General features: G+C 58.0%; 41 protein-coding genes and 6 pseudogenes. 19 read left to right on the top strand and 28 right to left on the bottom strand.

Going from position 1 to position 48415, the window contains the following annotated elements; translation table 11 throughout:
- The 3 genes and pseudogenes from GSQ93_RS37925 to GSQ93_RS02625 all read left to right on the top strand — a co-directional run.
- Positions 1–267 (top strand): annotated as a pseudogene (locus tag GSQ93_RS37925) (amino acid ABC transporter substrate-binding protein); the annotation flags it as partial.
- A gap of 210 nt (positions 268–477) precedes the next feature.
- Positions 478–1443, top strand: a complete 966-nt coding sequence (locus GSQ93_RS02630) for an alpha/beta hydrolase (RefSeq protein ID WP_158934112.1) — start codon at positions 478–480, stop codon at positions 1441–1443.
- Positions 1444–1531: 88 nt separating this feature from the next.
- Positions 1532–1801 (top strand): annotated as a pseudogene (locus GSQ93_RS02625) (DUF2837 family protein); the annotation flags it as partial.
- Positions 1802–1850: 49 nt separating this feature from the next.
- Here GSQ93_RS02625 and GSQ93_RS02620 read toward each other — a convergent pair.
- Positions 1851–2858 (bottom strand): serine hydrolase, encoded by a 1008-nt coding sequence (locus tag GSQ93_RS02620; RefSeq protein WP_158934111.1) that lies wholly within the window; start codon positions 2856–2858, stop codon positions 1851–1853.
- 327 nt (positions 2859–3185) lie between these two features.
- Here GSQ93_RS02620 and GSQ93_RS02615 point away from each other — a divergent pair.
- The 6 genes and pseudogenes from GSQ93_RS02615 (at position 3186) to GSQ93_RS38630 (ending at position 7748) form a co-directional block, all read left to right on the top strand.
- Positions 3186–3907, top strand: a pseudogene (locus GSQ93_RS02615) (carbon-nitrogen hydrolase family protein).
- A 132-nt stretch (positions 3908–4039) separates the two neighbouring features.
- The gene (locus GSQ93_RS02610) at positions 4040–4495 is read left to right on the top strand and encodes an NUDIX hydrolase (RefSeq protein WP_158934110.1); all 456 of its coding nucleotides are present in this window, start codon (positions 4040–4042) and stop codon (positions 4493–4495) included.
- 138 nt (positions 4496–4633) lie between these two features.
- Positions 4634–5062: a trans-aconitate 2-methyltransferase gene (locus GSQ93_RS02605; protein ID WP_254073721.1), complete on the top strand. Its 429-nt coding sequence runs from the start codon at positions 4634–4636 to the stop codon at positions 5060–5062.
- A 413-nt stretch (positions 5063–5475) separates the two neighbouring features.
- A complete protein-coding gene (locus tag GSQ93_RS02600) occupies positions 5476–6234 on the top strand; it encodes an arylamine N-acetyltransferase (RefSeq protein WP_158934109.1) in 759 nt (252 codons plus the stop codon).
- Positions 6235–6708: 474 nt separating this feature from the next.
- Positions 6709–7320 (top strand): ATP phosphoribosyltransferase regulatory subunit, encoded by a 612-nt coding sequence (locus GSQ93_RS02595; RefSeq protein WP_158934108.1) that lies wholly within the window; start codon positions 6709–6711, stop codon positions 7318–7320.
- A 62-nt stretch (positions 7321–7382) separates the two neighbouring features.
- Positions 7383–7748: a GNAT family N-acetyltransferase gene (locus GSQ93_RS38630; protein ID WP_367889730.1), complete on the top strand. Its 366-nt coding sequence runs from the start codon at positions 7383–7385 to the stop codon at positions 7746–7748.
- Between the two features lie 226 nt (positions 7749–7974).
- Here GSQ93_RS38630 and GSQ93_RS02585 read toward each other — a convergent pair whose 3' ends face one another.
- The 5 genes from GSQ93_RS02585 to GSQ93_RS02565 form a co-directional block, all read right to left on the bottom strand.
- A complete protein-coding gene (locus GSQ93_RS02585; RefSeq protein ID WP_158934106.1) occupies positions 7975–8748 on the bottom strand; it encodes a hypothetical protein in 774 nt (257 codons plus the stop codon).
- Between the two features lie 382 nt (positions 8749–9130).
- The gene (locus GSQ93_RS02580; protein WP_158934105.1) at positions 9131–9928 is read right to left on the bottom strand and encodes a BPSS1780 family membrane protein; all 798 of its coding nucleotides are present in this window, start codon (positions 9926–9928) and stop codon (positions 9131–9133) included.
- Positions 9929–10035: 107 nt separating this feature from the next.
- Positions 10036–11175 (bottom strand): DUF1700 domain-containing protein, encoded by a 1140-nt coding sequence (locus tag GSQ93_RS02575; RefSeq protein ID WP_158934104.1) that lies wholly within the window; start codon positions 11173–11175, stop codon positions 10036–10038.
- Positions 11172–11510, bottom strand: coding sequence for a PadR family transcriptional regulator (locus GSQ93_RS02570; RefSeq protein ID WP_158934103.1), 339 nt, complete (start codon positions 11508–11510; stop codon positions 11172–11174). The genes GSQ93_RS02575 and GSQ93_RS02570 overlap by 4 nt, the downstream gene beginning before the upstream one ends.
- A 347-nt stretch (positions 11511–11857) precedes the next feature.
- Positions 11858–12304 (bottom strand): GNAT family N-acetyltransferase, encoded by a 447-nt coding sequence (locus tag GSQ93_RS02565; RefSeq protein ID WP_158934102.1) that lies wholly within the window; start codon positions 12302–12304, stop codon positions 11858–11860.
- Positions 12305–12413: 109 nt separating this feature from the next.
- On the opposite strand from GSQ93_RS02565, the gene GSQ93_RS02560 reads away from it, so the two are divergent.
- The 6 genes from GSQ93_RS02560 to GSQ93_RS02535 all read left to right on the top strand — a co-directional run bounded on the left by GSQ93_RS02560 (position 12414) and on the right by GSQ93_RS02535 (position 18512).
- Positions 12414–12824: a DUF5990 family protein gene (locus GSQ93_RS02560; protein ID WP_158934101.1), complete on the top strand. Its 411-nt coding sequence runs from the start codon at positions 12414–12416 to the stop codon at positions 12822–12824.
- Positions 12825–13772: a GNAT family N-acetyltransferase gene (locus GSQ93_RS02555; RefSeq protein ID WP_089159647.1), complete on the top strand. Its 948-nt coding sequence runs from the start codon at positions 12825–12827 to the stop codon at positions 13770–13772.
- Between the two features lie 139 nt (positions 13773–13911).
- The gene (locus tag GSQ93_RS02550) at positions 13912–14634 is read left to right on the top strand and encodes a hypothetical protein (protein ID WP_254073720.1); all 723 of its coding nucleotides are present in this window, start codon (positions 13912–13914) and stop codon (positions 14632–14634) included.
- Positions 14635–14744: 110 nt separating this feature from the next.
- Entirely contained in the window at positions 14745–15194 is a 450-nt protein-coding gene (locus GSQ93_RS02545; RefSeq protein WP_158934100.1) for a GNAT family N-acetyltransferase, read from the top strand.
- A 360-nt stretch (positions 15195–15554) separates the two neighbouring features.
- Positions 15555–16496, top strand: coding sequence for a CPBP family intramembrane glutamic endopeptidase (locus GSQ93_RS02540; RefSeq protein WP_158934099.1), 942 nt, complete (start codon positions 15555–15557; stop codon positions 16494–16496).
- Between the two features lie 279 nt (positions 16497–16775).
- Positions 16776–18512 (top strand): serine hydrolase, encoded by a 1737-nt coding sequence (locus tag GSQ93_RS02535; RefSeq protein ID WP_158934098.1) that lies wholly within the window; start codon positions 16776–16778, stop codon positions 18510–18512.
- Positions 18513–18991: 479 nt separating this feature from the next.
- Here GSQ93_RS02535 and GSQ93_RS02530 read toward each other — a convergent pair whose 3' ends face one another.
- The gene (locus GSQ93_RS02530) at positions 18992–20005 is read right to left on the bottom strand and encodes a toxin-antitoxin system YwqK family antitoxin (protein ID WP_158934097.1); all 1014 of its coding nucleotides are present in this window, start codon (positions 20003–20005) and stop codon (positions 18992–18994) included.
- A 67-nt stretch (positions 20006–20072) separates the two neighbouring features.
- Positions 20073–20612, bottom strand: coding sequence for a DUF4339 domain-containing protein (locus GSQ93_RS02525; RefSeq protein WP_158934096.1), 540 nt, complete (start codon positions 20610–20612; stop codon positions 20073–20075).
- 187 nt (positions 20613–20799) lie between these two features.
- Here GSQ93_RS02525 and GSQ93_RS02520 point away from each other — a divergent pair, with 187 nt between their 5' ends.
- Entirely contained in the window at positions 20800–21147 is a 348-nt protein-coding gene (locus tag GSQ93_RS02520; RefSeq protein ID WP_158934095.1) for a helix-turn-helix domain-containing protein, read from the top strand.
- 11 nt (positions 21148–21158) lie between these two features.
- Here the strand turns inward: GSQ93_RS02520 and GSQ93_RS02515 are convergent, their stop codons facing one another.
- The 11 genes and pseudogenes from GSQ93_RS02515 to GSQ93_RS02465 form a co-directional block, all read right to left on the bottom strand.
- Entirely contained in the window at positions 21159–21452 is a 294-nt protein-coding gene (locus GSQ93_RS02515; RefSeq protein ID WP_158934094.1) for a hypothetical protein, read from the bottom strand.
- A complete protein-coding gene (locus GSQ93_RS02510) occupies positions 21449–21865 on the bottom strand; it encodes a hypothetical protein (protein ID WP_254073719.1) in 417 nt (138 codons plus the stop codon). The genes GSQ93_RS02515 and GSQ93_RS02510 overlap by 4 nt, the downstream gene beginning before the upstream one ends.
- A gap of 56 nt (positions 21866–21921) precedes the next feature.
- Positions 21922–22227, bottom strand: a complete 306-nt coding sequence (locus GSQ93_RS02505; protein ID WP_158934093.1) for a hypothetical protein — start codon at positions 22225–22227, stop codon at positions 21922–21924.
- A gap of 136 nt (positions 22228–22363) precedes the next feature.
- A pseudogene (locus GSQ93_RS02500) lies at positions 22364–23171 on the bottom strand (DUF4942 domain-containing protein).
- Between the two features lie 71 nt (positions 23172–23242).
- Positions 23243–24376: a hypothetical protein gene (locus GSQ93_RS02495; RefSeq protein WP_158934092.1), complete on the bottom strand. Its 1134-nt coding sequence runs from the start codon at positions 24374–24376 to the stop codon at positions 23243–23245.
- Positions 24367–24870, bottom strand: coding sequence for a hypothetical protein (locus tag GSQ93_RS02490; protein ID WP_216857570.1), 504 nt, complete (start codon positions 24868–24870; stop codon positions 24367–24369). Before GSQ93_RS02490 ends, GSQ93_RS02495 begins: the two co-directional genes overlap by 10 nt.
- Complete coding sequence (locus GSQ93_RS02485) at positions 24867–25874, bottom strand: phage capsid protein (RefSeq protein ID WP_158934091.1); 1008 nt, start codon at positions 25872–25874, stop codon at positions 24867–24869. Before GSQ93_RS02485 ends, GSQ93_RS02490 begins: the two co-directional genes overlap by 4 nt.
- The gene (locus GSQ93_RS02480) at positions 25871–26176 is read right to left on the bottom strand and encodes a hypothetical protein (protein ID WP_158934090.1); all 306 of its coding nucleotides are present in this window, start codon (positions 26174–26176) and stop codon (positions 25871–25873) included. The genes GSQ93_RS02485 and GSQ93_RS02480 overlap by 4 nt, the downstream gene beginning before the upstream one ends.
- Before the next feature lie 110 nt (positions 26177–26286).
- Positions 26287–27291, bottom strand: a complete 1005-nt coding sequence (locus GSQ93_RS02475) for a YqaJ viral recombinase family protein (RefSeq protein WP_158934089.1) — start codon at positions 27289–27291, stop codon at positions 26287–26289.
- Positions 27292–27366: 75 nt separating this feature from the next.
- Positions 27367–28326: a DUF932 domain-containing protein gene (locus GSQ93_RS02470; protein ID WP_158934088.1), complete on the bottom strand. Its 960-nt coding sequence runs from the start codon at positions 28324–28326 to the stop codon at positions 27367–27369.
- Positions 28327–28544: 218 nt separating this feature from the next.
- The gene (locus tag GSQ93_RS02465; RefSeq protein WP_254073718.1) at positions 28545–28763 is read right to left on the bottom strand and encodes a hypothetical protein; all 219 of its coding nucleotides are present in this window, start codon (positions 28761–28763) and stop codon (positions 28545–28547) included.
- Between the two features lie 999 nt (positions 28764–29762).
- Here GSQ93_RS02465 and GSQ93_RS37920 point away from each other — a divergent pair.
- A pseudogene (locus GSQ93_RS37920) lies at positions 29763–30091 on the top strand (IS630 family transposase); the annotation flags it as partial.
- 334 nt (positions 30092–30425) lie between these two features.
- Here GSQ93_RS37920 and GSQ93_RS02460 read toward each other — a convergent pair.
- From GSQ93_RS02460 to GSQ93_RS38495, 4 genes are all read right to left on the bottom strand, one after another.
- Positions 30426–32207: a dynamin family protein gene (locus tag GSQ93_RS02460; RefSeq protein WP_158934087.1), complete on the bottom strand. Its 1782-nt coding sequence runs from the start codon at positions 32205–32207 to the stop codon at positions 30426–30428.
- On the bottom strand, positions 32204–34450 hold the full coding sequence (locus GSQ93_RS02455) for a dynamin family protein (RefSeq protein ID WP_158934086.1): 2247 nt from the start codon (positions 34448–34450) through the stop codon (positions 32204–32206). Before GSQ93_RS02455 ends, GSQ93_RS02460 begins: the two co-directional genes overlap by 4 nt.
- Entirely contained in the window at positions 34447–36087 is a 1641-nt protein-coding gene (locus GSQ93_RS02450) for a dynamin family protein (protein WP_158934085.1), read from the bottom strand. Before GSQ93_RS02450 ends, GSQ93_RS02455 begins: the two co-directional genes overlap by 4 nt.
- 469 nt (positions 36088–36556) lie before the next feature.
- The gene (locus GSQ93_RS38495; RefSeq protein ID WP_301952042.1) at positions 36557–36691 is read right to left on the bottom strand and encodes a hypothetical protein; all 135 of its coding nucleotides are present in this window, start codon (positions 36689–36691) and stop codon (positions 36557–36559) included.
- Positions 36692–37165: 474 nt separating this feature from the next.
- On the opposite strand from GSQ93_RS38495, the gene GSQ93_RS02445 reads away from it, so the two are divergent.
- Complete coding sequence (locus GSQ93_RS02445) at positions 37166–37411, top strand: hypothetical protein (RefSeq protein ID WP_158934084.1); 246 nt, start codon at positions 37166–37168, stop codon at positions 37409–37411.
- A gap of 41 nt (positions 37412–37452) precedes the next feature.
- Here the strand turns inward: GSQ93_RS02445 and GSQ93_RS02440 are convergent.
- Positions 37453–38643 (bottom strand): annotated as a pseudogene (locus GSQ93_RS02440) (ATP-binding domain-containing protein).
- 36 nt (positions 38644–38679) lie between these two features.
- Positions 38680–39588: a YafY family protein gene (locus tag GSQ93_RS02435; RefSeq protein WP_254073717.1), complete on the bottom strand. Its 909-nt coding sequence runs from the start codon at positions 39586–39588 to the stop codon at positions 38680–38682.
- Positions 39589–40176: 588 nt separating this feature from the next.
- Here GSQ93_RS02435 and GSQ93_RS02430 point away from each other — a divergent pair.
- A complete protein-coding gene (locus tag GSQ93_RS02430) occupies positions 40177–40443 on the top strand; it encodes a hypothetical protein (RefSeq protein WP_158934082.1) in 267 nt (88 codons plus the stop codon).
- Between the two features lie 25 nt (positions 40444–40468).
- Here the strand turns inward: GSQ93_RS02430 and GSQ93_RS02425 are convergent, their stop codons facing one another.
- From GSQ93_RS02425 to GSQ93_RS02415, 3 genes are all read right to left on the bottom strand, one after another.
- Positions 40469–43870 (bottom strand): exodeoxyribonuclease V subunit beta, encoded by a 3402-nt coding sequence (locus tag GSQ93_RS02425; RefSeq protein WP_158934081.1) that lies wholly within the window; start codon positions 43868–43870, stop codon positions 40469–40471.
- Entirely contained in the window at positions 43870–46530 is a 2661-nt protein-coding gene (locus GSQ93_RS02420; RefSeq protein WP_158934080.1) for a PD-(D/E)XK nuclease family protein, read from the bottom strand. The genes GSQ93_RS02425 and GSQ93_RS02420 overlap by 1 nt, the downstream gene beginning before the upstream one ends.
- A 515-nt stretch (positions 46531–47045) precedes the next feature.
- Positions 47046–48104 carry a YafY family protein gene (locus tag GSQ93_RS02415; protein WP_158934079.1) on the bottom strand — a complete coding sequence of 353 codons (1059 nt, stop codon included), beginning with the start codon at positions 48102–48104 and terminating at the stop codon, positions 47046–47048.
- Between the last annotated feature and the right edge of the window lie 311 nt (positions 48105–48415).

The following is a 48415-nucleotide window of genomic DNA, read 5'->3' as shown; positions in this document are numbered from 1 at the left end:
GCGAGCACCGCTTTGGGAAATCGCATACTTGCGGATCGAATCGGCGGCTCAGTGCTCGAAGCCGTGGAGCACGAACCGATTAGGAACGGCAGACAGCAAGAGCTCCCGGTTGGAGCTTTCTCGTTTAACAGAAGTAACAGCGATCTATTAAATGCCGTGAACCGGCAACTTCGTGCATATCTGGGCTCACCAAATCATCGCGCTCGGATGGTGATATTCGGACTGACTAGCAATGAGATCGATCCCGCTCTTACCCATCACGCATGAGACGGTCATCGGCCAATTTCAGCCGGTCGACAACGTTCCGTAGATCGTCAATCGGCCCGTAAAAACGGGTAGCCTTGTACGTTTCTTCGAGGACCGCCACATGTAAGACAGCATGCAAGCCTTACTCAACTGAAAGCCTTCCCTCGGTCTTCCACATGCGACTAGGGTTTAGCGTAGCTGAGAATTGAACAGCTATCGGAGATAGGACGAATGGCGATTCTCACTGCTCTTGCCTTGGCGGCCGCGATTCAATCGGGCACCCAAACGCTGCCTGTGCAGACGGACATTGACGCGTCAGGTCCCACCGGCCCCCTGCGAGGAACACTGCTCGCACCAGCAACCAGCGGTGTCCCCGTGATCCTGATCATTCCCGGATCAGGACCGACCGACCGGAATGGCAACGGTCCCGGTATGAGAGCTTCCACGTACAGGTTACTGGCAGAGGGTCTGTCGACGCACGGTATCACCACAGTTCGCGTGGACAAGAGAGGCATGTACGGCAGCGCATCAGCGGTACCCGACGCCGACGAGGTCACGATCAACGACTACGCAAACGACGTGCATTCGTGGGTTGCGACGATTCGCAAACGGACTGGCGTTACCTGTGTGTGGGTGTTGGGGCATAGCGAGGGTGGCCTGGTCGCGTTGGTTGCCGGACAGAACACGAACGACATCTGCGGTCTAATCCTTGTAGCTACGCCAGGGCGTCCGCTAGGTGACGTGCTGCGCGAACAATTCCAATCGACCCCAGCATTCGCTCCATTCGTTGATCATGCGTTGTCGGTGCTCGACGTACTCGAAGCCGGACAACACGTGGACGCGGCCAGAATCGATCCCGCTCTGATGCCGTCGTTCAGGCCACAGATACAGGACTTCGTTATGAGCGAACTGTCGCTCGATCCAGCCAGACTGATCGCCAGCTATACAAAACCGGTGCTTATCGTGCAGGGCCAGCGAGATGTGCAGGTCAAACAGAGAGATGCGAAGCGACTCAAGCAGGCAGACCCAGAATCCGAACTCGTTCTTCTCGCTAACACCAACCACGTCCTCAAAGTCGTCACCACAACCGATAGGGCTGAGAACATTGCGACGTACTTGAACCCGAATCTTCCGTTGGCAAACAATGTGATAGATGTGATAGCCAACTTCGTGACAAGCTCGTTAATGAACCGTTGATGTAGATGACAAAACGGTGCTTGAATCTTGAACCCTATAAAGTTAAATGAGTGAAAAGCGATGGACATGGAGGAAAGTTCGGGACGAGAGTGAGTTCCAGCGACCGTAGCTCCGTACTTGCCGAATCGCGAGCGTATCCTCGGTGATCAATGGGTTCGCAACCATTGTCCTAACGGTCATCATTGACCCGCAGATATCGGTGATGACCGGCGACGTCATAGAAGGTCGTGTCATTGAAAGTCGATTCCACCGGGCGATTACAACGTTGATCGGCGCTCGTGTCGTCGGTACTATCGTCGCGCAGGCGATGCTGATTCCAGCGGCGCTGTTAATCGTACGTGTGGCAGAAGCCATCTAAGCGAGGTTGATCAGTCGGATACTGGCCGGTTGGCGGCCTATGCGGTGCGTTACAGACGACCAATGCGGAGCCATTGGATGGAGGGATGTTCGCCGGTAACAGCTTCCGGTATGACCGTGTGTATCAGACGCATACCGCGCGCCGAATTCGCGAACCATACAACCGCATCTTTCGTCGCGCGATTGGCGAGAACGAACGCCCGGAAGCCGGGATTATTTCCCCAATGGAAGAAACAATTCTCGGATGGTTCGAGACCCCAACCTAATCCCCATGCAACGTTGTGATCGGGCGGGTTCTCGCCGCACAGGTCTTCGGCGTTGTCGCCTTGCCGCGCGTCGACGCGCGGTAGGAACCACTGATCGTAGCTTGCGGTCGTCAGACCGCGGCCAGCCAGCACATGCTGAACGAATCCGATATAGTCGGATGCCGTTGTCAGGAGCGACCACGAGGCCTCCGCCGTTAGTACTCGACGCTTTGGCACCGGCTCTCCCTCCCACTCGTGACCCTGCGCATGGTTTTCGGAGAAGCGTTCCTGCCATTCCAGGCTCGAATGAAGCATTCCAAACGGCTCGAACACACGCTCGCGCGCCAGTGTTTCCAGTGAACGTCCACTTACGGTCTGCATCGCGCGCTGAAGCCATGCGAATGCGCTGCTACCGTAGCTAAATCTCTCGCCAGGGCTGAAGTACGTGCGAAGCGGTGCTTCGTCGCGGACGATATTAGGAAGGCCGCTTGCGTGAGTCAGAACATGAAAAGCCGTTATCTGGCGCGCCCTCAAGTCGCCCGGCACGTATTCCCCGCAGATGTCGAACAGAGGTTGTTGCATGTCCAGAAGCCCTTCTTCGGCCAGTTGAAGAGCAATGAAGGCGGCGACTGGTTTCGTGAGGGACGCTGCCTCGAAAACGGTATGTGCGTTGACAGGAGAGCGGTCATGCGCACCCCGGATGCCGAAGTAGTGTTCAGCGCCTTTCGCGCCCGCGCGAAGCGTGGCGAGCGACACGCCGGGAATTGGGCCGCTGGCAGTCGTTTCCGCGAGGAATTTATCCAGTTCCGTCATCTGCTCTTCACTCGGAGAATTCGGGGCGAAAGAATTGTACAGTCCGTGCGGGGAACATGCACTTCGACCCGGCGTCCGGTACCGTCTGAGCGCGCGGTGCCGCATATCGAGGTTCGCTTAGTGATCGGAAGCAGCCGAGCGTCGCGATTGCACTGACGCAGGGCGCCAGGTCCGTATGCGCCGGACGCGTCGGGTAATGCGCGCCGCCGAACTTCATTCAGGCAGCCATGCCATGCTAAATTGCTAGCAAATAAATTGTGGGCTCAAGCCTGTAACGCGGTGGGCTGGCAGATAGGGGAGCATTGAGCTTTGGGGCATACTGTAAGAGTGGCCGCCGCCCAGGCCCACGATTTTCGTGAAGAGGTCGACGCGGCGTTGCTCTGCCTAAGAGAATCCACAGCCAGCGCCGAGAACGACGGTGTATCGCTCCTATGCTTCCCGGAAGGTTTCCTCCAAGGCTATCTGACCGAGGAGACGGTCGCGCGCCGTAACGCGTTTGATCTCGCATCGTCGGCCTTTCAGGCCATTCTCGCCCAGTTTCCCAGAACGGGGCCAATGATCGTTTTGGGTTTGATCGAGAAGGATGGAGAACGGCTATTCAACACTGCCGTCGTGATAAAAGGCGGCGCCCTAGTGGGGCGCTATCGTAAGGCGCACCTGCTCAGAAGAGGAGAATTTTTAAAGCCGGACTCGATGCGGCCATCTTTGAGGCGGACGGTCTGCGTTTTGGCATCAACATTTGCTACGACACCAACTTTCCCGAAGCTGCACGGAAGGTTGCGAACCTCGGCGCATCCCTGATCGTGTGTGTTGCCAATAACATGCTCCCACGCCAAGCCGCGCAAGCTTGGAAGGACACGCATAATTCGGTGCGAGGTGAGCGATGCCGCGAAACCGGTCTATGGTTGATCTCAGCCGACGTAACCGGTGAGCGAGACGACTGCATTTCGTTTGGTCCCACTGCCATACTCGACCCGGCCGGAGAGGTCGTAGCTCAACTGCCGTTGAACAGCCCTGGATTGTTGGTGTTCGATCTCCCATGCCCTTGAGGAAACAGCCTCCGCCTAGAACTAAGGAGCAGTCGTCGCGGATGACTGGCTCGGGGACTCACGACTGCCTGCTCGGAGTCGCGTCGCGATGCATACTCTACTTCTATTAACATCTACCTTCGATTGCATCCCATGCGCGAACGCCCTTCGGCCAGGCTACTGATCACCACTCCAAAGCCGAGGGTGTTGCTGTTCCGATTCGTGCACAGGACTGGCGCGCTAGCGGGCAAGGAATACTGGGCAACGCCAGGCGGCGGTATGGAGCAGGGCGAGACGTTCGCGGACGCTGCGAAACGAGAGCTCCGTGAAGAAACAGGCATTCGCGAAGCGCGGGTATCGAAGCCGATAGGACGGCGCGAAGTGCCCTTGCAGTTACCAGATGGCGAGCGCGTGCTCGCGGTCGAACAGTATTTCGTCGTTCACACGGACCGAGAATCCATTTCACGTGACGGCTGGACTGCGCAAGAGATGGAAGTGATGGCGGATCACCAATGGTGGAGCCGGGAGGAACTGTCCGTCACCACCGAGACTATTTATCCGGAAGGGCTGATAGAGATGCTAGACGCGGCAGGGGTTTTCGACGCATGAGTGGCCGCTTTGGAGCGAACCGAGGGACGGACTATCTATAATGGGTCGACGGTCTGAGAAGGTCGGCATCGATCTCAGCGAGGCCCTTAAACAAGCAGCGGAAATGGTTTCAAAAGCAACCTTCAGGATATGTTCTCCATGTTCCCCGATCCTTGGCTAGACCGATGGATGACATTGATAAATGCGCGCGCCGGTAAACGGCCTGTACTTGAGATTGGCTACGGCGACGACACCGCAAGCTTGGTTAAAGCCGGTCTACGCGTGATCGGCTTTGACCTGTCACGCGCCGCGGTAGCGGCGACCAGGATCAGAGTACCCTCTGCGAGCATCGAGCGACGAGATGTTCGTGATCCGCTTCCCGAAGATGCCACGGACCTGGGCGTTGCATTGGCGAGTTTGTCGCTTCACTACTTCGCTTGGGAAGAAACGGTGTCGATCGTGGGTCGTGTGCGATTGGCGCTACGACTGGGTGGCGTACTGCTATGCCGTTTGAACTCAACCGAAGATAGAAATTTTGGTGCGTATGGATGCGAGGAAATCGAACCGAACTATTTTCTGGTGAACTGACAGCAGAAGCGATTCTTTGACGAAAGCGCAGTGCGTCGACTCTTTGCAGATGGCTGGAACACGATCGCGTTAGAGCATATTACGACCAACAAATATCAGCAACCCAAGGCCGCTTGGGAAGTCATTCTTGAGCGGGTGCGGTGATCCGTTGCCGAACGGGTCTTTAGCGTTCTGAATACGATTTATGTATCTCGGCGGAAATGATGGGTAAGGCTCTTACGTAACTGAATGGGCGAGCGTTCGCCACGGCTCTCGAATGACCGCTATCGATAAATGTATAGATTAGCTGAGGGTCGCGTGCCGCCGATCGCCGACAGGCAGGGGGCGGCCAGTTGCGGACCTTCGGCCCCAAGGCGAAGATCGTTAACAATCTGTGCCTCTACGGGTCATCTGGATAGAAGTGCGAATTCAACATGCAAATTGAAAAATACCTGGCTCGGCTTGATTTTCACGCAGCTCTTGGGCGCGACGTGGAAACGCTTAAGAATTTGCATCTTGCGCACATGCTGACGATCCCCTTCGAAAATCTGGACATCCATCTCGGTCGAAAAATCGTTCTTGAGGAAGATCTCCTGTTTAAGAAGATCGTGGAACGCCAACGCGGCGGAATCTGCTATGAACTGAACGGACTGTTCGCACGGTTGCTGGCTGATATCGGCTTCGAAGTGAGCATGGTTGCGGCGGAGGTGTTCAGGGAGGACGGTACAACGGGTCCGCTATTCGATCACATGGCTCTGCTGGTCCGTATTGGTGACGACCGGTACCTCGCCGATGTCGGATTTGGCGATTCGTTTAGCGTCCCGTTGCTGCTGTCCGATACTACCGATCAAACGCAGGGCTGTCGCATATATCGCCTCCAGAGAGATGCGAACGCGTACACGGTGATGGCCGGGAGTAGCGCCAGGACGGATTCGATCAAGCCATCATTCAAGTTCTCGACGAAGCCGCGCCACCTCTCAGATTTCAATGAAATGTGCACATATCACCAGACCTCGGATCAGTCTCATTTCACCAGGAAAGAAGTCTGCTCGCGCGCTACATCATCCGGGCGGATCACACTGAGCGGCACGCAGTTGATCGAGACCGACAATGAGTCGCGGGATGTTGTGGAACTTACGTCCAGCGAGGAGAGACAGCACGCACTGATCAAACATTTTGGGATCTTTCTGTGAAAGTAGCCGCGCTTGGTAGCAGTTTGCGGCCGAGACTGTGTCAAAACGCGTAGCACTACGACTTAGCTAGAAAGTTGGCTTGTCAGAACGCTCTATACGGGCTTCGTGACCCTTCCCGAGGGGTCAAGCGACCCCATAAAACCTGGTGTTTTTGAGTTTTGACACAGCCTCGGCCATGAACGGTCACTCCGTGCTGTCGCCAAAACGAACCAACCGAGACATATCAGCATGCACACGAAACTGAGTTTTCGTGTCAATATTGCCAGCATGGAACTCCGTAACTTCCCGAGCAAGTCTCACCATCATCACGGTCGCAGTCCAATGCGCCGTGGTTCGTTACGTCCATAGCAGGAAACCTGGGACTTCATATCTCCCTCTCCATGCACAAACGACCAAGGCGCCCCAGGCGCCTTTTTTTATTTTCTACATTGAAGAGGATTCACATGACCATGATTCGCGGAACCCGTTTCATCGTTGGCAAGGAAGCCGCACAAATACGCGCTCTGGAAAATCAGTTCCGGAGCTATCTTCATTGACGTTGGAGCCGAAGAGACTATCGTTCCGGCCTTATGGTCGCAGGATACGTTCATCCAAAAAGCCGGCGGCAGCGAGATCATCGGCCAAATGTGGGCCTTCCCGGATAAGAAGGGACGGCCTTGCTGCCTGATCCCGGAGGCGACGGCTCTATTCCAGGAGCGGTGTAGCGAATTGCTGGGTCGTCGACAGGAACGTATGTTGTTTTACATCGCACGATGCTATCGATATGAACGACCGCAGGCCGGCCGGTATCGAGAGTTCTCGCAGCTGGGATTCGAATACCTGTGCCCCGATCCCGAACTAGCCGTCAAGCGTAGTCAGGAGATAGTGATTGCCTTTTTCGATTCACTCGGACTTAGCTATGAGATCGACGGCGCAGCTCGGAGAGGCCTCAGCTACTATCTGAACGGTCAGGGTTTCGAGATACGCTGCACTGAGCTTGGGGCGCAACAGCAAGTCGTAGGCGGTGGGTCATATCGGGAAGGTGCCGGCTTCGGCATCGGCGCAGAACGGCTGTTATTAGCGATGACGGCTCAAGGACTCGTATAGCAACATGCAACGCGGAAGAAGGCTTGCTGGTTGCGAACAATCTCAACAACTCAAATCTAGCTATGAATCCATCGCTTCGGGTGCCAACAAATAGCGACTACGCTGCCATTGCATCTTGGATCCCGGATGCCGAGGCTGCCGTTCGTTGGGCTGGTCCGCATTTATCATTTCCATTTGGTGCTTCAGAGCTGCCAGCCCTGTTAGCCGTGCCTGGCGGCGGCGAGTCCAGCTACAGCTTGATAGAGGGCTCCGTCAATCTTTGCGGTTTCGGCCAACATTGGGTTCTGCAACCAGGTGCCGTTCATCTAGGTCGGATCATCGTTGCTCCAGACGCTCGTGGACGGGGCCTTGGTCGGGAGCTTTGCCAGCGGCTCATCTCCGCCGCACTCAAGTCGACTGCTGCTGAAGCCGTCACTTTGCGGGCGTAGAGGGATAACGTGGTCGCGTTAAACCTGTATAAGGACCTCGGCTTCGTTGAGATTGCCTCTGAATCCACTGAGGACATGCTCTTTATGAAAATGCCGGCTCAACCGGCCGATCTGGAGCAAATTGGGTGACAGCAACGGGTCGGGCAGCGCCTCTCGTGCGGGCACAAGCCGGCCCAGGAGGGGTCAGTCAGGGAACGTTCTGCTGCTTTGCATTGCCGCCAAACGGTTATTTTTTGGCTCGCGCCTTCGTAACTTGATCGATGGCTGCATCAAGACTGGCCAAGTAATCTTGTCGGTTCTTTTCGGCCAGAGCCGGCCATTGCTCTTTCGGCAAGGACAGCGGTTTGTCATCCGCTGCGGCGTCGCCCATTCCGCTTGATATCGCGTTCAAACCGCTGAGATTGATCCAGCGGTATTCGTAGTTATATGGCGTCGACCTATCCCATTCCACTACCTTATGGATGGTATCTTCCAGCTTCGTCAGATCGTTGAACTGTGCCCGTCTCAATTCGACGGGCATCGTACTCACCATCGCTGACACTGCCGACCGCGCGGTAGGATCGGCGCAACGTGCTGCGTCGAATTCGCCGCGTAGCCGACCAGCATTGAACCAAAACATAGCATTGTCTAAGTCCCCCTGCTTGAACAGAGTTCGGGAGAGTGCAAAGAACACCGGTGGTGCATAATTTCCCGGTGCGTCTTCGATCTCGACAATTAAAGCGTCGTTTTCATGCCCTACAGTTTTCTGCAACCGGATCATTACCGCAGCGATAGGCTTTGTATCGATCGACGCATACTCCCCATGCATAGCAACCTCTACATTCTGCTGGTGCGTAGTTGTCGGCATCGTGAATGCAGGTGATGCGAGCGCAACGGAGGAGGTCAGATTCAATACGCCGACAGCCACTGCACCGACACACAAAATCCGGCGCCACGAGACGGTATCTCCTTGCCCCATATTTTCGTTTAGCTTCTTCATGGCGTATTGGCCCAGTTCCATATGTTTGCCCAATACAGCTTTACGGCGCGAAAGCAAATCTCTTAAGGATTTTGTTGTTGACGTCTCTCAGAGCCGATGCATGAACCCGTGCTTTTGGCCGAGGTGACATTGATGAAGGCTCACTCCACACGAACCGCGACACCCTCGTCTATGAAACACCAGAACTTAGACGGCCGATCAAAAACCCTTCTGTTACGACCGCCGCGAATGACCGTTGTGTAGAAAGTTGGCTGACCGCTTCGGGTCGACTTCGGCCCGACGCGGATTGTTCGATGGTGGCCAACTCGGCCGGTTCAACGTCGGACCGGATGTGGTCAGTAAGTGAATCGTCCGCGCGAGTTGACCACGCAACCCCACCGCACACGTACTACATCGCGTTGCCCTACTTGCGAACAAAAACATCACGATACGCGCCGTAGATCGCCAGCAGCGGCAGTGCAGTCAACACAGGTGTCGTGACAAAAGCGCGCACTGCGAACGGCATCGTTGGCATGAACAGCACAGCAAGCGTCATCAGGAGGAAGCAGCACAGCGTCACCGGCCAGTTACGCAGTGCGCCGCTGAGACTGGCGATCATGGCGTCAAGCGGTGTCATGTCGTGCAGTATCACGAGTGCTGGAGCGAAGCATGCAGCAGCAACGGCGATGGCGTAGATCGACGCGCCACACATTGCTTCGAGTGTGCCGCGCAGGCCCGGGGCGCCGCCGTAGCTGATTGACAGGCTATGGACGCCGTTGGCCGTAACCGAGGCCATCAGCGAGACATTGAAAGTCGCCAGCAGGACAACGTAACCGATTGCGACGATCGCCACCGCATACAGTCCGATCACGCAAAGCGCGTTGCTACGGCGCACAATTACCGTGCACATGTCGCGAAACGACACCGGCTCGTTCTGGCTTGCGCCCTCTTGCACGAACATCAACGCGCCAACCACGAGGGGTGCCAGCAACACTGCCAGCGGCCGCAACAACGGCAAGAGGCCGAGCAGCGTTACGAAATCGGCGCAGAGAAGCGCGATGCTGAGCCACAACACCGGCTGCATGCTGGCCGCACGCCAGCCGGCTGCGAGCCACGCGAGAAAGCGCAGGGGATTGACTTCATGGCCAGCGGGGAAGCGCAATGCAGGGGCGCTATGAATGCGGGTTTCCCTTGAAACGGCGCTCGGGTAATCGATGTTCATGACGATTTCCTCTGATAAAGCGAAAGTGGGAGTGTTGCGACAGTGTCCGGTTATTCGATCATTCAATAATTCTGTGATTCAGTGATTTGCTTCTCGTCGCCTCGTGTTCAAGATGTCGGGTCGCGATCGAGACTTGCCGAGACCACGTCGATTTGCCGCTTTACATAGCGCGTCACGGCGCGCCAGCTCATTCGTGTCAGCCAGACCCAGAACAGCAGACCCAACACGCCTATCGGCAGCATCGCGACCAGATGGTTGTATTTACCGCCCGATGCGTGGACGAGAATTCGGTCATGACCATCGGCGATGTCGACGCTGCCGTCGCGGATCTGCACCGAGTCCGGACCGCTGTTCGCGCTCAGACTGCTGGTGTTGCCGTGCGCGTCTTCCTCGATCTGCACGTGGTCGCCATCGTCGCCGGACATCTTCCATACGTCCGACTTGCCGTCCGGACCGGCACTGGCAAACGACACGCGGTCATCATCGTCATTCCTCACGTCGAGCGTCAGCACCTCATCACGGCTTACACTCAAAGTACCGTCCTTCTCTTTGGTCAGAAGTTGCCGCGCGCCATCGCTCGGGGTCTCGATGTTGAGCTGGTCGTCTTCCTTGCGCATCTTGATCGGACCGGCACGCGTCACCATCGACACCCTGCTGCCGTCCTGTAGATCGAAGACAAACCGGTTGCCGACGATCTTCAAATCTTTCAGGTTACCCGGCGATTCCTCGCTGTCCTTGTCCTTGTCGTTGTCGGGGGTGGCGCTGGCGTTGAGGCTATTCGCGTCGGCAGACTTGTCGTGTTCGCGACTTCCGAAGTGGATGGACGGAATGCCGTGCGACGGCGTGCTAAACAGGTGGTGCCCGCTCAACGCGACCACACCTACGATCCCGGCAATGGTCAGCCCCGTGAAGGTTACGTAACCGATGGTCAACACCACTAGGTACAAGATGAAAGGCACCAGTAGCAGTAAATTCAGCAGCCCCAGCCCCGCGATCGACACTATCACGCGGAACAGATTACCGAGCGAACGGCGGCTTTGCCATTGCCGGTAGTTCGCCTGCGCCTTCAGTTCGCGAGCCAGCTTGACCGGATCTCCCAGCGCGGCGACCACGTCTTCCTCGCGGCGTCCGGCGGCGATCGCATCGCCGATGTACTCGCGGTAGTCCGCCACAATTTCGTCGACCGCTTGCTTGGGCAGACTGCTGAGTTCCCGACGCAGCGCTTCGATGAATTCGTCCTGCTTCATGGGTTTTCCCCTGTGTTCTGTTTGCCTTGTTGTCCTAGCACGCAGTTGACTTCACTCACAAAACTGCGCCACTCTTCTTCCATCTCTAGCAGACTGCGCCGCCCCGCGCTCGTCAGTGAGTAGTACTTACGGGATGGTCCCGAATTCGACTCGACGAGATAAGTCGACACCCACGCTTCTGCCTGCAAGCGACGCATCAGCGGGTATATCGTGCCTTCGCTGATTTCCATTGTTTCCGCCAGCGTCGACACAAGTTGATAGGCGTAGCTATCCCCGCGGGCCAGGACGGCCAACACGCACATATCGAGCGTTCCTTTCTTTAACTGCGTTTTCATTAACCGCCACGTTTGTAGTGTGCGTTGCACGGTACCGTGCAACGCACTGTTGCCGGGTACACTTACAGCCGCGGGAATCATGATTGCACTGTAGCAGGGGCTACTATTTTATGCAAGGTACTGTTCTATGCATGCTTCCTTGCGTCGGCGAACGCGGTTGGCGGGGCGCAAAATGGCTTCGCCGTAAGTATCCTGCGGGCATTGCTTAGTCAATGGTTGGGCATTCGACGGTCCGCTTCCGAGAATAGCGACGGGCTGCTCAGGGTCGTCATCCTTCTCTGGACTGCAAAAACCGGTCACTGACCTAGATCGCGAAAATTAATAACTGATCCGACTGCAAGTGAAAATCAGAGCCACATGTGAAGGACTGGCCGGGTCCAAGGGACCGAGACGGACGAAGGCTTGGTTCCTGCCACTTGAGCGCCCATACGTTGATAAAATCCGACTGATGGTGGGTGCGATACGATGACAATCTTCGTTGCGCCGATCACCTGGGCACGGGCACACATATGCTGAAAGAGGAGCTTGCCCACACTTTTGCCCTGCGCAGCGTCGGAGACGAACAGCAGGTCTAGTTCCGCTACGGGCGAGGTGACTAAACTATAGAAGCCTACAATGCCGTTTTCATACTCGGCAACGAAAATCTCGTCTTTTGCAATCTGTGCGGGCGTCACTTCATAGGCCGCCAATATCTGCGCATAACGACCAACGTAGGCCGTAGACGAACGCATCAAGGTGGTCAAAGAATCGGCGTCTCCGCCAATCGCCCTTCGAATTGTCGCAGGATATTTCATCGCCAGATAATAACGGAGCCTGGTGGACCGCGTCCGGCCACAAGCGGACCTTCGACAATGCCGCCCTGATCGTCGACAATGTCATTTCCTTCGAGACAACGGATATCGAATGAGTGAATTTCCCCGCGACATTCACGTGACCCTGACATGCAATTCGCTACCGCCGATCGGAGAGGCAGCGAATGTCGGTTTGCAGGACAAAGAACAGCATGTCCATGCGGGCACGCGCAAACGCGACGGTTCCTTCGAATTCGAGTGCGTGGTTCAGGTGCGCGACAAGGGAGACGGCAGCATCGATTTCGCTGGACCTTTCGTCCACGGGACACCAGCGGCGCGCTTTGTCTACCTTAGCTGGAAACGTACTGTCGCCAGCGCTACACCGTGGGTGCAGCGTGTAAAAATACCGCTTGTATTCAATGCTGCCGATCTCGGCACTGCCACGGCAATCCACGCCGATATTACGGGACGTCGGCCGCATGCGACCGAGCTGATCATCTGGACCATTGCAGAGCGTCACTGAATGATGACACCGTCTGAACCGCTACGAACCGACAGACTGCATCTGCATGCGTTGAGTCCGGATGACGCGCCGGCGTTGTTCGACCTATTCCATGACCCCGATGCAATGCCTTATTGGCACACACGTCCGCATCAGACGTTGGAAGATACCCGAACTGCTATTGAAGGGATGTTGCGTCCACGCCATGCCCGCTGGTGGGCCGTGCGGACCGCCGCGACGCAAGAGACGATCGGCTTTTTGGGTTTTCTCGGCTTTGGCACGATTCCAGGCTTTGGTTATGCGCTCCATCCTGCGCATAGGTCTCACGGATACGCGGCGGAGGCGGCTCGGGTAGCGCTGAATTTCGGCTTTCAGCAATTGAATCTCGACCGTGTCGAGCTATGGATTCACGAGGCCAACACGGCGTCCCGGAGATTGGCGGAATCGCTTGGTTTTGCGCGACGCGGTTGCTTCCGCCAGCTTTATCCGCGCGAGCGTCTATCGCGAGAAACGGCGGTGTATGGCATCACACGCACGCAGTGGTCAGGAAGCGATGCGCCGACGGATGGAGTGCCGATCATATCCACGGACAGCGAGCCGGTGTTTTATGGGGTTGAGCCGATATTGGAGGTAGCTGACGTCGCCGCAGGCGTGCAATTTTACCGCGACCAATTAGGTTTCACGGTGGAGTACGCGTCTGGCGATCCGGCTTCGCACGCAGGATTGTTCCGGGGTGATTGGTCCACCCAGGGGCTGAGGCTGCAACTGACGCGGCGGATCTTGCCCTCGGGTATTCCGTCTGGTGCCCTGTACATCTCCGTTGCACCGCGATTGGACATGCTCTATAGCGAGTACCAGCTAAAGAACGTGACGATCGTGGAGCCGCTTGCAATTAAGCCTTGGGGACGCCGGGAATTCACAATTCGTGATCCAGACGGGCATCTAATGCGATTCGGGGAACCGGTTTAACTTTCGGTTCTTGACGGTTTTCCCGTGACGCAGTGGCCGACCAGAAGCCGACCTTCGACGGACGCACGCGAATCGTCGACAATCCGGACCGTATGCGGATGCTGGCTAACTTTCAACGTACGGGGGCTGTGAGCGAACCATGGCTAGTCTGTCGGAATCCTGCACGGAAGAACCTTCTAATGTTCACCGGCTGGTGATCGTCGAGGGCATCATGGGATCGGGCAAGTCAACGACCATGCGGTTCATCGCGAAACACCTGCAAGAAGCGGGGCGACCGGCGGTATATATCCATGAAAGGACCGACCCGCATCCGGTGCGCGCGACTGACGAACTCGAACACTGGTTTGAACCGTGGAGGGACACCACACCTGAGGATCTCGCGGACCGTGCATTGGCGAGATGGACCGCCTTCGTCGAGTACACGCAATCAAGTACTGATATTCCGGTATTGGATGGTCAACTTTTTCACGGAGACCTGACTCACTTGCTGCTAATGGAGGCCGATACCGCGTTGATTTGGGGCTACATACGGAAGCTAGCAACAGTCATCGCCCCGCTGAATCCGTTCGTCGTTTACCTTTGGCAGGAAGATGTCGAAGAAGCCATCATAACGGTCTGCGCAGAACGTGGTCCCGAATGGATCGATTATCAGGTCAACTGGAAGCTCGCGGCTCCCTACTGCGCGCGCCATGGTTTCGTGGGACTGGACGGGCTGATTTCCCTGTACTGTGATTACCGTCATCTTACCGACGGCCTGTTTCAGGAACTGCCGTTAGCCAAGCTCGCCATTGAAAATTCAGAGAGAGACTGGCCGGCATATGAAAGTCGAATTCTTCCCGAGTTGGGGTTGCCGACAGGGTAAGGACGCGGGCAGTGATCGGCCATAAACCGACGCTCGACGTTATCGGGCAGCTCGCCGACAACTAACGCGTCGGCGGGCTAGGGCATTGATTAGCATTCGGGAGCAGGATATTGAAAATTGAAGTCGAAATCGCGCCGAGGAAGTCCCAAGAAGTTTTGATCGAGATGGTTGTCGATTATCTGCAGGAACTTGGAGCCGATACAGAGTATCCGTACCTTCCGCTCTACTGGGAAGAGGCAGAAAGACACCCTTATTTTATTCTTGTGGACGGAAAGGTAGCTGGGTTTGCTCTGGTTAGAACATTGACCAATGCCCCGTTGTTCGAGATGGCTGAATTTTGTGTCTCGAAGTCGTATCGCGGACAATCAATAGGGCGGGAGGCCGTGCGCGCACTCTTCGAAATGCATGCAGGTGATTGGCGAGTAACAACGATGCTCGATAACCCTGAGGGTCTAAAATTTTGGCGTTCGGTCGTGCCGGTTGGTACGCCCGTTGTTCTCAGCGATGGGCCCGACGAAGATCCTTGTATGCTGATGTTGTTTAATACGGGGCCGCGTTAAATCGTAGCGGAATTCAGAGCCATCTTGTCGGCTTCGGCCGAGAACGTGTGCGCCGCGCAGCCGACTTGCGAATCATCAACGGACCTTTGAAGCGGCCATAGATGTAGCGTTGGCTCCAATAGCGGCTGCGGATCGGCCCGCAACGGCCATCATCTGGCTGAGTGCGGGCCAACAACGGCCGTTCGACAGCGATGGCCAAATCGAAGACAATCGACCGACGTCGAAACTGAAAGCGGCAATCAGGCGACCACATTGGACGATCAGTCAAAATTATCGGCCTGGCTGTTCGCCGCAGGACACGAACTTTTTCTCAAAGTATTCGACGAATAAAGCAGGCGTTGTTTCACTTGAACTGTGTTCATGAAACCAGAAAACAATTTCTCGCGTGCCTTTATCGATCTTGCCAAAATGGGGCGAACCGACTGGCGAAGGGTTGCTTTGACTATCCTGCTAGTCAAGTTCCTCAGCATCCTGTTTGTCATGACTAGCTTGATCGTCGCGGTTTCGCCAACTTTTTTCAAACATCCGTTTTTCCATATCCCGGACGCGGACCGGATTGTCGTATTGGAATTGGCGGAGGCCGCTGCCTCCATTTTCGGATTTTGGCTCGCATGCAAAAAATTCCTGCGGCGTCCGTTTCGGTCTTTGATCTCTACAGACGTGACGTTCCATATCCGACGTTGTTTGCTGGGTGCTGCGTTATATCTACCCGCGAACGCGCTCGGTCTCATGGCTATGTCGCTTTTCTTTTCGATGCGAGCTGGCGCCTGGCTGGTTCCATTTCGTCACTTCGAATGGCCGCATCACAATGCCGAGATTATCCCATCAATAGGTATGCTAATCGTCATCCCATTCCTCGCATTCGCAGAGGAACTGTTTTTCCGGGCTTGGCTGACCCAGACCCTCAGGCACTATATACGCTCCACGATTACTGTCGTTGCGTTGGTTGCCGTGCTATTTGCGGCTTACCATACGCAATATGACTTGCGAGAGAAGATGCTGATGGTGGTTTGTTCGCTCGGCTTTTCTGCCTTGAGCTTGCGCGACCAGCGCCTTGAGCTTGCGATCGGTGCGCATTCGATGATGAACGTCTGTGCGACGCTGCAATCACTGTTCTTCACGGGTCCCCTGCCTCATGCGCAGGTCCCGGCAACAATGCTCGATTGGTGCACCCTTGTCATCCTGAAAGGCGCTCTCCCCCTCGTGGTGATGTATGGGGTCCTGCAGAAAACGGGCGGTTGGTCTGCCCCAACCGACGCTCGCCTGGCGAGTCCGGGCAAGGTTCAGCCAGGATACCTATGAAGTTGACGACGTTTATCCAGGGGCGCGCCCGATAAGCAAATGTCCGCTCCCTTTCGTCAGGCGCTGAATGTCCGGTTTCCGCGAGATTGAAGGGCGGCTCCGGGTCGCGTGCCGCCGATCGCGGACCGGCGAGAGTCGGCCAGTAGGCGATGTTCGACATAGGAACATAGCCCGTTGACAATCGGCAGCATCACTTGGGTCTCTCCTCGTGCGCCGTAAGATGTGACGCGCATCGGATCATCTTTTCACCGCAGTCAGGTCAAAAAAGGAGCCTTTCGCATGACGAACACCGTGCCCGAACATCTCGACACCCTCGTCCGCGAAGTAATGGAGGAATGGCAGGTCCCCGGCCTGGCGCTGGCGGTCACGCGTGACGGCGCGGAAGATTGGGTGAAGGCTTATGGATTGCGCGACGTGGAGGCAGGTCTACCCGTCACAGGAGATACTCAGTTCATTCTTTGCTCGGTCACCAAGTCCTTTACGGCGCTGGGTCTGGCGATGCTGGTCGACGAGGGGCGGTTAGATTGGAACAGGCCGGTGCGCGACTATCTGCCTGAGTTTCGCCTGCATGACGCGGTCGCGACGGAGCGCGTCACTATCATCGATCTGCTTTCTCACCACACCGGATTGCCGCGTCACGACTGGATCTGGATGCCGGCCGACATTTCGCGCGCTGAGATGCTCGCAGCGCTGCGCTATCTCGAGCCGAGCAAAGACATTCGCACCACCTATCAATATTGCAATCTCGGTTATGTCGCGGCTGGGATGGTCGCCGAGCGGATCTCTGGTCAGACATGGGAGGATTTCACGCTGGAACGGATCATGAAGCCGCTCGGAATGGTCAATATCGGATTTTCTGACATAGACCTGGAGCGCGCTCCCGACAGCGCGCGTCCTTATATCGTGCATGATCAAGAGAAGGCCGGCGAATTCGTGCGCCGACGTGCGCGACTTTGGCCAATCGCCGATACGCCAGCCGGTGGTATCAATATTGCCGCGTCTGATATGGCGCGATACATGCAACTATATCTCACCGACGGCAAGGTCAATGACGCACGGCTCGTTTCCTCAGCGCGGCTGAAGGCGCTCTACAAGCCGCGCGTCTATACCGGCAAGTCGCCCTTCGCCGAAATGGGCGAGAGCCATTACGGGCTTGGCCTCGCGACCCACCACTATCGCGGCGAGCGGGTTGTCAGCCATTCCGGCGGCTGGATCGGCTGGGGCACGTTGATGTCGCTTGTGCCCGAGCGGCGCTTCGGCGTCACGGTGCTCATCAACCGCAACTGCTCTCCGGTCACCGAAATCGTAAGGAACGCAATCCTCGACCATCTAATAGGTAAGGATGCGATTCCCTGGTTTGATCGTTTCCGCGAGTCCCGGCGCGCCCATGTGGCGCAACGTCCGGCCGATGTCGCAGCAAAGTGCGCATCGCGGCGGACCGATGCGCCGAGCCGAACTTTGGGCGAATACGTCGGGGACTATGTCGATCCCGCCTACGGCCGCGTGACGGTCGAAGCGGCGGGAGACGCGCTCGCGTTTCGCTATCGCGGCATGTCGGGCGCGTTAATTCATCGTCACTACGACGCGTTCGAGCTCGACGAGCAACCGGAAACGTTGTGGCCGGACGGTCTTGCCGTGACGTTCCTCTATGACCGCGAGGGGCGAATCGATCGCCTCTTGGCCCCACTCGAGCCCAATGTCACGGATATTGTGTTTCACCGCAGCGCCTCGGGCGAGACACTCGACGCAGCATTTCGCCAAACCTGCGTCGGCACTTACCGCGGAGGCGCGACTGTGCACGTGGTCGCGATCGACGCTGACGGTGGCCTCACGCTCTCGCCTACCGACCAGCCGACTTATCGTCTTGATCCTTATCGTGATCGCGTCTTTGCGATTCGCGAGCTGAAAGGCTACCGCTTGGAGTTTGTTCGCGATGAAGGTGGGACCGTAGCTAAGATCATCTTTCACCAGCCCAACGGAACGTTCCAGGCTCAGCGAGAGATCCGCGCCGGATAGCCGAATCTGACACAACTTGAATGACTGTTTCGCGGAAAATTGAAGGACCGAAACGGGTCGGTTAGCGACGCTCGAAAGGCGCAGATCCGAAAAAAATATATCTACATTGGTGTGCCAGATGCACCGGTGGTGCATCTGGCATCGATCGCGCCCCCCGATCGGGAGATACTCGTTTATCGCAGGCTCCCTTCGGGTTCACAGGTTGACCTTGTAAGAAAATTCCCTCCAAGTATTTTGGTAACTTGCATGGCTTCCTTGTTGGTCTCAACAGTCAAGCAACCACAATAGGAAGAAGTTGATACAACTTTAGGCATGTTTTTATAGCCTCGGGCTCGGGCTTCCCTCGGAGGCTGAATATACGTGCCGTCGCGGTGAAGGACCGCGCCATCCGCTTTGTTAATCCAGCCACAGCGCCTAGTTGCCGCGCTGTCACTGATCATGACGATTGAAGTGGATAACGCAGCCGTTTTCGGGCGCACTCAGTCCGCAGCTTGTGGAGCAGTGGCAGAGTTACGGCATTGGTCGCGAAATGCAAGAGTCTTCTCTACTGGAACATAAGCGGTATTGCCCTGTTCCGTAAGGTACGCTTGGCTCAGTTGGTTGATACAACCGGAAATGCTAGGGTCACTCAGAGCCTGCTGTGCCTCTTCGGCCTGCTGTTTCTCGATGACCTGCTTCTTTTCGACTTCGACATCGGTTCCGTGATCGTAGGTGATGTGCTTGACCACGTTCCCCTGTAGATCCCACTGAGTGTAATCGCCATTGGGCTTGCCGACGTCCCATTCGGCATGGCCTAAGTGCTTCCCCGTCGCAGCATCGTAGGCATCTTCCGGGCCTTGTTCGATTCCGTCTACATAAGTGTTGCGATGGATCAGTTGCTTGCCATCAGGCGAGTATTTCCGCACTTCGCCGTCAAGCTTCCCGTCCGTATACGGTGCATTGAAAATCAATCCGCCCGTATTGGGATCGTACGTCTCGTCATCGCCAGATCGCGTTCCATTGTCCCAGCGGGTCAGATGTACGAGCTTGTATGTCGTAGGGCTGTACGTTTTCACTTTGCCATCTGGCATACCTTTCTTGAAGGCGGCTTCGACAAGATGATTCTCCCCCGTCTTGTCGTAGACAACGAAGTCGCCGTCTAACGTCCCATGCCTGAAGGTCATTTCCATGACGACGGTATCGGTATTAATCGCCTTGCATTTGGCATCACCGTCGAGCACCCCATCCTTGACATGCACATCACAGACGGGACTTGCCATGTAGGAGAATTCTACAGACTTGGAATAGCCTTGCTGCCTATCCAGGATGGCTCCGGATAGGATGTTGGAAAGCTTCCCAGAAAAAGGAGTATCCGAATCTCCCGCATAGATTTTGCCATTGTTGATCTGTGCATTCCGATAGTCGAGCACTCGATTTCCGCACGCGCTCAGCATTGCTGAGAAAGTTATGCACAGCACGAGCCATGCAATCCCCGTATGGCGCTGGTTCTTCATTTTTATATGTTCCTTTCAAGGAAGTGAGTTATCCGAACGGCCCCTTTTGTTGGGTACCGTTCGGAAGTTAATCGGCAAAACAACTGAGTACAAAGGTTGCGATCCATACCCAGAAGTAGGCTGGGCTCTGCTGAAGCGCCTTGCATCGCTTCCACAGATAGACGGGGACAAGAAAGGCGAATCGATTGATCTGAATCGTGTCCACTCCAGCCTTCTTCAACTGGCGCACGTCGAAGATGCTCAGGCCAACGTTGAGGATCACCGTGGCATACCAAAAGTGTCCCCAATCTAAGTCGCTAAAGTCGCTGCCACTGTCTGAAAACATCGCGGCTAGCACCCCTTGTAATACCAAGCCGAGCAGGGGGCCGAAGGCAAGCGTCCACACGATGCCATTGTTGATCTTGCTTCCAGGGAGTGCCGGTGGCGCGCTGGCATTGTTCAGGTGGGCAGCCAAGTTGGTTTTTGACAGCGGCGTCCAATCCGGAAACCCCTGCTGCCAGACGAGCGTCCGGGCGTCGATCGCGCGGTTGTTCACCAATGCGGAGATATCGGCGTCGGACACCGGACCGTGGCGTTGGCCATTTTTTTCGTAATGCCATGAATCCATGTTTTTTCCTTTGAGATGGTGAAGCTAAGAGTTCCTTTACGGCAAAACGATTGAATCTGTCGCGAACAAAAAGCCGGCGCATCTTTGGTAATAACGGCAATCATCCTTAAAAGTTGACAGTCAACCTCAAAAGTCCTTCATATGCTGAAGGCGATGCTCAACCATTCAGGTCGAAAATGGAGAGCGCATGCCGGATACGGACATTGAGCGACTGGCTGAGGTGGTAGGACGGGTCATTGCGAGGCACCGCGTGGCGAGCGGCCTGACTCAGGAGCAGGTCGCGGAGCAGTTAGGGATTGGGAACGAGGCGGTGTCGCGCATGGAGCGGGGCCTCGTCATGCCGACCTTGGCCCGCTTGGTGGAGTTGGCCGACATCTTCGAGTGCGAGGCGGCAGACCTGCTGACCGGAGCCAGTGGCCGAACCAGTGACCAGGCGAAGTACCTTGGGCAATTGCTAGCGAAGCTGAACGGTAACGACCGGGCCATGGTCATCGAGATTGTTGAGCGCCTGGCCGGAAGGCTGGCCAGACGCTGACTTTCCTCCAATCAATAGCCATCGGGTAAGAGGATCGTCGTCACCGAGCGATCCGCCTCGGTGATAATCGAGACCTTTCCTCCATCCAGCAGCGCGTAGCTCGACAGCAGGCGCATGCCCAGCAGCAGCGCCAGATCGTTCTGAAGCTGGTCTTCCTTCGACAGATCGCCCCAGTCGCCGTGTAGATGGCGGGCTAGTAACAGGACGCCCGGTATGCCGGCCGCCTCCAGCGCTGCCTGTGCGGCTGGGGTGATGATCGGCTTGCCGATCGGGAAGCGCGGCCCATCCTTCGTGCAAGTGCTCATGCGTGTGTGCTCCAGAGCTGGGTAGGTTGCAGTTGGGCCGGATGCCAGCTCCGGGCAGGCTGCGGGGTGTGCGGGACCGCCGGCTTGAGCCGGTTCTCGTCGACGAGCTGGATCGTGGTGCGCGAGCGATCCCATTCGGTGACAACCAGAACCCTGGCACCGTCGGGCAGACGATAGAGGGACAGCAGGCGCAGGCCGGCAGCGATCGACAGGTCGTTCTGCTGGCGGTCCTCGTCAGATAAGTCGCCCCAGTCGCCTGCAATGTGGCGCAGCAGGACGCTGATGACCGGAATGCCGTTCGCGCGTAGCGCAGCGTGTGCCGCAGGGGCGACGAGCAGCCGCCCGGGATGGAACAGCGGCTTGAGTCTTGTGAGCTGATGCATGATGAATATCTCCAGATAAAGGGCGAGCAAGGACCTCCGGTCGTGACGGATACGAGGTCGCGATAAATGAAAGAGCCGGTGAAAATTCACCGGCTCAGGTCGGGTAGATCGTTGGAGTGGGGGTGCCGCGCGCCAGCAGAGGGCGTTCTCGTAGCAGGTGGCACCCGCTTGCTCAGGCTGGCAAGGAGCGCCTGACTGTTCGCGTCGAGATACGGCAGGATGATTCCTGCGACTGGCATCGCGGCTAGTGCATGGGCAGCCCGCCTTTTGCGGTACTGCTCGTAGCAGACGGCAACGGCCAAACTGGCGACGGCGACGCCAGCGATGACACCAAGCAGCTTCAGCGTGCTCGAGGGCGGCGTTTTGCGGCAGATCAGCGTGATTGCGGACATGAATTTCTCCGGATGAAACGCGAGCACATGCGTCCGACACCGTCGGATACGGGACTCGCTAAACGAGAGGGAAAGACGGAAGGGAAGAACAGCCGGACGCAGGACGCGTCGTGAACGGCGTGGATGAGGCAGGAAACTACCGCGCGTTGGAGGCGAGCGCGTTGGGGTGATGCTTCGCGAGGATCAGGTTCATCTGGTCGACCAAATCGGGCCGCCTGAATGTCAGGTGGCCGTTGCCGTTTTTGCACCAGCGCAACCGCAGGTAGTCGTTTTCGGCTTCGGTGCGCCGTTCCTGCCGGGCGTCCGAAACCAGGCAGTAGGCGCCGTGCCGATGATCGGGTTCGGGCTTGCCGTCGAGCACGCAGAACACGCGGATCAGGTCGTCCAGCTCATCGGTGACGCGGTGATTGGGCGAGCCGTGATCGAACAGATACCGCACGATGATCCGCTTGCCGAATTTGAGCGGTTGGTTGGTTTTGTAATCCCACGACAGCCGGCGGAAGCAGGCGATCACGCCGCGCTCAAACATGTCGCCACGCGCGCCGTAGAGCTGTACGAACGTGGCCTCGATGTTGGCGGCTGTCAGCTCCGGCACATCGCCTCGGCAATCTGCTTGTTCCACTGCTCGCATGCGCGGGCGTCCATGAAGGTGCGCAATCCCGATTCGGACAGCAGGAAGCTCCAGCCGTGCGTATCGATGGTGTGCAGGATGGCTTTCTCGGCATCGGCGCGGTTCGCGTATTCACCGGTGACGACCGGTGTTCCGCGCCGCGAGTAGCTGTTGTCGATCACGAGCCGTGGAAAACCGAGTGCACGGCGCGTGCGAGCTGTTCTGCTTCGGCGAGCAGGTCGAGGGCTGAGCGGACGCGTTCGACCACGGCGGCGCGCTGGTTGGCGAGGTTGGCGATGCTGATGCTCTTTACAAGATCGGTGGTGGTGTCCATGGGCCTCCGGCCGGTATGGCATTAAGGTGGTTGAAGGTTGGAGAAAGAAAGCCGGGCACGAGGCCCGGCGGTTATGCCGTTACGTTGCGCTCGGCGAGCTGCCTGCGCAGTGCAACTGCCCTGGCCTGGGAGCAGCGAAGATGGCGGCGAATATCAGCGACCGTCGCGCGCACCTGTCTTGCCTGGACGGCTTGCGCGAGTTTCACCAGTTCGGTCGCTGGTTGACCTGCGGTCGCGGTGCCTGCGGGCGTGACCGCTGGATGCGAGGGCATGACGCCCGCGTGACTCGCTGTGACCGGCGACGAACCGGGCGTGACTGCGCTGATTGCCAGCGAGTCAGCGCAGGTGACTTCCGGCCTGACTGACGAGGCGTCACGACTCGTTTCCTTTACTGGGTCATGTGCCGGTGTCGGCTCACGTGTCGAGTCGGGCAGCCCCAACGCCAGAAACCAGAACAGGCACGCGACGCATTCGAGTACACCTGCGAAGACGAGTCCCGATGCGAGGTCTACGCGCGCGGCCGTGACACCGAGCGAAGTCGCCAGACGACTCGTGACCGGATCGTCACGTACCGAGTCACGCAAGGCGTCACGCGTCGCCGTCGCACGTTCCGTTTCATCGCGCTGGCGGTCTTCGGCTGCCTGCCGCCGTTTCGCTTCGTTGGCCTCCACATCCAACGCATCGAGTTTCGCGGCAAGCGACACTCGGGTGACGCGTAATGCAGGACAGTCACGGATGCAACGCCGCATATTCGCGCGAGAGAGAGCCGCTATCACGTCGGCGCGTTCTGCTGCAATGATGGGCAGACCGCGCGCAGCCGATGGAACCGGCGGCGAGATCACCGGCGCCGCGGGCACGACCACAACTGGCAATGCTGCTACGCGCCTGGCCCCGGTGTGTTCTTGCGCGAGCAGGAAGAAAGTCGCGTGGCCGTAGCACGTCACCGCCATGCAGACGACCCAAAGTCCGCCCCCGACGACACGCACCATCATGGGAGCCGTGCGACAGAGCGCGGGCAACACGTGGGCGCTGACCACCAGCACGGCGCCGATGGCGACCCACGCAACGCGCTCGGAGAACCAGCCGCCGCGCTGCCAGCCCGCGAGCACTGAGATGCACAGCGCTGTCGCAGTCGAGGCGAACGCCAGCCAGAGCGCGCATCCGGCGGGCGGAGCGCGACGCTGGACACGGTTGATCAACTCCATTCTCGATTTTCCTCCCTGGTTGTGTTTGCGCTGCCAGATCGTGGTTCACGCGTTTCCGGCGGCTCCTGCGCCTGCTGCGCTTCCTGCATTTCCTCCTTGTGGTAAAAGACCGTCCAGTCGCCGAAATACCGCTCATCGAAGGCAATCAGATCCTGCACAATGCTCAGTACGGCCTCCGGGCATGGCGTGCATTTCCCCGTCGTCATGTCGGTGATGTCGCCCGTATCCGCGAAGTACAGCGCTGCGCGTTGGCCGTCGATGAAGCACAGCTTGACCTCCGACGCGTAGGTGGTGTGCGCGTATTCGAGCGGACCGATGACCGGGCCTGCAAAGCCCCAATCGTCCATATCGGCATCGGGCGCATCGCGTCCGTGAAAGAGACCCAGATACAGTCCCGCTGGCAGTTCAGGGTCATGAGCCCCGTACAGCGGTAAGCTCCGGCCATCCCGGCAGATAAAGCAGGGGATGTCGGTGGGGTGAGCGGCGGCGTTCATGCTGCGTTCCCCGAAAGCGACGCCGCTTTACCGTTGAGCTTGTCAAGCAGGCTCGGCTTGCTACTGTGCTGGCTGCCGCCCCTGCCGCCGGCTTTGCGCGCCGCAGTCCTCTTGCCGGACCTCGCTGGGACAGCCGGTGCGTTTGGCCCAGTTTGATGAAAGCCTTCGCCACGCTCGCCGCCTTCGCCGTCGCGCTTATCCGATGCGCCCGGATAGAACTCCTTGGCCACTGCAGCGCTTTCTTCGGCGCTCTCCTCAAACGCACCGTTAGCGAAACCGGCCCGCGCCGCCGCATCGAGCGCAGTCTGATCGAAGCCCGCCTCCCGGCGGCGCGCATCCAGCTCGCGCGCCTGGACGATGGCTTCCTCCAGCGAACTGCCGAAACGCACACCAAGATCTGCGTAGTAGATAGCTGTTCGGTAGCTTTGCGTGGTGCTCTTGCCACGCAGCTTGAGCTCCAGTGGCAGACACGCGAGCAGCCCACCCGACACTGCACTGAAGTAATGCAGCCGCGCGGAGAGTGTGCGGATCGAGTTGTACGACGTGGTCCGGAAGATGAACGAACCCGTCTCGTCTTCCTCGCCGATCAGCACGTTGAGACGCCCATACGGCTTGCAGCCACCCGCCTGGGCGAACGCGCAGCCGTCTGGCGATGGACACGGCAGGCTTTCGATGCCGTTGTCACCCGCTCGTTTGCAGGTTTCACCGTTGCCCACGCAGATTGGACGACCGGTGTCGCGGTCGAACAGCGAATACTCGGCCCGCAGGCTCAGATCGGGATCGCTGAACAGCAGCCGGACCGGGATCGCGCGCAGCTTCCCGGTGTTCGCTTTTCTCAATTCCTCGTCGAGTGGATGCAGGACCCATCCATCGCGGTTTTGCACCTGGCTGGTGACCGTGAATTGGTCGTCTTTCTCCGGCAAGCGCTTGCCGTTCTTCTCGACAACGCGCCCGATCGAAATACGCCCGAGAATCGGAGGCGTGATAGCAAGTCCTTTGATCATTGCTGCTCCTTTGAATGAGATGTGGTTTCGTTGATCGTTGGGTTTTCGGTCGCTTGGATGGCGTCTATTTGGGCTTCCACGCGAGTAGACGTTGACGATTCGGCAACAGGTGTATCGAGCGCAGGCACCTTCGGTTTTACGTCTTTGCCGCTAATCATGATGAAGCTGCCCGAAACCAAACCGCCGAGCCGCCTAATCCAAGGACGCGCCCCAATCACCACTGCGTCCGCTATGTAATTCCGAGCGAGTGATTCCGACTCAAAAATCTCGGGCCACTCGCGAGCCCTGGCTGCTTCGAACATAGAAACTCCGATTTTAAAAAGACGCACAGTGACCCCGCACGGTCAGTGACGCGCAGGGTCAGCGCAAAGCCCTCGAAGGAGGCCGTCGAGATGTGCTGGTTACAAGGAACTTAGACGCTGACGAGAAACCGCCGACTGCCGGGTTTGTTGAGGGGATAGTGGGTGAGCAGGTCTGGCTGGGCTTGAAGGAGCTTTTCGATGTCCAGGCCGTTGCCGTCCTTACTGCGTTTCCAACTGACCGATCCGGTCTCAAAGACTGCGCGCGTCGCGTCCGCCATACGCTGCTGGATCTTTTGCTTTAATTGCGCTTCCAGCCTTACGCTGTTGTCGATCGCTTCACGCACCGTCACCAGATCGGCAAACGTTGACGAAAATTCACGGTCGCTGGTCAAGTCAATCGTATTCCCCGAGTCCTGGGGATACAGCGCCCGTAGCGCGACATCAGAAGATTCGCTTCCATCCGCAGGTGGTGGAATATCCATCTCGACGTGAGACCAGAAACGCCGCTCGAGTTCGATGAGCCGCGCAATCAGCGCGTCGTCGCGATCGATTCGATAGATCCGAATCTCTTGGCCACGCACCAGCACGCACACGTCGGCTGCCGACTTTCCGGTCACCGCCAGTTGGTGCTGGACTTGACACACGACGTATTCCGGCACCCCATCGCGCCATAGCCGAGCGCCGAATTCCCCGGCTGTCTTACACTCAAGAATCTTGACGTCGCCTGAGCCGATCACTTCACGATCGACGTTGGCGAGCATCCACGCTTTGTCCGGGTCCGGATGCTGTAGAACGGCGTTGATGCGTCTGACGCGATTGCCCGTTCGCTTCGTGTAGTGCGCAGCTACTATCGGTTCTAGCAATGTCCCCCAGTACATCGGGCTTGTCTCGTCGTTGAGATCGATCTTGGGCAAACCGCCGTCGCGGCCTGTTTTGATCATCCACAGTTCGAGCGGTGACTGATAGGGATTGACTCCCACCGCGGCTCCGGCGTCGCTACTGCCGATCCCGCGTTTGCGAACCGTCAACCATTCGTCCCGGTTCAACTGGTTGGTTTTGACTAGTTTTAATGCCGGGCGCCCCTTTCGCGGCCCGGCGTCTTCAACAGCGCTCATATTCGGCTCCTTATAAAAACGAAGCCCGGCGCAAGGTGAGTGCGGCCGGGCGGGTAGGGAACAAGATTTAACGGATCAGCTCGCCATCACCATGGCTTGATCAAGTGCCTTCTGTTTAAGCGTCGCGCCTTGACCGAACCACGCGGACTCCAATCGATGGTCGGTTGACCGCGCACGCCGCTCGTGATCAACGTACTCGGTGACGGCATTCAACAAACCGAACGCGGTTCCCTTGGACGATGCCAACTCAGCACCCTTACCATCGCCTTCATAGAGCGCCATGACCTTCTTCATGGCGCGCTCATTGGAGAGGCCCGCAGCCGTCGTCGTCGGATCGGTGAATACGCGTAAAATGTAGTTCATTGCCTCATGCGACTTCACGCGACGTTCGGACAGGGTCTTCATGCGGTACATGAACGAATCCCATGAGGAGATCGAGATTCCCAACTGCTTCTTGACCGCTTGTGGATCAAAGCTCGTGCTGTGAGGAACTTTGACCGCGCTGCTAGCGTTGGAGAGCGCGACTGCGAGCGTGTTGTTGCAAACGACGCGCACACTCGTGAATTGGGCAGTCGTCGCAAGCGTGCCATCGCACGCGGTGGCTAGAAGCAGATAACCGTTGACCCGGTCGTTACCCTTTAAGACGGCCGACTGGTTCGTCTTCGCCAACGCCCAGATCTTGCGGCCGCCTTTTAGAATGCCGGCCGTTTCTAGTTCGAAACCAGAGACCTCGGTGAGATCTTTGTAGAACTCGAGAATTTCGCGAGGCTGGACGACCTGGTAGCGGCTGCTGACGACCGACAGGGGCGCGTTTGTGTCCGAGCGATACAGCACTTTCTGTTCGGGGAAGCTCTTGATGGCGCCGAGGCCGCCGGCGCTTTCCGTCATGAAGCGAACCGGTGTTTCCTTGATGTCGAACGAGATACCAGATTGCTGCGCCCAGACTTCGATGGGTTGTTTGGTGCTTAAACGGTTTCCAATACCGTGCCAAGGCACGGCATTCACATAAGCCATTGATTCGACGAGATGAGCCATAAATAAAATCCTTTAAGATGAGCTGTATAGACGCGACAACGCCGCCAACGGGAGTCGGCAGAGATCGGTGCGCACTGCTGGCTAGCTGGGCAAAGGTGAGCTAGTACGGGAGAGCGAATAGACGTTCGAGCGAAACGCTCCAGACGCTTACTTCAATTGAAACGAGAGAAATGAGGCGGGTGAAATCTGCAGAATGAAGAGTGGTGATGACCGGGCGATCAACCGCGTGGTTTGCTGAATAGGTAGTCGCAGGCGAGACAATGGAAGTTATCGAGAACGTTGTCATCAATGACCTCGCCGACCGCAGCACCTGCGATGCAACCCGCGGCTCCGCCGATCAAGGCGCCCACGACTGCGCCAGCGATGCCGCCGATTGCTGCGCCTATCGGACCGCCACTCAATAGACCGACAGTCGCGCCGATTTCGGCTGAGGGCATACAAGCCGCAGCCGCGCTAGCGGCTCCGGCGACGGTTCCGATGGTGCTAGCGAGCTTACGTGCGCGGTTCTTCGCGGTGATCTGCTCCGACGCGCACTTTGGACAGCAAATAGTGGTGCGAAACTGTCGCGCGTTTGCTGCAGTTGAAAACGAAGTTTCGCCATCAAATTCTTCTCTGTCGTCCATTACTTGATGCCTCCGATTTAATGTGCTTGATGTAGTTACCGATCCCGATAGCAGAGAGAGCGCCAAATGTAAGAACGATGGCGAATGCTGCCAGCAGCTCGATGGGCGAGTTGTTCGATGGCATGATGACTCGCTGAGTATGAAAGACCATGGATCAATCGATCTGAACGGGCCTAAGCTGATGAGCCAGTTCAGTGTCGTGATATAGGGCTCAGATTATTTTCAATCACTGTGGTGAGGGCATAAAGCGCAGAGGATTTTCCTCTGCGCTTTATGCCGCTTCTTTCAAAGCCAGACAGGTTGGAAGGGCCTCGAAGGGGCACACCGTCGAATGCATCTGTTTTGGACGGGTCCGCGAACAGGCCGTAATGCGCAGGCGCTACAAGCCAGCGCACAAGATATGTCGTAACGCCATAAGTGGTTAAAGAACTCAGTCACACGGACCGTCAATCGTCTTGTCGCGAGCGCACTCGGTGCAGCAATCGGTCCCACGAAACGTGACTCCTTGTTCGTTCGAGGCGAGACACCGCCGATCGAAAATTGCTACACGCCCGGCTTTCAGTGGAACGTGTCGGCCTCAACGTCTTTTTTGACCGCCTGAATCATGCTCCGCTGCAACGTGCTCACCATCTTTGCGGCGCCCGTTGACCAGTCCCCAATCGAACGCGCTTGGTCGAACCGCGGGTATCGGCATAGCGACGAGCGCGCTGCCTTTGCCATGCTCGCGTCGCGCCGTGTATTGCCGGTGGGTAGAAACTGTTCGCTTCGTTCAACTTGCGGGCCAGCCGCGCCGATCCAGCATTAACTCCAGCCAAGCCGCGGCGCAAGATAGGCTGGATTATCCCGCCCAAAGCGAACGCGGAATTCGTGGCGGCGATGGAAAACGTGCTCGATGTCTACGACAAGCCATACGACGCGGCGCGCCCCGTGGTATGTATGAACGACACGCCACGGGCAGTTGTTCGCCCGACCTCCTAACGGGTCAAAGCGGCACCAGGGCGTCCTGCGCAGAAGGGCTATAAGTACGAGCGCTGCGGCGTGTGCAATGTCTTCATGGCATCGGACCCCTGGCCTGACGGCGTCTGACCAAAGTCACCGAATCCCGGACCAAGGTGCAACGGTCACGCTTTGTGCGGAGTATTTGCCGAGGCCTACCCACGCGAGCACCGTGTCGAGGGTGCATCTTGGTCAATAGTGTTCACTTGTCCACCTATTCGTTAAGTGGACAACATGCTCCCAAGGCTGCTACGTCGACTCAAGATGCCATCACCGGCCGCTTACGCTCGTTCCGTGTCGATGAGCCAATTCTGGACCGTTCTTTCGCTCGCGGCAGTTCAGCGGAGTGGCCTTCTTAACTGCTGACCTGGAGTTAGCGCCTCCTGGCATGCGATCACCCCCTTACGGTCTGCTGCCCGTCGGGAACGGCCACGCGGCGCGTGGGTTGAGTGTTTCGGCCTTAAGATTCGCCACTGTCTGTTATTTTGCGGCGGCGTCCGACACCCCTTGCGACGCTTCGCTTGCCTCCCGTGCCAGGCGAGAGAGGCTTGCGAGGATCCGCGAAAGGAGCCCATCCGCCCGGTTCGTGCGCGCGAGTTCCGGAATTTCGTTGTTGACGTCCTTTTCGACTGCGGACTCACGGGCTCCATCGCGTGCGGCATCTTCGACGCTCGCGGCTTTGCTTGCCGCGGGCTTGGCCATGAGCGCATCAATGTCTTCGAACGACGAGTCGTCGAAGTACTCGGCGCCGTGCGGTTGCCCTAAGTTTCGTACGTCGGACGCGCACATCGTGGCATGCACGGCGGCCTTAAGCTGCGCCTTGACCCGCCGCGCGGCCTTCAGGTGCTCGCGCAGTTCCATTTCGCGTGCCGCATGTCCAAACGCCGCAAACTTGCCGCTCAGTACGTTGATCAACTCGTCGCTCGCATGCTGCTGCAGGTCGAGGCTCATCGACTTGAACGTCTTCTGCGAGTGAATCGACTCGGCAATATCCTGTGCGATTGCGTTGCGATACATGTCGAATACGCGGTCGATCGTATCGTAAAGCTTCGACCCCGCACTAACCGTCTGGTTGTGCCGCGCAAAGAACGCCTGCAACGACTCGCGCCGGTATGCATGTTCGCGCGCCTGGCCCGAGCTGTACGCGTTTACGCCGACGAATGCAATGCCTTCGCCCTCAAGCACGTTTTCGATGTCGTCAAGAATGTCGTCGATGTCGGACGTGCTGCGCAGATCGGCCTTGTTGGCGACGACGTACAACTCCTTGCCGGCGAGGTCCAGACGATGGATGAACTCAAGATCGGACGCCAGCAGCGTGCCGGTCGAATCGAGGCCGATCAGCCAGATCAGGGCATCGCCTTGCGTCGCGAAGGTAGAGGCTGTGCGCTCGTCGTCGGTCGTGTAGCCGCCCGTGCGAGGCGGGTTGAACCCAGGCGTGTCGATCAGGCAGAGATTCTCAAAGCGCACATCCGTCATCCGCGTGGCAATCGACATGAATGACATGATCTTCTTCAAATCGAAGCCGAGTGACTTCAGGAAGTCATGGGAAATCTTCTTGTAAAGTCCGACCTCCAGTTCGATCGTGCCCCCCGCTGTCGCATGCGCCTTGATTGCAGTCGAAGACGCATGCCGCACATAAGTCGGTATCGCCGTAACCGGCCGCATGCCGACCGCCAGTTTGATTTCCGGCGCTTCAATGAAGCTATTGACGAACGCCGACTTACCGCTGCTGAAGCCGCCCGCAATCGCGATATTTTTTTTCGTGTAGATGTCCGGCTCGTTCGCGATCAGTTCCAACTGCGCCTCGACGGATTGCAGCATCAGGTACGCCTGTGCTTCGTCTGCCAGCGACGATTCGGCGCCCGCGAAGGCCAGATAGTCTTCGTTGAGCACCTTCCTGTAATGCGCGAGTCCCGTGGCGTATACCGGTTTCGCAGCCAGTAGGCGGGCCACCAGATCGTAGCGCTCCGATACTTCATCGAGTGAGGCCCGCACGCCGGTGAGGGACGACTCAACATCGGCGAGCGTCAATTGGAGAGCGTTTGTGCGATCTGTTTCGACATGCAGGCGCTGTCGAAGACTGACGGCCTTGACCCGCACTTTCTGGTGTCGCGCAACCAGGGTCCCATGTCGGCTCTCGGCCAGCGCGAGGTGCGCATGGATCTGCTGCGCGAGCGGCTGGCGTCGCCAGACGAAGAAGCACGAGAGGCGCTGAATCAGCCCGGCGACCTGGGGCGACAGCAACGTGGTTGACGTTTTCATTGCGTCACCTTGTCAAGATCGATGGCCAGTTGCGCAAGACGTTCAGTGACGAGCTTCTTATTGCGAATTTCGTTTTCCAGCGCTTCTACCTGCTTGCTATAGCCGGAGAGAAAGAGGCCCGCGACGTCGGTGTGTTTAAGTTCGTCGGTCTGGTCGATGTATCGCTTGATGCCGCTCTCGAAGCGCCGCTCGAGATCACCGATGTAGTTCTTCGCAGCATTGATATAGTCGTCCGCGGCGCTACCCTGCAGCTTTCCCTGCGCCGTAAGGTTCGCAGGAAGCTCGAGGTTCGGTTGGAGCGAGGGGCGCTTGAGGTTGTCCACCAGGTCGTGGATCGTCCGGCGTTCGAGGTAGCCGTCGATTTCCTCTTCGGGTACGTTTTCACGCAATACGCGAAAGAGGGTTTTGCGTAGGGCTTCTTCCCACTGAAACAGATGCTCCTTGACGATCCGGTCAACCGACGCCTGAATCCTGTCCGAAATCGCAATAAGACCGTTACTGACGTTCGGCGTCATCACCGTTGTTTCGCTATATGTCTGGTTCGTGTACCCGCCCAAGCTGAGTTTGCGTGCCAGATAGCTGATGGCGCCGTCGTTCTCGGTGCGATACGAACCGTTGTAGGTGCCTTGCTCGTCTTCGAGCGTCCTCTTCAGTGCATTGAACGTTTCTCTGATCTTTCCGGATAGCTGTCGGTCCAGTTCGGATGTGAACCCGTGCAGTTCCACGCGAAACGCGACCACCAGCACATCGGTCAACCTGACTCTGCGCTTTTCCAGTTTCGTACACTGCTCATTGAGCTTGCCGATATCACCGTCGCCGATCCGGCGGTTGCGCTCCTTGATATAGTTCAGCAGATCGTTGCGATAGTGTGCGAGCGCCTCGCCCTTGGCCGCCGCTAACGCGTCGCGACGCTCAGCCTTGATGACCTCCTTCTGACCGCGCACGTCTGCGATGACCGCATGCAGAGCGCCGATGTTGGAGAGCTTGTCCAGGTTCGAAGTCGCAATCGGCACGTTGCCCGCGGGGAAGTAATCCGGGAAGTACGCCGAGAGGTTTTCCCACACCTTGGCCGCGCCGTCGTCCCAATCGTCACGGCGCTCGAATCGAGTGCTCAAGCTGTGCGAGAGCCCGGACGAGTGCAGCAGCTTCGCCGCGCCGCTTGCGATCAGCTTGTCGAAGGTGGTCCCAACCTCGGGGTGAGCGTCGCGGAACGCACGGAGCGTTTCCCGCATCTGCGTACCAAGCTCGTCGGAGATGGTCTTGAGCGCAGCGTCGAGTCGCCCGCCTGCGTAGTTGCTGCCGAAGAGCTGCGTATCGACCTGACTCGCGAGCAAGTACAACTCCCGCACGCCTTCTTTATGCGTGACCCGGCCCATCAGGTCGAGATCCTCCGCGTTAAGGAATTGTCCCGCCGGACTTACTATGAAAATGACGTCGCAATACTTCAGCAGTTCGCAGGTGCGCTCCTCGCGAGAGGCGACGGGGTCGTTCAGGCCTGGAGTATCGACGATCGCGATGTCGCGCAGGTTCTCGAGCGGCAACCGGATGTGTACGCTCTTCGTGAAGGGCATGAAGCGTCCGTCGGCACTCACGTAGTCTTGCAACTGATTCCGTAGATCCGTCAGATCGCGCGCCTGAAGTGTTTGCGTTGCGCCGAGTCCTCGCAGGCTCATGCCTGCGCGGCTAATGCGCGCGAACTGATCGTTCGCCGCGCTCAACGTCGGGCGCTCGCTCAATTGCCGCTCGGCGAAGCGGCTCGCTCGCTGCATCAATGCCTCGTCGCTTTCCGTGGACGCGAGATCAGCGTCCCGCCTCTTTCGCAAGGTTTTGAACTGTTCGCTTGTCAGGGTTTCATGCATTCCCGCGTAAAGCTCGGCATTTGCGCGAATGTTGTCAATGTCGGCCGACGAGTAAAACTCCACTTCCCCCGAGAGCGATTCACCCCACGATAGCCGGGTCAGCGCCGCTGTCATCGGCGTCGCAGCCTTCGGCAACACCGTTTCGCCGCCGAAGAGCAACGCGTTGATCAGCGACGACTTACCGGCCTTGACCCGTCCGACGACACCGACCTGCAGCAACCGTTCGTCGTCGTCGATCTTGGTGAACGCACTGGCGAGATCTTCCACACGATCGACACCATGCTTGCGTACAAGGCTTTCGTGTTCGTCACCGAGCAGGTCGTGATTCTTTCTGACGAGCGTATCAAGACGAGCACGCAGTCCAAGAACGTATCCCGCCGTCACGCCACCACCTCGCTACCATAGAGCTGTTCGTCGGCGAGTGTGTTCAGACGCTGCTGCAGATCGCGCAGTCCGGCTACCCGTTGCTGGATTGATTCTTGATGGTTTCGACGTTCCTGCTCAAGCTTTTCGAGGGCTTCCTTCTTTTCGGCGATAGCGGATTCGAACTGGCCGCTCACCTGCCTCACTAGCAGTTCAACCTGTTCGCGAAAAATGTCCGGCAATTTTTCGCGCAAAGAAGCCTTGATGCCGGGAATTATCTCGGTCCTCACGTTGGCCTCGATCGTTTCTCGGCGGCGTGCTTCGAAAAAAGGCTGCAACAAGTCAGGCAGGAAGATAATGACCAATTCGAGCAATGGAAACACAACATTGGTCGTGACCGCCAGAATAGTCGTCGCGACCTTATAAATAGTCTGCGTTCCGTTCTTCTTGACCATATATTCGCTCAGACGACTAACACCGCGATTGGCCTGTTCAAACAGTTGAGTCGTATTCGTGGTGACCCTGCCGACCCAGTCTGCGTCTGCCGTATAGACGGACATCAGCGCGTTGAGATCGTCGAGTTCGAGCGCAAATTCAGCGACGATCTTCTGGCTGATCTCGCTCATCTGGGCCTTGATCTTGCGAATCAAGGAGCCGCGGACGATTTCAGTGACCGCTCGCGACAGCGTTTCGCGATTTCCCGACATGCCGGCTGCGACGAGTTCCGGCACCCCCGCTTCGAGCGCGTGGCCAACTGCGTCGACACAGTTTCGCACCGCACTTGACGAATAGCGTGCCTCGATATCCGCGACCAGATCCTCCCGCTTGTGTTCGACCTTTACAAGACCCGCCTTCATTTCTTCGACGGCGTGCAAATTGTCCGTGGCATTGGTCTCGAGTCCGGCAAGCGCGACGTTGATGGCCTCCGTAATCTCGAGATGAGTGCGCTTCACGTCGCCTTGAAACAGGCTTTCGACGAGTTGCTCCGGGTCTATCGCGTCCAGCGCCGACTGCAGCTTGGCCGCACCGTCCAGACCGATCTTTCGCACCGCGCGATGAGTGCCGAATGCGTCCTCCGCCTGCTCCTCAATCTTCGCGGCGACTTCATCAACCTCTGACTCCGCGCGCACGTTTGCCTTGCTCAATAAGAGCGAGAAGTCACGATCAAGCTCCTGAATATCGGCAAGTTGCCGCTGCATCGACCGTGTGACGCCGCCCGTCTCGACGCTGACGACCACGAGATAGTGTGCGCCCTTGTCGATATAGTTCGCGATAGCCTTGTTGTGGTTTGCGAGCGTGGAGTCGAAGCCAGGCATGTCGACCAGCACCAGTGGTGCAATGCGAGCGAGTGCCTCGCATCTGGCCCACAGACGCAAATGGGAGAATTCGTTGGCGCGCGCCTTCAGCGAGGACATTTCGGCAATGTCAAAGCGCAGTGTGCCTCCGCTCAACAGTACGGCTTCGATGCGCTCATCTTCGGCATAGCGCAATTCCGTCGCGAGTTCGGTTTCTGGCTTGATGCCGACCGGAAGCATCTCGCGGCCGATAAACGTGTTGATCAGGCTGCTCTTGCCCGCGCTAAACGAGCCAATGACCGGAACGAGTAGTTCCGTATTTGCGATGGCTTCCCGCAGTTCGCCTGCATGAGGGCATTGCACTGTACTGCCTTCGAGCGCTCGAGCTTGTTGGTCGAAATAGTCTAGATATCGCTTTTGATTTTTTAGCATGTGTGTGCAACGCGTCCGGAAATCGTATTGAGCCCCGTTCTCTGGCTTCATGTCGTCAGAACCTACCATTGACCTATAGATAACGGAAGTTCCAGCGGTTTCTTGAATTGGGCTGATATATTCAAGCGCCATTGGCAAGCTGAACGTTGACTGTGTCTCTACTTTTTATACTCACGCTTTGATCCAATAAGTCGCCCAAAGCACCACACTGCATCGGCAAATATATCGAACGGCTTGGCTACCGTGATCGAAACGTCTTGGCTGCAGCAAGCGGCGCATTCGCGCGGCACAATAAGTGCATCGCTGCGTTGCGGCCACAACCGTTGCTTGCCGCACCTCCTGCATGTTGCTTTCATCGTTGGCGCGCGAATGGGCATTGCGTTTCCTATCTTGATTCAGGTCATCGCACGGCGGCCCGCGCGTCGCGGCGCACCTTGTCGATGTATTTGCCCAGCACTGCGGTGGACAATACGCCCGCAACGAAAACAATCGCAAAAGCAGCAAGGCTCTCGAGTGGAGAGTTATTTGACACCATGTCGGCTCCTTCAGGGCTGATCGGTTGGAATAGGCAAACCTGCTCACGTCGCTATCTTATATCTACGTAGGATGTTTCGCGGCCACTGTCGTCCGTCACCGGCACTGTAGCGGTATGTCGCGACAAATCGTGTCTGATAGAGCTGCACACTTTCGTCGTGACGGAGCGTAGCGATGTGCATACCGTTCAATCCATATTTTCTATCCATGGTGTCGGCTGCACGCAATGGTGGCCGACTGAAGCGCCTCGTGGCAATGACGCTCTCACAAGACAGTCGATGTCTCAATCGTGATTTGTCACTTGTCTTTCTCCTGATCCACGCAGTTCGAGGGCTTGCAATTAGGACGCGATATGTCCCGAACCGCATTCAAAATGGTAATCCTGCAATGCCCGATGTGAGCGTGCGGAGCGCGATCTATATACAGGCGCGAGATGAAACACGACATCGCGGCATGGATCAACCTAAGAGGGTCAATGAAAGAGAAAACGAAAATCAGCCTCGCCAGTATCAGTCCGTATACGATCAAGAACGTCGATGCCGCAATCGCACATCTTGAACAGGTGCTTTGCGCCGAATGCGCCGACTCCGTGTTCGGCCAGAGCTATTGGCGAGCCCGCGTGCTTCAGATCAGCCGTACGTCGGGTCTGATGCAGGCGCAGTGGAAACGCCTGCAACACATGCTCGAACTTCTGTCAGATGTCTCGACGCCCGCCCCTTGAGCAGTCGTTGTGCGAACCGAGGCCGCGATCCGATGGGCTTCCTATGCGCAGCGCTCCAGCAAGATCCGCGTTGCTCGTTCAGACATCACCTCGATGAGTTTCATCGTCGCGCGCGTCGTGCCGACAAACAACCGGCGCAGTAAACCCTCATCAAACGCTGAAAAGTCGACCTCGGTGAGAATCACACAAGGCGCGCATTGTCCTTTGAAGCGATCGACGGTTTCTAACAGAAAGTCACCGTCCCGATAGAGCGGTATGCCCGCCGCATCGTAGTTACCGGTGAAACTGCGGAGCCGGTGGCGACCGAGTTGGTCGAGGTTAGCAAGAAGCGACTTTTACCGTCCCTGGAACGTTATCACCGCAATATCGGCCGGACGATATCCGAGCGCCAACGCATCGACTAATGCCTGGTTCGTGGCCTGCACCGCGCTGCCTCCGGCTTCGTTGGCGACGGCTTCGCACAACTGGTGGAACGTCATGGCGTGCGCTTCGCGCGGCGCGATCGCGCACACGTGGTCGGCGAGCGGCCGGTTGTAACAGACATACAAGCCCCGATGCCCCGCCGCTACGGCGTCGTGCAGCACGCCGATTGCCAGTTGCGTCTTTCCGGAGCCTGCTGTTCCAATCACGCGCAGCCGGAACGGCTTGACCTCAATGCGACGCGCCCACGTCGTAAGGCCGTCCGACAACTGTGTGACAAGTTTCGATGCTTCGCCGATCATCGCGCCGGCATCGGGCATCAAAGATAGCTTTCCCGCGAAAAATGAATGGATCCGGCTATTGCAGGGTAGCGGTTCTTCGAGGGCAGGCAATATCTGCTCGATCACACTGGAAAGCACGTCACGGCGCGACGCGTCCACGACGCGCGAAGGATTGACTCCAGCGATGGCGGCATAGCGGACCGTGTAATCCGGACAATAAAGCAGTTCCTCGACGCGATAGTTGTTCGGGCCGAACGCCCCGTCGAGTCGACTACGAAGCCCGGCGACGGCCCGCCCAGTTAAATCGCGACATTCTTGCTATTTCCGGAATACGTTTTCGTCAGACCGTCGTCTGTTTCTTCGAGTGCGCCTGCTTTTTGCTCGATTGCCGCGACGCGTCCAGTGAACTGAATGATCAACCGTGTATTCGTCGGGAAGTCCTGCCTCGAACTGGACCAAGGTTTCGATTTCGCGCCGCGCGCCTCCGCTGAGGCGCAACGCTTTCCAACCGTGAGGCAGTATGCGAGCCATTGTTTTTATCGTATCAGGAGAAGCACTGTTTCCTGCTCATTTGCGGTACATGGCCGCGAGCACATGCGCTTCACTCGCCAGTTCCGCGCGCAAGCTTGCCGGTTCTAGCACTTCCACCGTCGGCCCAAACGAGCGCAGCCACCAGCGCAGTCGCTGGCTTAGAAGCGTGGTGCCTTGTACTTCGAGGCGCTCGTCCGCACGCTCGTCTTTCTGGTCATCGGCGAAAGGAGTTTCGAGAAGATGATCGCCTGCGCCATGCGAGAAGCGCAGTTTCAGCAGGATTTCGCCCTCTACCATGAAGTCAAATTGCCGCTGCTGCCTGACGTAATTGGCGAGCTGGAACGATTTCGGGTAGGCAAACGATTCGAGCATCATGGCCGCGCGCCAAAGGCGGTCCAGACGATACATGGTCGGATTCGGACGTCCTTCCGTGCCGCCTATCAGGTACACGAGACCGCCTACTTCTACGAGCCCTAGCGGAAGAATGACCTTTGCCTCTTCATTGTTTATCTTGTTGCGCGGCCGGTAGACGATTTCGAGCTTGCGCTCATAGAACAACGCCTGTGACACCGCGGAGAAGATGGCACCATCAACGACCGGGTATTTCAGTGTGAATGCGCCGCTTTCAACCGCGACTTTATCGGCCCATTTCAAGTAACGCCGGTCGTCCTCGCTGTGAACGATTTCCAGCCGGTGCTGCGCAACGTGGAACATGGCGGACAAGTGCTCAGCGACCAGTACGGGGATCTGCCGCGAGGAAAAGCGCTTGAGCGTCTGCAGCGCGAGCGCCTCATCGCGCGTCATCATCGAGCCCGCCTTTGCTGCCATGCCGCTTGCACCGGCACGCTTTCGCCAGTGCAGCGCAACACCCCGCTTGTCTTGCTCGACGAGGCCTTCGTCGCACATGCGCTCGAGTCGTCGTTGTACCGTCTTGATGACGGGCATTTCGGGCTCGAATACACTCAGCCTTCTATGAACTTCCGGGGTGCTGATGTATTCGTTACTTGAGGCGCCATCTGGCAGTACGCTAATGATCGAGCGATCGAGCATGGACATGGGGAGTAAAGTTCTTCACAACTGGTTATCGGCACTATCGGCCCAAATCTTGAGCGGTCGTGGAGGCCCGTTTTACGGATGGGCGATCCGCACGCGCTGGCTGGTCGTGCGAGAAGGACGATGCAACGCTCACCAGCGTCGAGCGCGCTTGGGGCGCACTTCTTCACCAGGCATTCGAGGAATTGAAAAGCTTAGTAGGAGGGCGGCTTCCGGTTGTAAGCCGCGATGAGTATGAACGCCCGCGAGAAAGTGGTAGTGATGGCCGGGAGCGCCGTGGAGCGTTAGCGAATCCGCCACCAATCGAACGAAATTACTTCCTTTATTAACCTGATTTCACTGCGCCATAGTGAGAAGCAAATCTCGCAATTTGGCGGTTGCCTCCGTCGCCATGTGAGGCAACGTGGCGAATACCACCTGCTTTCTGTTGTCGAAGATCCATGGGCTGTCCATTTCCGCTGGGGGGAGGGCGGCGGCCGAATGGGCCTGGACCCCCTTGCTAACTGCCTCAGGCTCACGCGCGAGCGTCCCGTAAAAAGTCTCGTCTCCGATAGCGCAGAAAGTCCGCGCTTCATGCTTCGCCCGGACCTTTGTGTGCACTTTGACAATCAGATGCTTGCCATCCTCGATACAAAGTGGAAGCGTCTGCTGCCGGACGAGCAAAATGCCGGTGTTGGTCAATCTGACCTCTACCGGATTCAGGGCATCCCAGTCAACATCGTCGAGAACGATCCAGGCCAAAAATAACGTGCGCGGTTCCCGGATCGTTGTTTTAGGTGGCCGCAAGAGTGGGCGTGGGCGAAACGGGCAAAATAAGGCCCGACGTCACGAATACGATCAGCCCGAGTTCAGTACCGGTCATATCGAGATAGTTCCGGACCTGTGCGCGGTAATGCTCCGTCGTCTCCGGGCTCGGCTGAATATCGCTTTTCCAATCGATGACAGTTTGCGGCTTGCCATCCGGTCCTATGCTCGCGGCGTCGATAACGCCCGCCGTCGCCTGTTCAACGTTATCGACAAGCACTGAGGCATAGACTGAGAACTCCGGTACAAGAGTCGGCCGAAGTTCAGCGATTTCTGGCAAGGCGAGGGTACGGGTCACGCACCCTGCCAACTCTAAGGGCGAAAGGCCCTGAGCTGAGTCATCAACGACCAGTTTGCCCATCGCCGTGGTGAGCAATAGCGCACGTTCGGTCAATGAGACCATGTCATCTTCGGTTTCGCCAGTCAGAACCTCTTCCAGGAGCTTGTGCAGAATGAGCCCGCGTTCGCGGCCGCCCTGGATGGTGGTCGCAGAGGCATCCTCGTCCGCCTGACCAAGGCCGTTTGCTGCCCAGATTTCCATCTCTTTCGGCGTCAGAACAGGCACAGTGCTGCCTTCGTCACGGCTTGGAGCCAACCAGGTCAAGCGGTGGTGACAGTCGGCGATCGCTGCTGCTTCTGCCACAAAGACCTCGCGAGTCTGTGAGTTGCCTTGGGCGGTCGCTGTTGCCCCCATGTCCGACGGAAGGTGAGACAGATCGAGCGCTGGAAGGTCGGCGAGCGAGAGGTCAAGCAGCGATATCCAGGCCGATTTCGATGGGGTTGAATCAAGCCGGGGCAGGACAAGCAGTTCACGCGCCCGCGTGGCGGCAACGTACCACAGGCGGATGCGCTCCCGGTCGAGCTCGGCTTTTTCAGCTTCGCGAGCCTTCTCATAGCCGGCCGGCCGCACACCGAAGACTGGACAATAGAAGATGTCGCTCTCACGATCGGTCACCGCGGTTTCCGGCACCATGATCCCGGTCATGGTGTTGACTGGCACGACGATCGGCCACTCGAGGCCTTTGGCTGCGTGCATTGTGTAGAGGGCGATGGCTTCTTCCTGGGCGTCGGGGCGCCCTTCAACCGCACGTGATTCGTCGGCCCATGCTGCCGTCATAGTCTCGGCAAAGGCGCGAAGGCCCCGAATCGCGAAGGCGGTCGTGAGACTGAGGTAGAGGTCAACGTTGGCCAGTGCGCGCTCGGCCTGTCCGCGGTGCCGTTCGAGCAGGATGGGGCGCACCCGCATCACATCGACCGCTTGCGACAGAAGATCGTGCGGGGTGGTGCCATTCGCCCGACGATAAAGCGCCTGCAGCTTCTCGAGCGCCGTTCGAGCTAGCGGGTGCTCGATGCTGCTGGCGTCCAGGCCGAGATGGAGCCTGGGTATTGCGTCGGGATGATCCTTGGATCGCGGCAGCCCCCAGATGATGTCGAGAAGCTCTTCTTCGGTCAGCCCGACGAGCGGGCCGCGCAGCAATGCGCCCAAGGCGAGGCTGTCGCGCCGGTCGGCGAGGACGCGGGTCAGGGCGATCAGGTCCTGAATCTCCTGGCGGCGAAAGAGTCCCTTGCCCGCCTGCGTGGCTACAGGGATGCCTTGCCGTTCGAGCGCCTCTTCATACCGCCAAAGGTCGCTCCCGGTGGGGGCGAGCAAGGCAATGTCGCCCGGCCGGCAGAGGCGGCCGGTGCCGCTGCGGCGATCGAGTATCATCTCGCTGCCAATCAGGCGGCCACACATCTCGGCGACGGCTTCGGCTTCGGCGTCACGCTGCTGTTCGGCGGATGCCTTGCCAGTTTCGTCGGCGACAGCCACATCCAAAGCCGCGACACACAGCGCCTCGCCGCGATCTCCGTGAAAGGAATCGAGTGCGACAAAGCCAGGCTGTCCCTCGCTCGACAGTAGGGCTTCGAAGCGCTCGTTCACATAGGTCAGAATGGGCGCGCAGGAACGAAAGTTGGTCGAGATCGAAAGAACGCTCTTGGGATCCTGAGCGAGAAACGCATCACGCGCGCGCACATATGCGCTCACGTCAGCGCCGCGAAAGCGATAGATCGCCTGTTTGGGGTCACCGACCAGAAATAAGGCCCCGGGACGGATGCTGAATGCCACCCAGTCATCGGTTGCGCCGTCCGCGGGTGGCTCGCCGCAGAGACGCCAGAAAATCTCCGTCTGCAGCGGATCAGTGTCTTGGAATTCGTCGACCAGTACGTGAGCGAAGCGTGCGGCGAGCGCGCGGCGAACAGCATCGTGGTCGCGCAAAAGTCCGCGCGCCGCAAAGATCAGATCGTCAAAATCAAGCAGAGCCGCTGAGCGCTTATGAACACGGAAGCGGTGTAGGACCGGCTGCACCTGGGCAATCAGATCGGACAGAACCCGACTGGCGACATTCTCGAGCATGGTTTGCCATGCGCCGCAGCACGCCGCGTAGTGGTTTTCAGCCGCCGTATTAAGACGCTCGCCATCAGCCTTGGCCAAGCCCTCGCGCTTGGCGGCATCGACCCATTTGCCCTTCTTCTTGAAGGCTACGAAAGGTCCGCTCTTGGTGCAGAGGTCGCCGTGTGGCCGGGAAATCAGCAGGCGGACCAGCCCGGCTGGCGTTTCGGCAACTTGCGCGTCATTGAGGGCCCGCGCCATTTCGGCGAACCGCTCGGCGAACGTCGCCGTTTCTTCCTCGACCGCAGGCGCTGTCTTGATGAATTCAGCGAAAGCCTCTGCCGCGTCGTGAAACGCTCGTAGGCGCGGCGCGAGGGGGAGTACCGGCGGGGCGGACACCGTGCGCCGCCGACGTAGGTTCCCGACGATCTTGTGGATCAGGCCGACGGTCTCGCCCGGATTCTGAAGGACCATCTCGGCGATGATCCCGCCTTCGGCGCCCGAGAGCTGCTCGCGCAGCCAGGTCTCGACAATCTCGATAAAGGCGAGGTCGGCCTGGTTGCGATCCATCACGCTGGCACCTGGATCTATATCAGCCTCGACCGGGTAAGGCTTGATCAGTCGCTGGCAGAAGCCGTGAATCGTTGAGCAGGTAATCTCGTCAATCGCTGCGCTGGCTGTCGCAAGGTTGTCCTTATGGGTATACGAGAGACCGTCGGGCAAGGCGATACGCAAGTCGGTCGGGATGTTCCCGGCCGCGAGGTCGCTGACGAAGTCGCGCACCCGGACCAGTAATTCGCTGGCCGCTAGTTCCGTGAATGTTACGGCCGCGACGGATTTGGGCGCGATGCCCTCAGCCAACATAACCGCGATCCGACCGGCCATGACAGCCGTCTTACCCGACCCGGCTCCGGCCTCGACCAGGATAGAGCGATCATGCACGCTGATCGCCTCGCGGCGTGCGTCGTCATCGCGAAGGACTTTAACTGTGGTGGTCATCAATGCGACTCCCAGACTTGTACGGCAGATCCGAATATTTCGGTAGCGGCGGAGAGCTTGCGCTTGCAATAGGTGACGCCCGCGTTCGCCGGTAAAGCGAAAGCCAGATCGTCATAGGTCCCGCCGGTGTCCGGTCCGATCAGCGCGTTGCCGGCTGTAAGATTGGCACGCGCTGTCTGAAGATAACCAGTGATTTCGACCAGGGTGGCTTCGGGATCGGCGAGCTGCAGATCTATCTCGTCGCGCGGGTAGAGCAGAGATGCGCTGATCGATACGTCCGCACCAAGCAGCGCCTTCACGGCGAAGGCGTAGAGGCAGCGTTGCAACTCGCGGCCGCCGTCGAGGCTTATGTTGTCCTTGGGGGGGCGACCGGTTTTGTAGTCGCGGACCAGGGCGCGCTTGCCGTCGCCTGAGAGATCGAGGCGATCGATATAGCCGGCGATACGAAACCCGGTGTCCGGGATCTCGACAGCGGTTGTGGGATCCCACGGGCCGACGGTGGCTGATTTGGAGCTGGCTCCGCCAAACGCCACCTCGCCATATGATCGGGCGTCGGTGAGGCGCTCATCGCCATATGTGAGCGCGCGGGTGGTGAGCACACTTGCTTCATCTAGCGTCCGTCGCCAGATGACGGCTGGAGGGACGGCTCGTTCACTCTCCCAGGCACCCGTAACTTCGCCAGCGGCGTCCCGCACTGCCGTTGCGATTTGTTTATCGTCGGCATTGGCGAGACCGCCTGCCGCCTCTAGTTTTTGGAGTGCGACCTCCAGCATCGTGTGGACGAGGTCGCCCATGCTCAGCGCATCGAGGACGAGCGGATCGGCCCCGCTCTCGGGCATCTGCATATGCATTCCGTATTTCCAAACAAAGCCTAGTGGGCTCCGCAGAAGGAGCTTGAGCGAACTAGCCGACTGCGTCCGGCCCAAAATGGCAAGCAGTAAAGGATGATCGGAGCGGACTAGGCCGTCATGGGACGTGATCTCCTTGCGGTGCCAGTCGCGCCAGCAGATCGCTGCACTGACCGCCTGCGGCTCATGCGCAAACTCTTGCGGTCGGGCCATCAGTCGGTCGGTCTCGCTGAAAGCATGGTTCGGAATCGCGTTGCGATGGATGTAGATCTCGTCGGAGTGGCCACCGAGCAGTGAACTGCGTCCGAGGAGGCGGCCCTCGCTGTCACGGCGAGACCGCGACAGGACTATCTGAGACGAAGTCGTCGCAAGAATTGTCTCGAAATTTCGGCGATCGCCCGCTCCCACCGGGATCGGATCGAGCTCGACGGTGGGAATGATGTGATCCGAGATCAGGCGGTCTTCGGAAATGCCGCGTGGCCAACGCGATGAATTGAGACCTACTAGCCGAACGAACCGGCGCGGCGACGCTGCCAATGCGCTGGCTGGCATCCAGGTGACGGAGACGCAGGCCTCTAAACCGTCATCCTGATTCAAAGTTTCGATGGTCGTGTCGAGAGACCCGGATGGACCGGCCAGCAGCGCCTTGCGCCAGATGGCCAGCGCTCGACCGTTAAGAAGCGCAGCGCCGATCTCTTCTGCCGCAGCGTGGCCGTTGGCGAGGAGGCCAATGATGCCGCGCAGCGTCGCGGAGTGATCCTGCTCGTCGGGCCAGTTTGCCGCCGTCAGCCGATCAAGCAAGCGTGTCCAAGCGACGGCGGAAGTCAGCGGCGCGTTGGTTGGCAGGATGCGCATCCAGCCGACGGGCAGAGCCTGAAACGGACCTGCCTCGGATCCGCAGAGCGCTGCTAAGCGACGCATACGCGTCTGTGACAGACCACGGATAAGAATGTCGGCGAGCGCGGCGGCGGCTTGGCCGTCCCTTGTTGTCGTGACTTTGACGCCGTGGATGAAGTGCAGATCGAGGTTGGCGTCCGCGCGAAGCGATAGGAAGTGCTCGTCGTACTCGGCCGTCGAGGCAGCGGCTATGGCAATGTCGGCGGGCTTGGCCTCGCCGGACGCCAATAGGCTCCGAGCCCAGCGAACTGCTTCGATAGCCTCATGGTAGGCGGTGGCGGCGCTAACGGCGCTCACGGCGGGCGCTTGAGGCTCGGTTCGGGTGATGGGGATACCGCTCCTCTCGAGCCAGGCGGGCGTAGTGCGCGGTCCCGCAGTCCATGTCACTGGGGTATACGCGTCCAGTGCCTGCAAGAGCGGACGCCAGCAGGGCGAAAGCTCAGTCATTCCGACGATCTCGACGGGGCCGAAGACGGCCTTAGCATGATCAAGGCGCAGACAAGCTTCCGCAACCAAATCGGCCGGCCGCATCATCCCAGGGGGCAAGTGCGCCAGGACCGCAGCTTCAAGTCGCGCGATGGAGTCGAGACGGGGATGATCCGCGGCACGCGCCGCTAGATCGATGCCCGCGCGCCACGCTCTTTGAAGGGAGTCGGCCGACGCATCAATCATACCGGGCAACAGTTTGATGCTCTCCAACTCGCCGAGCGGAGTGGCTGGCAAGACAACCTGGATCGCGGTGCGGAGACTCTCATCGTCGATCGGCCTAGTAAAGCCGCCTGCAAGACGCACCGCCAATTGCTCAAACGACAGGATTTGTAAGCCGTGTCGTCGATTGCGCGCGGCATCGAGGCGAAGCTCTCGTATGGCTAAGCGTCCGTGAGTAATGATGGTGTGTCGCCCCGATATGGTCATCGCCGATCTCCTCAATGTGGTTATTATTTTGTTGCCTAGTGGCACGAGCGATTAGGAGGTCGCCGCAGATCTCGATTCTCAACTCTAGAAATATCGCGTGCGGAGCTTCAGCGGCACTTCGCTGTGAAGGTCGGCCCATTCGCTGAATGCATTCCCTGGAAAATACCAAGCAATTCTCAATTGACTGTTTCCTTGGAGGGTAACCGGCAACAATTTGTATACCGGCGCGATCTGACGCATCGAGTTTAATTGATTTGATCGCGGTCACGAGAGAGTATGTGAGGTGAATAAGACAGAAAGTGTCTCGATTGCAAACGATTGGTTCCGATTTTTGATTGATCGGCGAACTCAAGCTCGGCAGACAGCAAGCCTTACAAACGAGCGTAATTGCCGCGCTCTGCGTGATTCCCTTGCTGCTGCAGCCTACTGTTGACGTCTGCAGCAATCGTCAACGGTAAGATGGAACGAAACCTAAGGCCTCAAATCACAGTTCTCGATGTCAAGACCGCGAACCGCTATCGGCTATAGCACTTGGCCAATTTCTTGTAGTCGTCGGCAAATTCTTTCCTCAACGATTCAGGTGCGAGGATCTCCACGTTCGCACCTAACGATCGAAGCCACCAGCGCAGCTTGAGGCTCGGAGTAACCGTTCCTGACACCCAGAAGCGACCATCGTCGAGCATCCTGCTTTCCTGATCCTTCGCCATGCGCGACTCTTTCAAGTGATTGCCCGTGTTATCCATAAAGGCGATCTCTAGCCGCACAGGCGGTTCAGTCTGAAAACTGAACGCTTGATCTTCCTGAATGTATTTCGATAACCGAAAGTCAGCAGGGTAGTTAAACGGGGCGCCGGATTCGCGCACCGCTACGATCCTGTCTAGGCGATACAGCGAGCGCAGCCATTCAGGTTTGTTTCTCTCTGGGCGCGGTGGCCGCATCGGATCCTGAGCGACCATATACATGACGCCCGCTGACTCGACTAACGCGAGCGGCCACAGTGCTTTTTCATCCGGTGCAGTGGGCTGCTCACCTTTGTGAGCAGCTCGATATCTGACGAGCAACTCGCGTTCGTAGAACGTGGCAGTCGCGACAGCCTGAAAGACGTCGGGCTTAATGGACGGCCGAATCAACGCGAACGTCCCGTCAACCGAGGCGATCTTTTCGGGCCATGATCGATAAACGTCGTTGTCGTCCTTTTCCTGCGCGAGTCTGGCCTGAGCTGCCTGAAAGAGCGGCTCTATATCCCGCGTAACCGCTCCTGGAAGCTTGTTGCTCGAGAACTGCTGCAATACGTGAAATGCGAGGGCTTCAGACGCACCCATGAGTTTCATGCCATCGCGCGCGCCCTGTAGCCATGGCTTTCGCTGCCAAAGTAACTCGCGGCCGTTTTCCGCTGAAATCACCAGCTTGTCGCGTTCTAGCGCCGACAGATGTCGCAGCACCTTCCTTACATATCCTACGCGATGACCTCGCTCTTCAAGCCGCCGGTAAATATCCGGAGTAGATAGCCAAGCGATTGCGTCGCGTTCGCTCGGCAGAATTCTAAGGATCGCTTCGTCGAGAGTCGAGGACATGGTGGGGCGAATATCTGAATGTTTAGAGGAGACGCTTTGCGGGACGCCGTCGATTATAGATTCGACCCCGACAAAAAAGGTGTCGCTATCCGCTCACTTTAATTGAGACGCCGTTTGTCTCATTTGTGCGCCACTATGGCCTCATTGACGTGACGTAGGTAGTCGCGTTCCCAGTCTGGCCGTGCGTTAAGGAACGGCGGATAAAGTCATATTCGGTGGTTGACGGATATATCCAACCCGTTAGCAATTTCCCGTGGCTGGAGGTCCATCAGCGTGATCAGTGGCGTCGATGCGCACGACCGCGCCGTGGC

It is taken from the genome of Burkholderia sp. S171, from assembly GCF_009766085.1.
Classification (GTDB): Bacteria; Pseudomonadota; Gammaproteobacteria; order Burkholderiales; family Burkholderiaceae; genus Caballeronia.
This window is presented reverse-complemented; position numbering and strand designations above follow the sequence as displayed.

Coding starts and splice junctions, on each gene's coding strand:
- GSQ93_RS02630 (WP_158934112.1), top strand. CDS start 478: ATGGCGATTCTCACTGCTCTTGCCTTGGCGGCCGCGATTCAATCGGGC.
- GSQ93_RS02620 (WP_158934111.1), bottom strand. CDS start 2,858: ATGACGGAACTGGATAAATTCCTCGCGGAAACGACTGCCAGCGGCCCA.
- GSQ93_RS02610 (WP_158934110.1), top strand. CDS start 4,040: ATGCGCGAACGCCCTTCGGCCAGGCTACTGATCACCACTCCAAAGCCG.
- GSQ93_RS02605 (WP_254073721.1), top strand. CDS start 4,634: ATGTTCCCCGATCCTTGGCTAGACCGATGGATGACATTGATAAATGCG.
- GSQ93_RS02600 (WP_158934109.1), top strand. CDS start 5,476: ATGCAAATTGAAAAATACCTGGCTCGGCTTGATTTTCACGCAGCTCTT.
- GSQ93_RS38630 (WP_367889730.1), top strand. CDS start 7,383: ATGAATCCATCGCTTCGGGTGCCAACAAATAGCGACTACGCTGCCATT.
- GSQ93_RS02585 (WP_158934106.1), bottom strand. CDS start 8,748: ATGGAACTGGGCCAATACGCCATGAAGAAGCTAAACGAAAATATGGGG.
- GSQ93_RS02580 (WP_158934105.1), bottom strand. CDS start 9,928: ATGAACATCGATTACCCGAGCGCCGTTTCAAGGGAAACCCGCATTCAT.
- GSQ93_RS02575 (WP_158934104.1), bottom strand. CDS start 11,175: ATGAAGCAGGACGAATTCATCGAAGCGCTGCGTCGGGAACTCAGCAGT.
- GSQ93_RS02570 (WP_158934103.1), bottom strand. CDS start 11,510: ATGAAAACGCAGTTAAAGAAAGGAACGCTCGATATGTGCGTGTTGGCC.
- GSQ93_RS02565 (WP_158934102.1), bottom strand. CDS start 12,304: ATGAAATATCCTGCGACAATTCGAAGGGCGATTGGCGGAGACGCCGAT.
- GSQ93_RS02560 (WP_158934101.1), top strand. CDS start 12,414: ATGAGTGAATTTCCCCGCGACATTCACGTGACCCTGACATGCAATTCG.
- GSQ93_RS02555 (WP_089159647.1), top strand. CDS start 12,825: ATGATGACACCGTCTGAACCGCTACGAACCGACAGACTGCATCTGCAT.
- GSQ93_RS02550 (WP_254073720.1), top strand. CDS start 13,912: ATGGCTAGTCTGTCGGAATCCTGCACGGAAGAACCTTCTAATGTTCAC.
- GSQ93_RS02540 (WP_158934099.1), top strand. CDS start 15,555: ATGAAACCAGAAAACAATTTCTCGCGTGCCTTTATCGATCTTGCCAAA.
- GSQ93_RS02535 (WP_158934098.1), top strand. CDS start 16,776: ATGACGAACACCGTGCCCGAACATCTCGACACCCTCGTCCGCGAAGTA.
- GSQ93_RS02530 (WP_158934097.1), bottom strand. CDS start 20,005: ATGAAGAACCAGCGCCATACGGGGATTGCATGGCTCGTGCTGTGCATA.
- GSQ93_RS02525 (WP_158934096.1), bottom strand. CDS start 20,612: ATGGATTCATGGCATTACGAAAAAAATGGCCAACGCCACGGTCCGGTG.
- GSQ93_RS02520 (WP_158934095.1), top strand. CDS start 20,800: ATGCCGGATACGGACATTGAGCGACTGGCTGAGGTGGTAGGACGGGTC.
- GSQ93_RS02515 (WP_158934094.1), bottom strand. CDS start 21,452: ATGAGCACTTGCACGAAGGATGGGCCGCGCTTCCCGATCGGCAAGCCG.
- GSQ93_RS02505 (WP_158934093.1), bottom strand. CDS start 22,227: ATGTCCGCAATCACGCTGATCTGCCGCAAAACGCCGCCCTCGAGCACG.
- GSQ93_RS02495 (WP_158934092.1), bottom strand. CDS start 24,376: ATGGAGTTGATCAACCGTGTCCAGCGTCGCGCTCCGCCCGCCGGATGC.
- GSQ93_RS02490 (WP_216857570.1), bottom strand. CDS start 24,870: ATGAACGCCGCCGCTCACCCCACCGACATCCCCTGCTTTATCTGCCGG.
- GSQ93_RS02485 (WP_158934091.1), bottom strand. CDS start 25,874: ATGATCAAAGGACTTGCTATCACGCCTCCGATTCTCGGGCGTATTTCG.
- GSQ93_RS02480 (WP_158934090.1), bottom strand. CDS start 26,176: ATGTTCGAAGCAGCCAGGGCTCGCGAGTGGCCCGAGATTTTTGAGTCG.
- GSQ93_RS02475 (WP_158934089.1), bottom strand. CDS start 27,291: ATGAGCGCTGTTGAAGACGCCGGGCCGCGAAAGGGGCGCCCGGCATTA.
- GSQ93_RS02470 (WP_158934088.1), bottom strand. CDS start 28,326: ATGGCTCATCTCGTCGAATCAATGGCTTATGTGAATGCCGTGCCTTGG.
- GSQ93_RS02465 (WP_254073718.1), bottom strand. CDS start 28,763: ATGCCCTCAGCCGAAATCGGCGCGACTGTCGGTCTATTGAGTGGCGGT.
- GSQ93_RS02460 (WP_158934087.1), bottom strand. CDS start 32,207: ATGAAAACGTCAACCACGTTGCTGTCGCCCCAGGTCGCCGGGCTGATT.
- GSQ93_RS38495 (WP_301952042.1), bottom strand. CDS start 36,691: ATGGTGTCAAATAACTCTCCACTCGAGAGCCTTGCTGCTTTTGCGATT.
- GSQ93_RS02445 (WP_158934084.1), top strand. CDS start 37,166: ATGAAAGAGAAAACGAAAATCAGCCTCGCCAGTATCAGTCCGTATACG.
- GSQ93_RS02435 (WP_254073717.1), bottom strand. CDS start 39,588: ATGCCCGTCATCAAGACGGTACAACGACGACTCGAGCGCATGTGCGAC.
- GSQ93_RS02430 (WP_158934082.1), top strand. CDS start 40,177: ATGGGCCTGGACCCCCTTGCTAACTGCCTCAGGCTCACGCGCGAGCGT.
- GSQ93_RS02425 (WP_158934081.1), bottom strand. CDS start 43,870: ATGACCACCACAGTTAAAGTCCTTCGCGATGACGACGCACGCCGCGAG.
- GSQ93_RS02420 (WP_158934080.1), bottom strand. CDS start 46,530: ATGACCATATCGGGGCGACACACCATCATTACTCACGGACGCTTAGCC.
- GSQ93_RS02415 (WP_158934079.1), bottom strand. CDS start 48,104: ATGTCCTCGACTCTCGACGAAGCGATCCTTAGAATTCTGCCGAGCGAA.